General features: G+C 34.2%; 53 protein-coding genes and 3 pseudogenes (1 of these 56 cut by a window edge). 38 read left to right on the forward strand and 18 right to left on the reverse strand.

Annotated elements, in window-relative coordinates:
• Window positions 1–499: 499 nt before the first annotated feature.
• From FFX44_RS00540 to FFX44_RS00595, 12 genes and pseudogenes are all read left to right on the forward strand, one after another.
• Window positions 500–1,453, forward strand: coding sequence for a GNAT family N-acetyltransferase (locus FFX44_RS00540; protein WP_289976843.1), 954 nt, complete (start codon window positions 500–502; stop codon window positions 1,451–1,453).
• Window positions 1,454–1,616: 163 nt separating this feature from the next.
• A pseudogene (locus tag FFX44_RS00545) lies at window positions 1,617–1,763 on the forward strand (site-specific integrase); the annotation flags it as partial.
• Window positions 1,764–1,878: 115 nt separating this feature from the next.
• Complete coding sequence (locus FFX44_RS00550; protein ID WP_289976845.1) at window positions 1,879–2,634, forward strand: IS30 family transposase; 756 nt, start codon at window positions 1,879–1,881, stop codon at window positions 2,632–2,634.
• A gap of 360 nt (window positions 2,635–2,994) precedes the next feature.
• On the forward strand, window positions 2,995–4,206 hold the full coding sequence (locus FFX44_RS00555; RefSeq protein ID WP_289976847.1) for an IS110 family transposase: 1,212 nt from the start codon (window positions 2,995–2,997) through the stop codon (window positions 4,204–4,206).
• A 193-nt stretch (window positions 4,207–4,399) separates the two neighbouring features.
• Window positions 4,400–4,792, forward strand: a complete 393-nt coding sequence (locus tag FFX44_RS00560) for an AraC family transcriptional regulator (RefSeq protein ID WP_260355580.1) — start codon at window positions 4,400–4,402, stop codon at window positions 4,790–4,792.
• A gap of 29 nt (window positions 4,793–4,821) precedes the next feature.
• On the forward strand, window positions 4,822–5,313 hold the full coding sequence (locus tag FFX44_RS00565) for a GyrI-like domain-containing protein (RefSeq protein ID WP_260355579.1): 492 nt from the start codon (window positions 4,822–4,824) through the stop codon (window positions 5,311–5,313).
• 722 nt (window positions 5,314–6,035) lie between these two features.
• Complete coding sequence (locus FFX44_RS00570; RefSeq protein ID WP_289976854.1) at window positions 6,036–6,785, forward strand: SDR family NAD(P)-dependent oxidoreductase; 750 nt, start codon at window positions 6,036–6,038, stop codon at window positions 6,783–6,785.
• A gap of 414 nt (window positions 6,786–7,199) precedes the next feature.
• Complete coding sequence (locus tag FFX44_RS00575; protein ID WP_289976856.1) at window positions 7,200–7,892, forward strand: DUF3883 domain-containing protein; 693 nt, start codon at window positions 7,200–7,202, stop codon at window positions 7,890–7,892.
• A 179-nt stretch (window positions 7,893–8,071) separates the two neighbouring features.
• The gene (locus FFX44_RS00580) at window positions 8,072–8,206 is read left to right on the forward strand and encodes a hypothetical protein (protein WP_289976860.1); all 135 of its coding nucleotides are present in this window, start codon (window positions 8,072–8,074) and stop codon (window positions 8,204–8,206) included.
• Between the two features lie 604 nt (window positions 8,207–8,810).
• Window positions 8,811–9,998, forward strand: coding sequence for an amidohydrolase family protein (locus tag FFX44_RS00585; protein ID WP_289976862.1), 1,188 nt, complete (start codon window positions 8,811–8,813; stop codon window positions 9,996–9,998).
• Window positions 9,999–10,087: 89 nt separating this feature from the next.
• On the forward strand, window positions 10,088–10,399 hold the full coding sequence (locus FFX44_RS00590; RefSeq protein ID WP_289976864.1) for a DUF961 family protein: 312 nt from the start codon (window positions 10,088–10,090) through the stop codon (window positions 10,397–10,399).
• 1 nt (window position 10,400) lies between these two features.
• A complete protein-coding gene (locus FFX44_RS00595; RefSeq protein WP_289976866.1) occupies window positions 10,401–10,796 on the forward strand; it encodes a DUF961 family protein in 396 nt (131 codons plus the stop codon).
• 534 nt (window positions 10,797–11,330) lie between these two features.
• On the opposite strand, the gene FFX44_RS00600 is transcribed toward FFX44_RS00595, so the two are convergent.
• Window positions 11,331–11,789 carry a MarR family transcriptional regulator gene (locus FFX44_RS00600; protein ID WP_289976873.1) on the reverse strand — a complete coding sequence of 153 codons (459 nt, stop codon included), beginning with the start codon at window positions 11,787–11,789 and terminating at the stop codon, window positions 11,331–11,333.
• Window positions 11,790–11,864: 75 nt separating this feature from the next.
• On the opposite strand from FFX44_RS00600, the gene FFX44_RS00605 reads away from it, so the two are divergent.
• From FFX44_RS00605 to FFX44_RS00710, 22 genes and pseudogenes are all read left to right on the forward strand, one after another.
• Window positions 11,865–12,836, forward strand: a complete 972-nt coding sequence (locus FFX44_RS00605; RefSeq protein WP_289976874.1) for a zinc-binding alcohol dehydrogenase family protein — start codon at window positions 11,865–11,867, stop codon at window positions 12,834–12,836.
• Between the two features lie 331 nt (window positions 12,837–13,167).
• The gene (locus FFX44_RS00610; RefSeq protein WP_289976876.1) at window positions 13,168–14,568 is read left to right on the forward strand and encodes an FtsK/SpoIIIE domain-containing protein; all 1,401 of its coding nucleotides are present in this window, start codon (window positions 13,168–13,170) and stop codon (window positions 14,566–14,568) included.
• Window positions 14,569–14,739: 171 nt separating this feature from the next.
• Window positions 14,740–15,945 (forward strand): XRE family transcriptional regulator, encoded by a 1,206-nt coding sequence (locus tag FFX44_RS00615; protein ID WP_289976877.1) that lies wholly within the window; start codon window positions 14,740–14,742, stop codon window positions 15,943–15,945.
• 103 nt (window positions 15,946–16,048) lie between these two features.
• Window positions 16,049–17,212 carry an FRG domain-containing protein gene (locus FFX44_RS00620; RefSeq protein ID WP_289976878.1) on the forward strand — a complete coding sequence of 388 codons (1,164 nt, stop codon included), beginning with the start codon at window positions 16,049–16,051 and terminating at the stop codon, window positions 17,210–17,212.
• Window positions 17,213–17,311: 99 nt separating this feature from the next.
• A complete protein-coding gene (locus tag FFX44_RS00625; RefSeq protein WP_289976880.1) occupies window positions 17,312–18,181 on the forward strand; it encodes a conjugal transfer protein in 870 nt (289 codons plus the stop codon).
• A gap of 1 nt (window position 18,182) precedes the next feature.
• Window positions 18,183–18,431, forward strand: coding sequence for a TcpD family membrane protein (locus FFX44_RS00630; RefSeq protein ID WP_057737462.1), 249 nt, complete (start codon window positions 18,183–18,185; stop codon window positions 18,429–18,431).
• A gap of 6 nt (window positions 18,432–18,437) precedes the next feature.
• Complete coding sequence (locus FFX44_RS00635) at window positions 18,438–18,863, forward strand: TcpE family conjugal transfer membrane protein (RefSeq protein ID WP_289976887.1); 426 nt, start codon at window positions 18,438–18,440, stop codon at window positions 18,861–18,863.
• Window positions 18,817–19,347: an antirestriction protein ArdA gene (locus tag FFX44_RS00640; RefSeq protein ID WP_289976890.1), complete on the forward strand. Its 531-nt coding sequence runs from the start codon at window positions 18,817–18,819 to the stop codon at window positions 19,345–19,347. Before FFX44_RS00635 ends, FFX44_RS00640 begins: the two co-directional genes overlap by 47 nt.
• Entirely contained in the window at window positions 19,344–19,643 is a 300-nt protein-coding gene (locus tag FFX44_RS00645) for a hypothetical protein (RefSeq protein ID WP_289976893.1), read from the forward strand. Before FFX44_RS00640 ends, FFX44_RS00645 begins: the two co-directional genes overlap by 4 nt.
• Before the next feature lie 16 nt (window positions 19,644–19,659).
• Window positions 19,660–21,921, forward strand: a complete 2,262-nt coding sequence (locus tag FFX44_RS00650; RefSeq protein ID WP_289976895.1) for an ATP-binding protein — start codon at window positions 19,660–19,662, stop codon at window positions 21,919–21,921.
• 31 nt (window positions 21,922–21,952) lie between these two features.
• Window positions 21,953–23,764 carry a CD3337/EF1877 family mobilome membrane protein gene (locus FFX44_RS00655; protein WP_289976896.1) on the forward strand — a complete coding sequence of 604 codons (1,812 nt, stop codon included), beginning with the start codon at window positions 21,953–21,955 and terminating at the stop codon, window positions 23,762–23,764.
• 225 nt (window positions 23,765–23,989) lie between these two features.
• Window positions 23,990–25,141, forward strand: coding sequence for a phage tail tip lysozyme (locus tag FFX44_RS00660; RefSeq protein WP_289976897.1), 1,152 nt, complete (start codon window positions 23,990–23,992; stop codon window positions 25,139–25,141).
• A gap of 10 nt (window positions 25,142–25,151) precedes the next feature.
• On the forward strand, window positions 25,152–25,736 hold the full coding sequence (locus FFX44_RS00665; protein ID WP_289976898.1) for a hypothetical protein: 585 nt from the start codon (window positions 25,152–25,154) through the stop codon (window positions 25,734–25,736).
• Window positions 25,737–25,746: 10 nt separating this feature from the next.
• Window positions 25,747–26,109, forward strand: a complete 363-nt coding sequence (locus tag FFX44_RS00670) for a hypothetical protein (RefSeq protein WP_289976900.1) — start codon at window positions 25,747–25,749, stop codon at window positions 26,107–26,109.
• Window positions 26,110–26,261: 152 nt separating this feature from the next.
• Window positions 26,262–26,625: pseudogene (locus tag FFX44_RS00675) on the forward strand (recombinase family protein); the annotation flags it as partial.
• Between the two features lie 88 nt (window positions 26,626–26,713).
• Window positions 26,714–27,697, forward strand: a complete 984-nt coding sequence (locus tag FFX44_RS00680; RefSeq protein ID WP_289976902.1) for a hypothetical protein — start codon at window positions 26,714–26,716, stop codon at window positions 27,695–27,697.
• Window positions 27,698–27,700: 3 nt separating this feature from the next.
• Window positions 27,701–28,579 (forward strand): S-4TM family putative pore-forming effector, encoded by an 879-nt coding sequence (locus FFX44_RS00685; RefSeq protein ID WP_289976904.1) that lies wholly within the window; start codon window positions 27,701–27,703, stop codon window positions 28,577–28,579.
• Between the two features lie 177 nt (window positions 28,580–28,756).
• Window positions 28,757–28,996 (forward strand): hypothetical protein, encoded by a 240-nt coding sequence (locus tag FFX44_RS00690; RefSeq protein WP_289976907.1) that lies wholly within the window; start codon window positions 28,757–28,759, stop codon window positions 28,994–28,996.
• A gap of 429 nt (window positions 28,997–29,425) precedes the next feature.
• On the forward strand, window positions 29,426–30,043 hold the full coding sequence (locus tag FFX44_RS00695; RefSeq protein WP_289976909.1) for a TetR/AcrR family transcriptional regulator: 618 nt from the start codon (window positions 29,426–29,428) through the stop codon (window positions 30,041–30,043).
• 100 nt (window positions 30,044–30,143) lie between these two features.
• A complete protein-coding gene (locus FFX44_RS00700) occupies window positions 30,144–31,535 on the forward strand; it encodes a DHA2 family efflux MFS transporter permease subunit (protein ID WP_289976911.1) in 1,392 nt (463 codons plus the stop codon).
• Between the two features lie 62 nt (window positions 31,536–31,597).
• Window positions 31,598–32,335 (forward strand): annotated as a pseudogene (locus FFX44_RS00705) (NADP-dependent oxidoreductase); the annotation flags it as partial.
• A 13-nt stretch (window positions 32,336–32,348) separates the two neighbouring features.
• Window positions 32,349–33,500: an IS30 family transposase gene (locus tag FFX44_RS00710; RefSeq protein WP_289976914.1), complete on the forward strand. Its 1,152-nt coding sequence runs from the start codon at window positions 32,349–32,351 to the stop codon at window positions 33,498–33,500.
• Window positions 33,501–34,042: 542 nt separating this feature from the next.
• On the opposite strand, the gene lepB is transcribed toward FFX44_RS00710, so the two are convergent.
• From lepB to FFX44_RS00735, 5 genes are all read right to left on the reverse strand, one after another.
• Window positions 34,043–34,633 (reverse strand): signal peptidase I, encoded by a 591-nt coding sequence (gene lepB / locus FFX44_RS00715; RefSeq protein WP_289976916.1) that lies wholly within the window; start codon window positions 34,631–34,633, stop codon window positions 34,043–34,045.
• A 45-nt stretch (window positions 34,634–34,678) separates the two neighbouring features.
• Window positions 34,679–35,101, reverse strand: a complete 423-nt coding sequence (locus FFX44_RS00720) for a hypothetical protein (RefSeq protein WP_289976917.1) — start codon at window positions 35,099–35,101, stop codon at window positions 34,679–34,681.
• A gap of 115 nt (window positions 35,102–35,216) precedes the next feature.
• A complete protein-coding gene (locus tag FFX44_RS00725) occupies window positions 35,217–36,050 on the reverse strand; it encodes a TIM barrel protein (RefSeq protein ID WP_289976919.1) in 834 nt (277 codons plus the stop codon).
• A 94-nt stretch (window positions 36,051–36,144) separates the two neighbouring features.
• Window positions 36,145–37,008 (reverse strand): DegV family protein, encoded by an 864-nt coding sequence (locus FFX44_RS00730; protein ID WP_289976921.1) that lies wholly within the window; start codon window positions 37,006–37,008, stop codon window positions 36,145–36,147.
• A gap of 94 nt (window positions 37,009–37,102) precedes the next feature.
• Entirely contained in the window at window positions 37,103–37,522 is a 420-nt protein-coding gene (locus FFX44_RS00735; protein WP_289976924.1) for a MarR family transcriptional regulator, read from the reverse strand.
• 195 nt (window positions 37,523–37,717) lie between these two features.
• On the opposite strand from FFX44_RS00735, the gene FFX44_RS00740 reads away from it, so the two are divergent.
• The 3 genes from FFX44_RS00740 (at window position 37,718) to FFX44_RS00750 (ending at window position 41,726) form a co-directional block, all read left to right on the forward strand.
• Window positions 37,718–39,421: an NFACT RNA binding domain-containing protein gene (locus FFX44_RS00740; RefSeq protein ID WP_289976928.1), complete on the forward strand. Its 1,704-nt coding sequence runs from the start codon at window positions 37,718–37,720 to the stop codon at window positions 39,419–39,421.
• 219 nt (window positions 39,422–39,640) lie between these two features.
• Window positions 39,641–41,026, forward strand: a complete 1,386-nt coding sequence (locus tag FFX44_RS00745) for an MFS transporter (protein ID WP_289976930.1) — start codon at window positions 39,641–39,643, stop codon at window positions 41,024–41,026.
• Window positions 41,010–41,726 (forward strand): SDR family oxidoreductase, encoded by a 717-nt coding sequence (locus FFX44_RS00750; protein WP_289976931.1) that lies wholly within the window; start codon window positions 41,010–41,012, stop codon window positions 41,724–41,726. Before FFX44_RS00745 ends, FFX44_RS00750 begins: the two co-directional genes overlap by 17 nt.
• Window positions 41,727–41,865: 139 nt before the next feature.
• Here FFX44_RS00750 and FFX44_RS00755 read toward each other — a convergent pair whose 3' ends face one another.
• The 7 genes from FFX44_RS00755 to parE all read right to left on the reverse strand — a co-directional run bounded on the left by FFX44_RS00755 (window position 41,866) and on the right by parE (window position 51,708).
• Window positions 41,866–42,585 carry an ABC transporter ATP-binding protein gene (locus FFX44_RS00755; RefSeq protein WP_289976932.1) on the reverse strand — a complete coding sequence of 240 codons (720 nt, stop codon included), beginning with the start codon at window positions 42,583–42,585 and terminating at the stop codon, window positions 41,866–41,868.
• Window positions 42,557–43,387 (reverse strand): ABC transporter permease subunit, encoded by an 831-nt coding sequence (locus tag FFX44_RS00760; RefSeq protein ID WP_289976934.1) that lies wholly within the window; start codon window positions 43,385–43,387, stop codon window positions 42,557–42,559. The genes FFX44_RS00755 and FFX44_RS00760 overlap by 29 nt, the downstream gene beginning before the upstream one ends.
• Before the next feature lie 18 nt (window positions 43,388–43,405).
• Complete coding sequence (locus FFX44_RS00765) at window positions 43,406–44,377, reverse strand: aliphatic sulfonate ABC transporter substrate-binding protein (RefSeq protein ID WP_289976935.1); 972 nt, start codon at window positions 44,375–44,377, stop codon at window positions 43,406–43,408.
• 1 nt (window position 44,378) lies between these two features.
• Window positions 44,379–45,899, reverse strand: coding sequence for an AMP-binding protein (locus FFX44_RS00770; RefSeq protein ID WP_289976936.1), 1,521 nt, complete (start codon window positions 45,897–45,899; stop codon window positions 44,379–44,381).
• On the reverse strand, window positions 45,899–47,044 hold the full coding sequence (locus FFX44_RS00775; protein ID WP_289976938.1) for an acyltransferase: 1,146 nt from the start codon (window positions 47,042–47,044) through the stop codon (window positions 45,899–45,901). The genes FFX44_RS00770 and FFX44_RS00775 overlap by 1 nt, the downstream gene beginning before the upstream one ends.
• Before the next feature lie 222 nt (window positions 47,045–47,266).
• Entirely contained in the window at window positions 47,267–49,723 is a 2,457-nt protein-coding gene (gene parC, locus FFX44_RS00780) for a DNA topoisomerase IV subunit A (RefSeq protein WP_289976940.1), read from the reverse strand.
• Window positions 49,723–51,708 (reverse strand): DNA topoisomerase IV subunit B, encoded by a 1,986-nt coding sequence (gene parE / locus FFX44_RS00785; protein WP_289976942.1) that lies wholly within the window; start codon window positions 51,706–51,708, stop codon window positions 49,723–49,725. The genes parC and parE overlap by 1 nt, the downstream gene beginning before the upstream one ends.
• A 213-nt stretch (window positions 51,709–51,921) precedes the next feature.
• Here parE and plsY point away from each other — a divergent pair, with 213 nt between their 5' ends.
• Window positions 51,922–52,539 carry a glycerol-3-phosphate 1-O-acyltransferase PlsY gene (gene plsY, locus FFX44_RS00790; RefSeq protein WP_289976945.1) on the forward strand — a complete coding sequence of 206 codons (618 nt, stop codon included), beginning with the start codon at window positions 51,922–51,924 and terminating at the stop codon, window positions 52,537–52,539.
• A 199-nt stretch (window positions 52,540–52,738) separates the two neighbouring features.
• On the opposite strand, the gene FFX44_RS00795 is transcribed toward plsY, so the two are convergent.
• The 5 genes from FFX44_RS00795 to topA form a co-directional block, all read right to left on the reverse strand.
• Complete coding sequence (locus FFX44_RS00795; RefSeq protein ID WP_289976947.1) at window positions 52,739–53,614, reverse strand: aldose 1-epimerase family protein; 876 nt, start codon at window positions 53,612–53,614, stop codon at window positions 52,739–52,741.
• Window positions 53,615–53,640: 26 nt separating this feature from the next.
• Window positions 53,641–55,056, reverse strand: coding sequence for an ATP-dependent protease ATPase subunit HslU (gene hslU, locus FFX44_RS00800; RefSeq protein ID WP_289976950.1), 1,416 nt, complete (start codon window positions 55,054–55,056; stop codon window positions 53,641–53,643).
• 20 nt (window positions 55,057–55,076) lie between these two features.
• On the reverse strand, window positions 55,077–55,622 hold the full coding sequence (gene hslV / locus FFX44_RS00805; protein ID WP_289976953.1) for an ATP-dependent protease subunit HslV: 546 nt from the start codon (window positions 55,620–55,622) through the stop codon (window positions 55,077–55,079).
• Between the two features lie 24 nt (window positions 55,623–55,646).
• Window positions 55,647–56,546, reverse strand: a complete 900-nt coding sequence (gene xerC, locus FFX44_RS00810) for a tyrosine recombinase XerC (RefSeq protein WP_289976956.1) — start codon at window positions 56,544–56,546, stop codon at window positions 55,647–55,649.
• Between the two features lie 92 nt (window positions 56,547–56,638).
• A protein-coding gene (gene topA, locus FFX44_RS00815; RefSeq protein ID WP_289976959.1) for a type I DNA topoisomerase crosses the window boundary here: on the reverse strand, window positions 56,639–57,671 show its final stretch. 1,073 nt of this gene lie beyond the right edge of the window; only the last 1,033 of its 2,106 coding nucleotides appear in the window; its start codon lies off the right edge, out of view; the stop codon is at window positions 56,639–56,641.

Raw genomic sequence — 57,671 nt, forward strand, 5'->3', positions numbered from 1 at the left:
AAATTTAAACCTAACTCCGCTGCTTATTCCGGATAAACGCGTTCCATAAGTCAAAATTTTCCGTCTAACCTTGAATCACTCACAGCAAATTACTCGCTATGTTCGTAATTTCTTGTTAGTACTCAAATTTTACCGACTTATGTCACACTTCCTTTTGTGTATTTAATTTTTAGAAGAATAAAAAACTGAATGAAAGGAGCTAAAATTATGGAACAGATTGTGCTATCGATCAAGTATTCATATGCCTTACAACATGCTCCTATCCTAGTCATTTTATTATGGCACAAATGTCTAAATATTTGTGTACCAAATACTAGGATAGGAGCAAAGCCGCTTTTCGCGTTTCATTTCTGAAGAAAAAAGGTTGCATATCAATAATTATTAGAGCATATTTTTTCATAATTCCCCCCTTAAAAAATTATTTACTATCTAATGACTTTTTTTCTATATACGAATATAATGAGTTATTGTAACAAAAATATTTTACTGGAACAAGACCATGTATTTAAAACCTTGGGGAGCACTTGGTACTTGTGATAAAAAAGGGGAAAAGCCCATGTATGATTATGACAATTTTTTTCTGGCTGAAAATGACTTGAATAGAGCTATTTCGTTCTACACTGAGATATTAGGCTTGAAGGTTAAATATGATTTCAGAGATAAGGGCATGTTTGCGCTAAAGGTAGGAGAAAATGAGCCTGCCATTATATTAAAAGATAAAGTGAGATTTCCTGATACTAAGACTACAATATGGTTTGTTGTTGATAATGTTATGGCGACATATTCAAACTTAAAGAGTAAAGGCGTAAAATTCATTACCTCACCATATCAAATTTTCACTGGTTTTGCTGTTGAATTTGATGACCCTTCTGGAAATCGACTTGGAATAACTGACTACACCAAGAGCAACTTAAATACGGAAAAAAAGCAACGTACTACTGATTTTGTACTAAGAGCAATTAAGCTAGAGGACGTAGTACAATTTTTACAGTTTCAACAAATGCTTGATCATGAAACTGAGTTTATGATGCTATACCCTGAGGAAAGATCTACTGATTTATCTGTCTTAAAAAATGAAATAAAGCAAAGCATCATCAATGGAGACGGCTTCTTTGTTGCGGTAGACAATTCCGAAATAGTTGGATATGTCCATGCCGAAAGAGGGCAATTTATGAAAAATAAGCATAGTGCATATATAGTCATTGGTGTATTAGAAAAAGCTTCAGGACAGGGAATCGGTCACAAATTATTAACCAAAATCGATGAGTGGGCTTCTAATAGCAATATTACACGTCTTGAGTTAACGGTAATGGCAAACAATAAAAAAGCTCAAAACTTATACAAAAAGAGTGGTTTTAAAGTAGAAGGAATAAAAGAAAAGTCATTAAAAACTCTCAAAGGAACATATATTGATGAATTGTACATGGCCAAAATTTTTCCTATAAAAACATAAGATAACAATAGCTTTGATAAAACTAAATAGTTAATAATAAAAAGAAACAATAATTATTTTGAGACGAATTCGACAACTATCTGCACGAATTTTAATCTTATCCAAGTTATCTTCATCATTTCAAATATAATATTGTTTCTTTTTACTGCCTGCAGAAGCAAAACATTCTGAATGGCTTTTTCCTTCAATTAAAAGACCTAATAGTCATATTTCTGAAAAACAATTTTATAAGATTATGGCACGAGTTGGTAACTTGCTAGGAATTAATTATTTAGGTACGCATACTATGCGTAAATGGCATGCTTATCGTTATAATGCCGAAGAAGCCCAACAATATGCTAATTTAAGAAAAGATCGAATTGGTACTAAAAAAAGTATTCAAATAAAAAAGCACGGATTATTGCTAAAAGGATTTTAGATGATAAATGGTCACCGCTTATAACTGGATTTATCGAGGTATGATTCCTGGTGTTTCTGAATCTAATTTGCGTTATCGCCATAAATATCGAAGGGTGAGACCACAACGAGCAGTTGAAATGAACGCTAAAGAAAAGAGGGTGAAGCAAAAAGAAAAACAGCTAGTTCGCTCACTTAAACATTCAATTGAAGAACGCCCAGTTGGCGTTGATGAGCGTAAAGTTTTTGGTCACTGGGAAGTTGATTGTGTTCTACCAAAAAAAGGTTACCGGCAAGTCTTTGTGACGTTTTGTGAACGTAAAACACGTTATTATATTGTTTTAAAAGCTGAATCTCAGTCTGGAAAAGCGGTATGTAAGGTCTTGGATCAATTTATGGACTTATTGGGGAAACGTGCAAAATATATTGTTCAATCATTCACATTTTACAATGGATTTGAATTTGCCAATCACTTTGTGATTAATAAGGTGCAACGTGAATACGAAATTATGGCGTATTTTGCACACCCATACAGTCCGGCTGAACGTGGTTCAAACGAGAATGCTAATCGGATGCTGCGCGAATATTTTCCGAAGAAAACACATTTTGAATATGTTAACAATGATGACATTCGCCGTGTATTACATAAGATTAATAAACGGCCAAAGGCTGTTTTGAATTATAAAGCACCAAGAGATGTATTCAGACAAAAAATGCATGAAATTGATCGAACCTTTGGTTATAAAAGACATTTAAGACGCTCTAAAAACACTAAAAAACGTTGATTTAAAGCAATTTTCAGCAAAAATGATTAGTAAAAATCCATAGTAAGCTTTACGTGTAAAATTCAAAAAAATCATTGCATAAATCACAAAAAACAACGTTTTTTACATGAAAATTAAAACATATTAAGATTAGTTATGTAAGCTAAGGCATTGGCTTATATAACTATTTTTTTTATAGTTAAAGTGAAGAATAACTCGAACGGTTATTAGAACGATAAGTTCGTAAAAAAAACAGGGTGTCTTTACTATCTCTAATTGAATCAGTTTTTAATATGTTGGATCTACAAGATCGTGTAAAAGAAAGTGGAATCGGTAGAGCTAGGTAAAGTTCTTCAACTAATAAATTTAGGAGGATATTCTATGAAGTATGTCGCAGCGTTTGATATTAGTATGGGAAAAAGTTTTATGGTCTTATATGATGAAGAAAATTGTATTAATCAAGAGTGGATTCCGCACACAGTGGAATCATTCACACATTTAAAACAGCTATTTGCGAAATACACTAATGTTGATTCAAACGCATTAGAAATAGTATTTGAAGCCACGGGTGTATACTCCAAAGCACTAGAGAGATTTTTTATTGAAGAAGAATATTGTTATTCAAAATTGAATCCTTTGGAAGCAAGTTTTCAATCTAAAACTTTACGCAGTAATAAAAATGATAAAGTAGATGCTCATAACCTTGCTTTGTCTCATATGAAAAGTAAAAATGATTTTTATAAAAAATCTGATCAAAAATATGACGAGTTAAAACAACTTTCACGGTACTATTCTGAAATAGATGAGGAACTTTCGGTTATTAGGGGACGACTTCATAGTTGTGTTCAAGTCACATTTCCTGAATTAGAGCAAGTATTCACAACTAAAAGTTCCTTGTTTTTAAACATAGCACAGATATATCCACATCCTAATCTTGTTCTTAAGGATTCTAAAACTATTATCAAAAATAAACTATTAAAAAATACTAAAAAAAATTTATCTTCTTTTCGAGCACAAAAAAAGGCTGAAATGCTAATTTCAGCAGCACAGAATAGTTTTCCAGCTGTCGATGAATTTCATCCAGTAATTTTACAAGTCAAACACTATGCCTATAGATATCAAGAACTTGTAGACCAAAAAAATAAAATTACAGGGTTAATGGATAACATGGCTCAATCATTGCCGGAGTACAATGTCCTCCTTAGTTTTCCTGGAATAGGCATAAATTCTGCAGTAAGAGTAATTGCTGAATTAGGGGATATTAGACGTTTTGATAATTCGAAACAAATAAATGCTTTTGTTGGGATAGACATAAGAAGATACCAGTCAGGTAAGTTTCAAATGCGTGATAAGATAAACAAACGAGGAAATAAGATTCTTAGAAAAATTTTATATCAAGTAATTATAAATATGATTCGGACAAAGACTATGGAAGATAATCATATCAAGGAATATTATTATAGATTAAAATCAGAGCCAATGAATAAATGTCATAAAGTTGCAGTCATAGCTACCATAAATAAATTCTTAAGGATATTATTTTATTTAACGAAAAAAGAGACTTTGCATAGTTATGAAAAAGCTATAGCTTAATAAATTTTTTTGAGTGTTGGGCTAGGTTTATTTACTGTACCCTTTTTTACAAGATATGTAATTTTACTGAAAAAAACTTCTATAAAGTGTTTAAACTCAGAGAAGATTGTTATAATGAAATTGTATAGACTAGATAAAAATGGTGAACTGCTCTATCTTGCGAGTGAATACTTTTAATAAGGAAAAGATAAATATGAATGATAAAACTAAAAATATCAGCTCCAAGCAAGTATATACTCGATTAATAAATAAAACTGAAGACTACATAGAAAATAACTTGAAAGAAGTTATATCATTAAAAGATTTAGCACGAAATGCTCATTTGTCTGAATTTCATTTCCATAGAATTTTCAAAAAGTATTCTTCTGAAACAGTAAATGAATTTGTAACTAGGTTTAAAATGGAACGTGCTGCCATTTTTCTATGTGTTAATCCTAAGATTAACATAACTACTATTTCCATGGAATATGGATATAATGACTCTAGTTCATTTAGTAGGACATTCAAGAAACATTTTGGAATAAGTCCTATTAATTACAGAAAACAGCAAGAATTGTCAAGAAAAAGTAATTGGTTCATGAAATAATAGGTATATAAAAATAAGGAGGAATTATTATGATTGAACCAATCAATATTACTACAGAAGAACTAAAAGACCAACGAATTATCTACATTCGATTTAGAGGAAGTTACGTTGAGTTTAGAAGAAAGAGTAAGAAGCTATTCAACGAATTATTCGATTTTGCTACTGCAAATAATTTAATTAATCCAAATAAAACGAAAGTTCTAACAATCTATGATGATAATCCATTTATTACAGATGAAAAAAATCTAAGAACTAGTGTGGCCATGACTATTCCAACAGATGCAAAAGTTATTGAGAGCGGAAAGATTTGCGAGTCTAGCATTTCAGGAAGATTTGCTGTTGGTCACTTTGAGATGTCAGGTAGCCAATATGGAGAAGCTTGGCAATTTATGTATCAAGAATGGCTTTTTAAAGATAAAGCTAAACCAAGAGATGCTGTACCATTTGAAATGTATATAACAGAACCACCGAAAAACCTAAAAGATAAGAGTCTTACAGATATTTACATTCCAATTGTTTGAAATATGTTAAAAGCCAATTTCAATAAAGAAAAAGACCTCTTTTGCTATTGACTAATCGTAAGAAATAACCGTCAAAATTTGGCTAGCAAATCAAATTATTTTTGCTGGTTATAAATTCTGGCGACTATTTTTTTTACTGATTTTTTGTTATTTTTTTGCTTTTTATTTTCGAATTCAAATTTATTTTTTTGTTTTTTATGCGTTAAAACGCTGTTTTAACAGCACTTTCAGTGATGTATAAAAATAAGAGAGGGGTTAGATTAAAATTCGGACTTGAACCGCAGATGTCAAAATAGCAATATACGAAAGGGCTTTAAACATATACCACAGCAGCAATTAGACTATCTGATTGTTTAGTTAAATTTTGCCTGTTTTCATGAAAAGAATCGGTCTTTTATGAAAAGAACAATCTTTTAGGCTTATAAGTTATTCATTCACTTTCATGTATAAACTTTCGTATTTGCACTTTGACAACTGCATATCGAAATAGAATTCATACTTCAATGGTTAGATTACCAGATTCAAAAGTTAGTCATGGATAGAAACAATGCATGCTACGTCTCCGAGAGGCTCGTTGGTCAGTGACCTACACATGCCGGCATAGCTGAGTAGCTGGGTGCGAAGCGCGATGATCTAAAATTTAGGGAGCGAATTACATTTTTATTATATATATGTTACACTTTCTAGCGTAAATAATCTTATGCTAGAAAAGAGGTATTTTAATGGGCTATACTGTTATAACTGGTGCGAGTTCTGGAATCGGATATGCTACAGCGAAGGAATTTGCGAAAAAAGATCACAATTTGATATTGGTGGCTCGCAATCAAGAAAAGCTAATTGAACTAAAGAAACAGTTATTGAAAGAAAAACCAAATCTAAAAGTGATTACCAAATCAATTGACCTATCAAACATTAATTTAGTACATGAATTTATAACATTTCTTGAAACAGAGGACCTTGATTTGCTAATCAATAACGCCGGTTTCGGCGATGCAGGTGAAATGCTTAATTCTGATATTTCTAAAATAGAAAAAATGCTCGATTTAGATGTAAAAACGTTGGTTACATTGTCACTCTGGTTTGCAAAAAAATATTCGAATCAAATAGACAAACAGATCATTAACGTGTCATCTACGGCAGGTTACGATATTAATACTAGGGCAGTTCTATACTCAGCTAGTAAAAATTTTGTTGCTACATTTACAGAAGGTCTTGCCCTTGAACTGAAGAAAGCTAAATTTCCTCTTCAAGCCAAGGTTATCGCACCTTATGCAACTTCAACAAATTTTGCTAATGTTAGTCTAGATACTAGAAATTTTTCTTATGAAAAAAATTACGGAAAATATCATACTCCTGAACAGATGGCATCTTTTATAGTTCAGTTGTATAAAAGTACCAGTGTTGTTGGGAAAATTAATGCTGAAACAATGGAATTAGAGTTAAGTGATACCCTATTGAATTGGCATGCATAAAAAAATGCCTTTCTGTAAAAATTATCAATAGCCGGTAAAAAATTGAAATTACCTAAGAAGGTATGTTGAATTTCACTTAAGTATAATTTTTATATGTTATTATTAGTTTGGTTAACATATAAAAATCAAAGTGGTGATTTAAATGTCTTCTTTTTTTCTTGTTTCACAAAATCAAAGTCATAAATATGAATTTGAGCATAAACTTTTATGGTCTCCTAAGTTGAATCAAAAGCACGGTAAAAATCGTGGTTATGAAAACATGTCCCATGTTAAAAAGGGAGACATTATTTTCCATGTCTATAATCAGATTATCCATGCAGTAAGTGTTGCTAAATATGATGTTTATAGTTCTCCAAAACTTCCTGAGTACAATGGAAACATTTGGGACGATGATGTTGGAGAGTTGATTGCGATATGCATATACTTGAAATTCCATTGTTGGATCATAGAGAATGGTTGAATGCGCATAAAGGGGAAGTTTTTGATAAAAATGGAAAATTAAAACAACAATATCTATTCAAATTAGATGAAAAACAGAAAATCTATCTTAGTCACTTGCTTCCTAAAGAACTAATGCAATTACTTTTAATCAGTGATACTACATCAACTACAAAAATACCAAGTTTAGAGAAAATTAAAAGAAATTCGACAAAACGAACAAAAACCAATGTTAATCATGCTTGGGTCCATAGTACACAGAATGAGCAAATGAAAGATGATATTGGTAAGCTAGGAGAACAAGCTGTTTTTAAATATTTAACCGAGAAATATACCGGAAGTAACTATAAGATTATTCCAATTTCCTCAAATTTTGCTGGTAAAAAAGGAAACGATGCTGCAGGTTATGATATCTTGCTAAAAAATAACAATTTGGCAACTTACATCGATGTTAAAACAACTACTGGCTCAAACCAGTCGTTTTATATGTCAGCTAAAGAAAAAAGTGTGTTGGATTCCTTAGTCAACGAGAAAGATAAAACATATAACATATATCGTGTATATGGAATATCAAAAGCTGGAAATGATACTGCTGAGTTTGAAATATTTAAAGAGAACAATTTAAAAAATGCTAGTTATAAAGCTTTAGATTTCTTTGTTTCGATCTGAGAAATTAATATTTTATAGGAAACAATGGCTTGAAAATTTTTTAGAATGTGTACAATTTTTTGACAATATGACATTTATAAATAATAATGGATGAAAAAATAATTACTTATAAATTTTATTAAGTAACCGATCAAGGTTACTTTTTTTATTACTCATAATTTGAAAGGAAGGTATTAAATATGCCATTAAAATATGTTATTCCTACTGCCGAAACTTTCGGCAAATTAACTTTTGGAAGGGAAAATTATGAAGTAGTCAGTGGTTGTTCTAGAATTACTACAGGAGTAGTTTATAATTTTTTACCAGAAAAGTAAGCTGAATTAATTGGAGTTCAAATTCCCGCAAAATTCGAAACTGGTACCAGGGTTGAATTAGTCAATCCCAAACTTGAACCAACTGGACGTTCAACAGATGATGAAGCAATCACATCGTAAAAATTAACAGTTGAAAACATTAGGAAAAAGAGCGACAAGTAGTATTGTTAGGATGTTCAAATACAATGGAATTCGTATTAGGTAGTTTCATTGGTATATTGTATTTACCTATCCTATCTTTTGCTATCTTTGATGTCACTGCATTTTTGCCTTATTCCCAATTTCATGAAGTCTAGATAAAAATTTGGGTTACTTTAGCCGCTACCGTTTTTACCTTTGGTGACGCAAATCATAGTTTTGCAGTATACAATAAAAAAGATAAGCATAATGATTTCTTTACTCGGGTGAAATGTCAGTAGCTACTTAGCAAGAACGAGATTATTGATAACAAAATGTATCTTGCAAAAATTGAAATCGTAAGTTATGTTTTTTGATTAATAAAGTTCTTTTTATGACACAATAATTTATTTATTCATATTCTTTTTTGGAAAAAATGTGTTAGACTTTATACCATGAATTTATTTTTCAGAAATGAGGTTCGAAAATGAAAACAAAAACTTTTTTCAATTTTAATTTATTTGATGGTTTGCACAATTCAGTAAAAAAATTTTCTTGGTTTAAGATAGATGAACAAACTGGTAAAATTATTGCTCAAGGTACAACAACTCCTGAAAAAGCTGATCAAATGATTGATTTACAGCAAAAATACGTTATGCCTGGTTTAATAAATGTTCACACCCATATTAGTGGCGATTCAGACAGTTTTGATGGTAACTTTAATCGTTCAGAAGCAGAAATTGCAGTAGATGCTTATCAAAATTTGCAAACACTGTTGAAATCTGGCGTCACGTATATAAGAGAGTGTGGCTGTGCTTACGACATTGATATAAAATTGAAAAAATCTCAAAAGGCTGGACGCTTAAACAAGATTCCAAATATGATTACATCTGGTCGGGCTATCAGCATGACGGGAGGTCATGGAGATGGACCACATGTTTCATATTTAGCTGATTCACCAGATGAGGTCCGCAAAGCAACCAGAACTGCTTTTCGTAATGGGGCCGACTGCATAAAAGTTATGGCTACCGGTGGAGTAATGTCACCTGGAGACTTCATGAATGATCCACAATTATCGATTGAAGAAATGCAAGCAGCCGTCATTGAAGCTCATCATAAGAGAAAGACCGTCGCTGCACATGCTGAGGGAAATCCCGGAATTAAATACGCTATTTTAGCTGGCGTAGATTCTATTGAACACGGATTTTATGTTAATGACGAAGATATTGATTTGATGTTAGGTAGGGGCACATACTTGACTCCAACTCTTTTGGCTGAAACTTTAATACCTGAACATGGAAAAAATGTATTGCCTGACTGGGAATTGAAAAAAGCTGCAGATGCTTTAGAAGATACCTATAAAAATCTTAGTGTGGCTTATAAACGAGGGATAAAGTTTACATGTGGAACAGATGCTGGTAGTCCTTTTAATAGCTATGATAAAACACCATTTGAATTTGAATTACTAACAAGGTTAGGTATGACGCCTTTTGAAGCTTATCAATGCTCCACAATCAATTCTGCTAAGTTATGCCAGATTGAAGACGAATATGGTACCTTAGAAAAAGGTAAAATTGCTGATTTCATTGTTTTAGATTCAAACCCATTAACAAATATCAAAGCCGTACAGCAACAAGATAAACAAGTATTCCAACGTGGAGTTAGACAATTTTAAAAATATTTAATTATAGAAAGAAACATTTGCAACTCTATCACAAAGAGTTGTTTTTTTATTACTCAAAATTTGAAAGGAAGGTATTAAACATGCCATTAAAATATGTTATTCCAACTATCGAAACTTTCGGCAAATTAACTTTTGAAGGAAAAGATCGTGAAGTTATTAACGGTCGTTCTCGGATTGCAACAGGACTAGTTTACAACCTCTTGTCAGAAAAACAAGCTGAATTAATCGAGGTTCAAATTCCAGCAAGAGCTGGATCAAAAATCTTTGAAACTGATACTGAAGTGGAACTGATTAATCCAAAGCTCGAACCAACTGGTCGTTCAACAGGTGACGAAGCAATCGCATCGTGGAAATTAACGGCCGAAAACATCAAGAAAAAGGGGGACAAGTAGTATGGTTAAGATCTTAAAATTGCGTAATGGTATTGAAATTGATGAAGAAAAATCATTAGGAAAATTAAAATTTTTGGATAAGAAATCTCCGTCATTGATCTTGGGTGAAGATGGTGAACCAACTGGAGAGATTAAAGATCGGCGTTATGATATTTTGTCTAAACTGCAACATGATTCCTTTACAGTTGTCTTACCAGCCGAAACGGACGAAAAAGATTTTCCGTTCAATTCAACGGTTAAATTAATCAACCCAGTAGTTGAAAATTATGCTATCCCAAATGGACGATATGTTGATGCCGGAATTCGAGTAACTGCTGACGATATTATTTTAGACAATAAGGGGGTAGCTAGCAAAGCAGACCCAAGTAAATCCACAACAAATCCATTAAAAAAATAAGGTGATTTAAATGTTCAAAAATAAAGGAATTCGCATTAGGCGGTTTCATCGGGATATTGTATTTATTTACTTATCTGTGATGTCACTGCCTTTTACTTTGCTCTCAATTTCATTTCTCTATCTTGTTTATGTTAGAAGTCCAGATAAACTTATTTGGGCTGCTCTAGTGCCCACAAGCTTTACCTTTAGTGACGTTTTAGAAAAAATAAATTTTTCTATTTATTTGGATTATATATGATCAACTTAGCTGCTATTGTATTACTTGAAGAAGTAGTAGTTAAGTAAGTCGTCTTGCGATGTATCTCTTTTGCCAAAATCTCATCAACCTTTCTAATGACATATTTGAACCCAAAATTCACTAATAGAGTTTAGAATGTCTGTTCAAAATTAAGCACTTAAAAATATTCAAGTCTTAGTATTCACATCTACAAATCAAATGAACCAATAAATTAACTAAAAATAAGCACTTTCTTTATAATTTTAGAGAATTGATATTTATTAACTTAAATTTAAAAATGATAAAATATAAGTTTACTATTTATTTTCAGCTGTTTTAGCTAAGATTATTCTATTTAATAATTTTAAACTGGCTAAAATGGTTTCTTGTTGATCATCAGTTATATTATTCAAAGTTTGCTTTATAGTTTCGATTCTAGCCTTCTTGATTTTATCAGAAAGCATTTCACCAGTAAAACTTAGTTTAATGAAATGGCTTCTACTATCTTCTGTATTCACCGTTGTATTAATAAGCTCAGCACTCTCTAAACGTTGTACTTGCCTACTAATTGTGGAATGTGGTCTACCTGAAAAACTACTTAGTTTTTGAACCGTAGTGGGTTGTAATTTTGAAATAGCAACAAATAAAGGAAACAACTTAAAATCCAGATTTATATTATTGCTTTCAATTAAAAACTTATCATTCTCAGGGCGATTAAAAAAAGTTACCAATTTTAGTGCTTCAACATATAATTCCTGTATTTTTTTATTATCCATGTTTTTATTATAAACAAAAAACGTGCAAATTGCACGTAATGTGATATAATAATTTAAGTGCATTATGCATATAAATTGAAAGAGGTGTTTATTATAAAAGCAGCAATTGTTAAAAATAAAGGAATTTTACCTGTAATTGAAGAGATTGAGGTCCCAGTACAATCTACTGAAGATGAATTAATTCTAACAGTTAAAGCTAGTGCCTTAACTATGGTTGGTAAGTCATCTTCTTTAGGAAGTCATTACTCTAGTCATGATGCTTTTCCAAAAGTTGCTGGGATAGAGGGTGTGGGAGAAGATATTAGTGGAAATCGGTTCTATTTTATTGGTTCACAAAATCCATATGGTGCTTTAGCAGAACAAACACTTGTTAACAAAAAACGGACAGTAAAAATTCCAGAAAAATTAGATACAATAACAGCTGCAGCTATTGCTAATCCAGGTATGAGTTCATATGCTGCTCTAGTTTATCGTGCAAAAATAACATCAAATGATGTTGTTTTAATTAATGGAGCAACGGGAACTGCTGGCATATTAGCTGTAAAAATGGCTTATGCTTTAGGAGCAAAAAAAGTTATTGCTATTGGTAGAAATAAAGATGCCTTGGAACGCTCTGGTGCGGATGAATACTTATCGTCATCCGATTATGATAATAACGAGCAAACTCAATATTTGGTTGATTTAGGAAAAATTATTGCTGATGTTACGATTGTTTTAGACTATTTATGGGGAAATACTGCCCAACTAATTATGCAAGCAATTTATCAGTTTAGTAATCACCAATCTGAAATTCGTTACATTCAGATTGGCACACTTGTTTCACCAGAAATAAACGTACCTGGTGCATTACTAAGATCCACCAAACTAACTTTAATGGGATCAGGATTAGGTTCAGTAGGTTCAAAGGAATTGCTCTCATCAGCTGAAAGGGTATTTGAATTGGCCGTAATTAATCATTGGCATGTCCCTAATATTACTTTTAAGTTGGAAGATATCAAAAAGGCTTGGAAGGCTCCAAGTCATCCACGTCCAGTTATAATTATTTAATTTTATATATTCAAACTAGGAGTGAAAAAATGGGAGCGTTGTTAATAAAAAGCTGTTTAAGTGCATTTAGTTTAATCATTTTATTGATATCTTAGACTAGCCAACTAATTTTGAAACATTTTACAATATCTGTAGAAATAAACAGGAGACTTGCTAGAATAGCCCTTTTCTCACGGAGTCACTGGGCAATGACACAGTAAAAATTTAAATAACCGCTAGACCTGTCAAAGTTATGTTCTAACTTTAGAGATACAGCTCAATGAGCGGTTATTTATTTTGCAGTTTTTTGATATACTCAACAACAAATCCATTAAAAAATAAGGTGATTTAAATGTTCAAATATAAAGGAATTCGCATTAGGCGGTTTCATCGGGATATCGTATTTATTTACTTATCCGTGATGTCACTGCCCTTTTCTTTACTTTCAATTTCATTTCTCTATCTTGTTTATGCTAGAAGTCCAGATAAACTTATTTGGGCTACATTAACTGCTGCTATTTTTGTTTTTTGTGGCGCAATTATCAGCTTTGCGGTATACAAAAGAAGCGACAATCATAATGGCTTTTTTACTCGAGTAAAACATCGACAATTACTTGCGAGAATGATTATTGATAATAAATTGTATCTTGCAAAAAATAGAAATCGTAATAATCCTCGACAGAAGATTATCTATTTTCCAAAAGTTTACTATCACTATAAGGAGTTGATTATTACGACTAGATTCCCAATGGATCTTCAAAAAAATCAAGATAAGTTTAATCGGATCGGTGAACAGCTTGAACAAGCATTGTTTGCTGATCTTTTTGACATTGTTGATGAAAAAGGATTTAAGGCATACAAGTTAATCAATGATCCAATTCAAAACAGAATTAACATTACTAACATTAAATCTGTTGGCGTAAAACTAAAACTAATGCATGGTTTTACGTGGGATTATAATAAGTTCCCACATGCTTTGATTAGTGGTGTTACCGGAGGTGGTAAAACTTATTTTATTCAAGCTCTCTTAAAATTATTTATTGATTTAGGTGCTGACTGTTACATCTGTGATCCAAAGATGTCTGATTTATCACAATTGGATCAAGTACCAATTTTAGAAGAAAAGGTCTTTTCAAGTACAGGACAAATCAATAAGTGTGTTCGTGAATTCTATGAACAAATGGTTGAACGGCAAAAAGAGTACAAACAGTTATTAAGAAAAACAGGTGAAATCGGCAAAGATTATCGCAGTTTTAATATGCAACCGAAGGTCTTATTCTTTGATGAATATGTAGCCCACATGAGTAATTTAGACTTCAAGGAACAAGAAAAAACTCTAGGGTACTTGAAACAAATTATTTTATTAGGTAGACAATTAGGATTCTTCTTGATTGCTGGTATGCAAAGACCCGATGCTAAATATTTTGAAGATGGTATGCGGGATCAGTTCGGACTAAGAGTTTCTCTAGGTCAAATGTCACGTTCTGGTTACATTATGATGTTTGGTGAATCCGACAAAAACTTCAAAGTTCAAAATGACAAGGTACGTGGCTGGGGCTACGCTTCCATTGGTGGAGCTTATGTTCGAGCCTTTTTTGCACCCTTTGTACCACCAGAGTTTTCATTTTACAATTATCTACTCAACAAAGACGAGCCCTCGCAGCTGAGCGATCAGAGCCGACAGGCGATAGCGGAGCGTGGGCGTGGAACGCCCAGCGAAGCAGCGCGGGCGAAGTCTGGCGTGAGGAGCTGAAAGCTCCGAGCGCCAAGTGTTTACCCCCAATTGCTAACAGGGGGGTAACAAGGACGAAAACAAGTCAACCAAGGTAACGCTAAATGTTGATTTGACAAGGATAACTAAGATTTGCAAAACTTCACTACGAAGTCGCAAAAGTGAAGTTCTGTTAAGGAGGTAATATTTTGAGTGAAAAAAGTCAAATATGAATGGTCAAATGAATATGTTAGGAGCCTAAGGCTTCAACAAGGATTAACACAACATCAAGTTGCTAAAGAAATTGGTATTTCAACCAGAGCATATATTAATTTTGAACAAGGACGAAGTCAGTTCAGAAAGTCAACACAAGAAAATATTGAATCTTACTTTAAAAATTGTTTAACTCATGAAACCAAAATGGAGGTGATCATTGATTATTTAAGAATCCAAATACCCTTGCATGATTTGAATATAGTTTTCAACGATATTTTAAAAATAAATCGCAAAGCTTTTGTCTCAGATGAAATTAAACGATACGGTTATGTAGGTCGTTATAGTATTGATTTGATTCAGGTTTATCAATCAGTGCCAAACGATAACCGTGGAATTTTGATTGAATTTTCGGGCCAGGGCTGTCGCCAATTTGAAACTTTTCTCAAACAGCAACAACGAAGTTGGTTCAGCTTTCTCAAGGACTGTTATGCATTTCAAGCAAATGTGACTCGCATTGATATTGCAGTCAATGATTATAAAGAAGCCTTACCATTGAAAAGACTATTGCATAAAATGGAACGAAAAGAGTATAAATCAAAGTTTAAAACGTGTAGTTATCACTGGGGTACTCAAAGAAACGAAATTACCGATAAACTTCAAGCAACTGGACTTAGCTTGTATTTTGGATCAATGCAAAGCGAGTTTTATATGTGCTTTTATCAAAAAAATTATGAGATTGCCAAAAAGAAGCACCTAAAAGTGCAAGAAGTTCCTGTCAAGAATCGCTATGAACTGCGTTTTAGTTCAGATAAAGCTGATCAAGCAGTTAAACAATTAATCGACGTTGAAGATCCGATTAATATTTGCGATTTAATTTTTGGCTATATGAGTGAGTATGTTACTTTTTTGCGTCCAATAAAGAATAAGCCAAGAAAAAAATGGGAAATTTACCCGGCTTGGTCATTGTTTCTGGGAGATATCTCAACTTTAAAGTTTGTTACTGATCCTAAAGAATTATCCTTTGAGAAAACTAAAACATGGTTACAAAATCAAGTTATGCCAACTTTAAAAGCTTTTAAAATAATTGATGATACTTTTCAAACAGAAGAAATTGAGTCAATGTTAGCACAAGCCCACTTAGGTGAGCGACATAAAAAAATGATTCAAAGTGTGATTGATCCAAATTATTCTGTTACCGACTAATCAAGAAACTTAAAACTCTCTAAAATATTTTGTATCTATATTTTCTTTTAAACACATTAACTTTGTATTAAGATAAACATATAAAATAAAAGAGGGTAATTTTATGTCTGAGTATCAAGATATGAATATTAAAAAGGTTTATTTTAATAAAAAAAATACTGATTTCAGCGATAATAAAGAAACATTTTCCATGAAAATAGATTCTGTTGCATCCTATATTAATGCTATTAAGCAAGCAGGTATAGACACAGAAAATAATGAACTTTTTAACCGTAGCCAAGAACAGAGCATAGGTCATAGAGGATTTCAGCCCAATCAATTAACAGAAAATCCTCACAGTATTTTTGCATCTAAAGATGTTCACGAGAAAATGAGAAGAAAAATAGGCTCATATTTGTTTTACAGAGGAGAATCTCAAAAATACGACTATACTAGGCCTTCAATTTTCAAAGAAAAAGATGGAGCTTTTTTAATGAAAAAAGAAAAAGAAATTTTTCAAAAAATGATCAGTATTTCCCCAGAATTACAGAATGAAAGATATAGTACTTTTGATAAATTAGCTATTATGCAGCATTACGGTGTTCCTACCAGACTTTTAGATATATCATCAAATCCACTTGATGCTTTATACTTTGCAGTTTGTCAAGACGAAGGAGACGGTTCTGTACAAATATTTAAGCCATATCCTAACTCAGATAGCAATAAGAATAGAGTTAATTACCCAGATGGTGATAAAGTTGCTATTTTATCTGCACTATCTCAGCTTTCGTTTAATGAGCAAGTTCAAGTTTATAAAGATTGTCAAAAGTTAATTTCTGAACATAAAAAAATACTAAAACCAGAAAATTTTGCCAAAGGTTTATCTAAGGGGTCTATTAATCTCTATCATGCTATTTCTAAAGAGAATAATAATTTTGAAAAGAGAATAGAAGTGGAAGATTTAATGAATCCTTTAATTGTAGTACCTAACAAAATTGACTCAAGAATTTCAGCACAAAATGCTGCATTTTTACTAATGGGACTAGTAAACATTTCTAGTTACAATTCTCAAGAAAAAATTTTGGAATTAGTAAACGAGAAACTGCAAGAATATAAAGTGGGAAATCGTAGTATAGGTACAAATTACTTAATTAGAATAGTTATTAAGCAAAGATATAAAAAATTCATAAGAACAGAGCTTGAATTATTAGGAATAAATGTAGGTACTATCTATACAGATATGAACAATAAAATTTCTGCCATAGAGGATCAATTTTATTCTAAATAATTAAAGGGGGTATTTAAAATTAAAATCGGAAATTTTGAATTTAAAAGACGGAATTCCCGTCAAGTTGATAAAATTCCACATAAAAAGAAAAAAGTGAATATGAAATCAGCCAGGATCATTGTTTGGATAACAATGGTCTTTATTTTTTCTAGCGGAATTGTAGCTTTTATTAAAGCTAGTAGTGTTTCTCAGACAAATCATCGACTGCAAAAAGAGGTTCAAACTTATCAAGCAAAGCTTGATCGAGCTTCAACTAATGTCAGTGGTTACAGTCCATTATTAAACAACTACATGCAAGAATTTTTAAAGGTTTATCTCACCTATCCAAATAATACTGATGATATGGATAAAAGAAATCAAGATTTATCTGCTTATTATGCAACTAACTTAATTACCAATGATCAAGCTGGTAAAGACAACCAGACTTTCAATAAAGCTTATCTTCAAAGTATCTATACGCAACAAGGTGTCAAGATTGCACAATACTATGTCAATTACTCTGTCAATAATAACCCAACCAGTGGTTATCTGAATATTCCTTTTAAAGTAAAAAATAGTAAATTCACTGTTGTTAGTTATCCCTATTTTTCTAATAAGATTGATCCAGTCGGTCACATTGGTAAATTACAAAGTAAATACTCTAAAGGCAATCAAACTACCTCAGTTAACCTAAACAATCAAGTCACTGATTTTACTAAGTCATTTTTGAAAAAATATGCAGCTGCCAAAACTAGTGATATGAAATTTATTATGGCTAATCCTCAAGGATTAGCTGATAACTATAAAATCGTTAATATCCAAAATCTACGTGTTTATGGTACTAAAAGTAATCCTGTCGTTCAATGCCTACTAATTTTAAAACGCAGTGATTCGGATATTGAACACTCAGAAAACGTCACTTTAAAACTCGCAAAACAGCAAACAACTTATTTTGTTGATGAGTTTAATCATAATATTGGAGGAGATTAATATGCAACCTATCTTTTTAGCTTCTGAATTACCGTCTTTAGGCAATGTTTCTGATTGGGTCGTCACACAAGGTAAATATGCGATCACAATTATTATTGTTATTTTACTGGTTAAATTTATTTTCCGCCAAGAACTAGGTAGAGCGATTGGAATTGCTTTATTGACTGGTTTAACTTGGTTTGTCATTTCCAACTCGCAAACTGTTTTTACTGCCATTGGTAATATCTTCAAAACCATTTTCGGGAGTTGATCAATATTGGAAAAACATAATTATAACTACCGTAATGTTTTTAACGAACCAATTAAAATAAAGCAGTTAACACAAAATTTTTCACTGCCGTATTTCATCAAATTGAGAGATGTTTTAGTTTATCTGTTAACACTAATTATTCTCTTTATTGTTTTTCATTCAGTTGTAAGTTTTATCAGTTCATATATCCCGTTGTTTACCATGCTGTTTTATGTTGGTATGCCATACCTAACAGTACGCTTAGTTGAGAAGGTTCAACCAGACGGCAAGAATATTTTCTGGTATTTACTAGATTACATCACTTTTTATTTTGAGTATCTGCAAGGCAAAAAGAAAATTTGTCACGATATTAAAGTTAGCTACACTGATAAACCAGTCGTTTTTGATGAATTTAATTACAGAAAGAAGGGTAATCATGGAAAAAGAAATTAGTATCTTTGTTGAAAATCTTGCTCGCCGAAATGCTGGCAACACCCAAGGTGCCTGGTTCACCTTACCAGTACCATTTAATACGATTGCTCGTAAAATTAGATTAAGTGAAAACGAAGAAGAATGGATCATCACAGACTATGAAGCTCCATTTAACATTGGCGAATATGACAATATTAACAAGCTTAACCGAATTGCGACTGAATTGGATAATGTGCCTGATTATTTATGGGAAAATGCTCGTGATTTACTTGGCAGCGGGATTTATGAAAGTATCGAAGATTTAGTAAGTGATCCTGAACGCGTTATCTATCTACCCAATATTTCAGAAGATAGCGACCTCGGCAGCTATTTAGTTGAACATAATACTTGGTATGACGTTCCAAACAACTTAGCCGGTTACATCAATACTAGAAAATTTGGTCAGGATTACCGCTTTAGCACTGATGGTTTCTTTGCTAAAACTGGTTTCTTTATCTCCGCATGATATTTTTAACTCAAAAAGAAGCAATCAGAACTTATCTAATTTGGGTAGATAAGCAGTTAGGCAAAGAAAAAAATATTAAATATATGCCTTTGGTAAAGGTTGGTGAATTTCGTGACCACGAAGTCAGTAGTTTTGAAATTGCCTTTATGACTATGACTGATGAATTACGTACTCACAAAAAGTACAAAAACCTGCACTATGATAAACTGCCAAAAAACTATGCCGTGCAAATTATTCAAGATCGTAAGAGAAACTTCCGTGAACGTTTATTGAATGAGCTACTAATGATTTATTGAGAGGAGGAGGAATTTAATGGAATTACAGACACCTTTTAAGTTAATGAAAGACAATTTACTGCTAACAAAAAGTGGTGATATTTGGGCTTACTACAAAATTAAGCCTGAAAGTATTGCCACTAATGACCTAGATAAAAAAGAATTAAATAAACGCATGATGGCATTTATCTATGGCACACTTTCCAAATACAGTGAACTACACTTGGAAATGCTACCAAAAGATATGAACTTGACTGAACGTTTTACACAATTAGGCAAAGATTTTGCTGATGAAGCTTTACCAATTGCCAAATATTATGCTAATGAAACAGTAAAGCAGTTAGGATATGAACTCGGAACTATTACTAATGAAGAATTTATCCTTGGTGTGAAATTGAAGTCGTTTCAATATGCTGATTCAATTAAAACTGCTATTTCCAGTGGCTATGATCAATTTCTACAAAAGACTTTTTCGGCACTGGGTTATGAAGCAACAATTAATGAAACTTATTTCAAACAGTTTGCTAACGAACTAGACGAACTAAATTCAACTATGATCACAGTTAAAGGAACGCCTTTAAAAGAAAACGAACTGGCGTATTTGATTCGTTATAACTTTATCAGAAACATTCAACATGATGTGCTAAAAGAAAGCAAAGAGCATAATTTTTACAAACTTACGGATACAATTCTTGATCCAAGTGAGAAAGGATTCTTGAAATTGGAAAACGATCAAGGAACTTCATATGTTGCTTTCATTCCAATTGGTGCTTTACCGGATAATATCAGCTTTTCTCATTTATTTGAAACGGCACAAAGCATGAAATTTTCCGTAGAATTACAAATTAAAGCGGAGTATCAAGAAGTTGACGGTTTAAATGGCCTGAACTCTAAACTTTCTAGACTTCGTAGAAGATTTAAGAGTACCACCCAAGAAGCGCACCAAACAGGTGACCGTGATAGTCAACAAAATTTAACTAATCAAATTCTTTTAGATGAATTACAAAATGATATTGAAGCAGGTAAATCTATTTTGAAATGGTTAGCTTGCTTTGTTATTTCAGGAAATACAAAAGAAGAAGTTAAAGCTCGTTCTGATCGTTTAATTAATCGTCTTAGTTTAAGGGATATTGAAGCTTATCGACCTAATGCTGATCAACTACCATTGTTTTACCGTTTGCTCCAAGGTAATTCACTGGAAGGTAATAAAAACTGGTTACAGGTAACCAGTAACGAGGGCTTTGCGGAAAATCTGTTTGCGGTGAGTAACCGTTTAGGCAACAATGTTGGCTGGTATATCGGTCGTGTTGATGATTTAGCTGAAAGCCAGTCACTCGAACAATCAATTTATGCCAGTCGTAAAATTGTTTTGTTTAATCCAACAATCGCTAATAAAGGTATTAAAGGCGCAAAGACTGACAGTCCACATATTGCGGTCACTGGTGAAACTGGCAAAGGAAAATCATTCCTAGTCAAATTGCTGTTTATCTACATGTCGTTTATGAAAACAAAGCTTTTATACATTGATCCTAAAAAAGAAATTCGTAACTGGTTCAACAAAGTGATTGGAAAACGAGAATTGGGCGAAAAAGTCGGTATGTTAAACGTGATTGAAATCTTAAAAAGTTCTGATGATCCAGAAATCAAAGGCGCTGGCAATTTGCTTTATGAGATGATAACTGATTCTGTCTTACAACTGGGTTTTTCTGATGGTTCAAATGATGGTGTCAATCTAGCAGACCGAATCAATGTTCTAGAAGTATCTGGTTTAGAGCTACCAAAGGAGGGTGATAATCCTGATAATTACTCTGACCTAGAGAAAAAATCAGTTGCTTTAATGATTCCACTAGGTAAGTTCTGTGAGAAATTCGGTTCAAATGATAGCAATTCTTATACCGCTGAAATTTTTGATGAAGCTTGGATTTTCAATGTTGCTAAAAGTGGTAAGAAAATCCTCAAATCTATGAAACGTGTCGGACATTCACAAAATAACATGTTGTTGTACGCCACTCAATCAGTGGCAGATATTTCTGACCAAAATGATCATGGTCAATTTGGTGTCTTGTTTGCGTTTGATGAACCCAGCGAACGTGAAGCAATCCTAAACCATGTTCAACTACCAGTCAATGAAGAAAACCTACATTGGTTATCCAATATGATTAAAGGACAATGTTTATTCCGTGATATTTACGGTCGGGTTGGAAAAATTGCGGTTCACTCACTTTTTGATGAAATGACCAGCTCCTTTAAGACAATCAACAAAACGGCTTCTTCTAAAAGTGAGGAAATGTATCGGTAAAAACAATCAAGAAAGTTTAGGAGGTGACTATTTGAAAAGTAAATTTACAACGTTTGGACTAATTGGCGCTGCTGCGTTGGTTAGTCTTTTACTTTGCAAGATTTCTGTTTTGGCAGCTTCTAATTCGTCTGTGAAAAACATTTTGGCTGGCTATGATATGAACAAAATTCTTTCCACACTGGACTCTTTTAATCCTTACATGGAAAAGGCTGGATTAACTGATGTAACACTAAAGGCAATTACTGCTTTAACTGGATTCTTTTGGGAGATCAATCGTTTTGTGTTTAAAATCTTCGATTTTTCTCTCCAAATGATGTTTGGTGCAACCTCAATCAATAACAGTATTAACACCTTGATTGATAAGATTTCTGGTCTTTCTGGTCAGCTATGGGATAACTTATTTGGCAAGTTTGGAATCATCTTATTTGTAATTTCAATCCTGAGTGCTTTTTATATTTTTGCCTTTAAAAATGAGCGAGACGGTCTGAAAAGAATATTCTTAACGCTCGTGATTGTTGGCTTCTCAACTGTCTGGTTCAAAAATTCCAGTTATATGTTGCAAACTTTTAATTCAATTTCGACAACTGCACAAAGTTCATTGATGAGTTTAGATGATTCACAAGCAATCAAAAATGCTGATGCTACTAGTATTGTCCGTAAAAACTTCTTTGAAAAATCCATTGAACGACCCTATTATTTAATGAATTATGGCAAGACGGATATTGCTGATATTCAAAAAGCCAATGAAGATCCATACGAATTTCTTTCGGTCGATTATGACAAAGACTCTGATTCAATTAGTGAAAAAGTTAATGCCAGTAACAACAAGTATCTTAAAGAAAACCATATGTATTACAAGATACTAATTGCGTTAATGTCACCGTTGGTGTCAATCAGCTATGGGGTTCCACTGTTTGCGATTGGCTTTTTAAATCTGTGTGTGCAGATTTTTGCTTTAGTTTTATCGTTAATATTACCAATTATGGCTTTGTTGAGTCTGATTCCAAAATATTCTAGCAGTTTATTTAAAGGCTTGATGGACGTTATCTTGTTATTCTTCTCGAAAGCTTGTTTAGTGCTTGGAATTCTCGCAATCAATGTCTGCCAAGAAATCGTTGATATTATTATTCCACCAAACTCTTACGCTGGGTATTTTGTTAATGCTTTAGTGTTATGGCTGATTATGTTTTTAGGCTGGAAGAATCGCAGTTATCTGATTAAGCGTTTCTCTGGTGGTCGAATTAACTCATCTAAAGAAGTTTTACAAACTGTCAATAATCAAAAAGAAAAAATTGTTGAAAGTGTTCATCAAGCTAATGATCGACTGGAGAACGCTAATCACTTTGTTAGAAATTCTGGAGAAAAAATGGCAAGTTTCTTTAGCCGTGGTACTTCTAGCAGTGAAACGTCTGCTGACGTTAGTGAAGCTAAAAAGAAAGTTAATCAAACAAAGCGAACTCCACAAGAAAATGTTCAATCAACCACTTTTATTAAAAAAATGGCTCAAAAACGAAAACAAAAATCAGCAGCTTCAGAGCAACTTGACCCTAAAGATAAAAAGATTGCTGAACCACAAGAAACTAAGCCAAGCACTCAAAAAGAAATTCAGCAAAAAAGGATTGTTAAAATTGATGATCATTTTGAAAAAGGTAAGGATAGTAAAATACCCGATCCAATCAAACCAAAAGATCTAAAACAAGAACGCAAGTTAATGGTTGATGCTAGAACTAAACAACAGATTACAGGGTTAAATGAAGCACAATATCAAGCTAAAAAGAAGTTAAATGACTCTAAAGTAAAGACAGATAAAATACAAGAAAAAATCGAATCAATGAGAGAGTAGGTGAATCTTATGTGGCAATTGGTGGGGTACGTTTCGCTCAATATTTACCTACAAGCTGAGTCTAAGGAAAAGCTTAATCAACTAGCTATTCAAAAATATAACCCAGCTTTAAGTAAACAAAAACATTGGAAAAATATTTATCCAGAACCGATGTTAATTAACTATTCACGAAAGTAAAATACCCACCAATTTTATGTCAGTCGTGAAGAAATACGAGGTGAGTAAATGAAACTAAAGTTAGTCGGGATCTTAACGATCCCGATTTTTTTGCTGGTTATTCTAATTGTTATTGTTTTTATGATTTTTGATGGCAATGAAAAAAGTAATATTACAGATTTAGATTGTGCCAATAATTTAGGTATTTCAGGTAATCAAATATCTAAAGATACTGAAAAGAACGCTCAAATTATTTGGAACTATCTAATTAATCAAGGTTGGTCTAAAGCTGCGATAGCTGGTGTTCTAGGTAACTTACAACAAGAATCAAATATCAATCCCACTTCAACTAATTCAAGTTCTGGTGCACATGGAATCGCTCAGTGGTTAGGTAATCGCTTAACTAATGAAAAGAGCTTCGCAACCGAACACAGCAAAGATCCTGATAGTATTCAAGCTCAAGTCATGTTTCTCTACGAGGAAGCAAATGGAACCGAAAAATCTAATTTAGGAGATTACGCTAAAAATTCAACTGATCCAGCTATTGCTGCGGTTCAATGGGAGTTACGTTTTGAACGAGCTGGAAAGAATGAAGCCAATAACACTACTAGAGCAAGCAATGCAGAGTATTGGTACAACAAGTTTAAAGACTCAACCGGAGATAATTCTAATTCAAATACTGTTGAAATTACTGAAACAGATCAAGCTTGTTATAAAAATGCTGGTGAAGCACTTAGTGTCTCTGGTCCAACTGACAAGTGGTGGACGGATTTATCGGCTTGGGCTAATAAATGGGCGGACAAAGTTCCCGATAACTATTTGCTGGGTGGTAATCCTTCGAACCTTGATAATTCAGCAACCGCTAAAGCAGTGCATGGCGCAACTGACTGTTCAGGCTTTACTTACTGGGCATTTAATAAAATCGGAATTACACTGACTCGGACGTCACAAACGCAATGGTCACAAGATGTTGATGAAGTAAAAAAAGAAGATGCTAAAGCTGGCGATCTAGTTTTCTTTTACAGTTCAGTCAATGACGGTGCTGGGTCAGGGTATAGTCATGTTGGGATCTATATCGGAAATGGTCAGATGATTGATGAGGAAAATTCTGGAATTAAAAAAACAAACGTTTGGCAAGTAAATAATCCAGCATATGGCAACTGGAGTAAAGTTTCATATGGTCGAATTAAAGCAAGTTTATTACCAGATAAGTATAAATGAGGTGAACCAGGTGAATAGAAATAAAATAATCTTGATTATAATCGGAATTCTAACACTAAGTGTCTTTTATAAAATTAACGCAACTAATCAAAAACTAAGTAGCAAAGACTTAAAGCAAACAGCTCAGATAACAAAATTAAAGGCTAAAAATAAGAAACTAACAGCTCAGCAAGTTTCTTTTGAAAACAGTTCTACTTCAACAACTATCACTAAAAATAGCCCTGATAAAAAAGCAGAACAAACAGCAATGAAGTTATTTAGAAATCTAAACACTTGGAACGCAGATAACTGGTTAGAAAAGCAGCAAATTGCTACAAAATATGCCACTGATAATGTTCTAACATTCCTTGGTGGCGGTCAAGCAACTAATAATCAATCAATAGGCGCCAAACAATTAAAACAGTTGAATGCAACTTCACAACTAATAGCATTTGCCTTTTATTTTGAACAACATTCAGAAGATAACGAAATTAAAGGTATCTTCATTGGAATGGTTAAAACAACAAGTTCTGGCAATCAAACAACAAATAATATCAAATATCAATTTACTTATGACACAAAACAAAGGAAAATCACCGAAATATTAACATTTTAGGAGGTAAAAAATGAAACTATTACAGAATAAAAAACTAACTATAATAACGTTATTAACAGTCATAGGTTTAGGAATTCTAGGCTTTGCATACTACAGACACGAAACCAAATATGACTATGAAATCAACCAAGTTCTCAATTATGAAAATAAAATTGCTGTTCCTGGTCAAAAAAAATTAACAAAACAAAACACAAAGATTATTATTTATGATGATCCATCAGAAAATGAACATTTAATCAGTATTAGTTTTAAATATCCCAATGGCAATCAAGCAAATGACTGGTTTGTCTATTACTTACTAAATAATAGGAGTAAGTTTTTACAAACATCTCCGGATAAAATCAATGCCTTAAAAATTATATACGAGAAATAAAACAAGTGATAAAATTAAAAGGAATGTACGAGATAGAATTACATTCTACATTTTTTCAAATTTACAAGTTAGGTTTCAAAGAATCAATGATTATTAAATCAGTTGAACATGATAAAGTAAGTATGGTGTACCAGTTTTACAACTAGGACGTCCTAAGGGCCGTTGATAAACTGTTTACGGATAAATTAAGTGTTACTAATATCAATCGACCGTAACTTCAAAGAATGCTGACCTTTATTCGAGTGTGTGAAATTTAACGTCTATAACGGGTATTGCTGACCTTAATTTGTGCTAACTCATGACAAACTTCATTATTGAACATCAGCAACGAGGAATTGCCTTGACCAAACAGCAGGCTAAATTATCCTGGTCGCAAGCCGCAATATGCCGAAGATGATCTCTGTTTGTTACAAACGTTTAATTTATCAGGCAGGTTTGAGTGATGTGGATGTCGCATGTAATACAGGGATTAAACGGACTACCCTTATTCGATGTACAAAAATGATGTTTATGTGAGATAATCATGTCAAATTAGACTGGTGAGTAGCAAAGCCGCTAGAAAAATACAAGCTGAAAACGATGATAGGAAAAGGGGAATGTGTTTATGACTATAGATTCTTGGTTTAACAATTATGTTTCAGAAAACATAAATATAGATAGTAAAAAAAGCACAGGTGCAAGAAATAGTAGAAATTGGTTAACTTCAAATATTAAGGATCTTAGTCAAAAAAACGAGGAAAACCTTGAATTATACTCGGGCTCAGAATTTGCATTAAAAATGGGATCATTTGCTCGAAAGACACAGATTAGACCTCTTGACGATGTTGACCAAATGATTATCTTTTCGGCAAAGGGTAGCACCGCTAATTTAGATACGTCTCAATGGAATCAGGTGTTTGTAAATGTTCCAGATAGCGCTCCTGAATTAAAGAAAATGGATGGAGAAAATGGGCTTAGTTCTATAAAAGTTTTGAATTATCTTAAACAGCTATTGAATGGAATATCGCAATATCAGTCGGCAGATATTAAAAGGAGTCAGCAAGCACTCAGACTGGAATTATCAAGTTACGACTGGGGATTTGATATAGTCCCTGGATTTAGAACTGTTGATGATGGTCAGGGATATTACTACTATATCATTCCAAATGGGGAAGGTGCTTGGGAAAAAACAGATCCACGAATAGATCGTCAAAATTTAAATGAATATCAAAAAGAAGCCACAATTGATCTAAGGGAAGTAGTGCGTATTCTCAAATATTGGCGAAAGGCTCATAATGCAGTATGCAAGCTTAATTCTTATGCACTAGAGACCATGGTTCTTGACTTTATAGACACTAATCCAATATACTCCAACTCCCGAGAGTTTATAGAAAGTTTCCTTCTTTATCTTTCAAAAGCAGTTTTCTGTTCTGTTCAAGACAGAAAGGGATTTCAAGGAGATCTGAATTTTTTAGATTTTACAGCTCGTTTAGAAATTCAGAAAAGAGCAATATATTACCATGATATGATAAAAGAGACTAATAGTTACGAAACTGAATCTATGAGTGAGCAAGCAATAAAATCTTGGACTAAGTTTTTTGGGAACTGATAGATGAAAATAAAAATTGACATAGCTAAGCAAAACACACCCAAAGCAATTCGGTTATTGTCTGCACAAAGAAATTTATATTCTCAAGCAAAATTTATAGAGCTTTTTAGCTTTTTGTCAACATTAGTTCCGATTATCCTTGTACTTTTTATTGGAAATGGGATTTGCATTCAATTCATTACAACAATCGCCACCGTGATACCTCTCTTACTAACTCAGTGGTCAAAAAATGAAATAAAAAGTGCCGCAAGAATTCAAGAAAAATTTGACACTCTTATATTTGGGCTATACTGGAATGAAATATTAGTCGGAAGAGAACCAAGTCCCGAGATTATTAATAAGTTTTCAAAAAATCAGGATCAAAGTACTCTAAAAAATTGGTACACTAATCCAGATTTAGATTCAGATGAATTAAATATAATCATTTGCCAAAGGAATAATGTAGTATGGAATATACAGCTCCATAAAACCTGTAAAAATGTAATAGCATTTTTACTTTTGCTATTTCTAGGATTTATTATTGCTGGTATTTTTTTTAAAGATTACATGTGGGTACATGCTATGGATACTGCTATCGTTACTATAATTCCAATTGTTATCAAACTTGTAAGTTATTGGATCAGTTTTAAAGCTTTGCTAGATGAAGAAACTCAACTAAATAACAAGATAGATGATATCATTCACTCTATAGATGAAAATAGATATTCAATTTCTGTTGAAGACTTAAGATCTATTCAAGATTTTATATTTGTTAATATTAGATCTGCAACTATTTTAGTTCCAAATTGGATTTACTTTGTCACCAAGAAAAGCCGGGAAGAAGCAATGAAATCTTCTACAAAAATTATTGCTAATAATTTAAAAAATCATTTAACCCATTAAATTATGGCCTTCATTTTGTAATTAAGGGACTATAAGTCTCGAATAGCCCCTATAAATTTCTTGATTACCAATATTAATATACCTTAGGTTTTATTATTAGCGTTTTTACTTTAACATATTTGATTAATCGCCCCTAAAAAGGAGCGATTTTTTATTATTATAAAAGAGGTGAATTTTATGAGATTCAAAAAGTTATTAAAATTAGTAAAAAAATATAATCAAAAATATTCTGCTAAGAATTATCGTACTTTAGAAGTTTGTGGTACTGATGAAATATATGTTTATTTAAAATCTAAAAATAGGAAAGAGGTTGCCTGCATTTCAAGAGATGGAATTTCATTTGCAGATGAAGGTATTTTCTTTATCTATAAAGAATTGAAACTATTGTTAAAAATAATGCGTTTAATAAGAGGTTAGAATTCAGTAAAGCTATGCTTTTACGTGTAAGTGTTGTTATGCGCTTAAAATGTCGGCACTGGCTGATCACCAATAATTTGCAGTCTAAATGTCTTTTTCCTTCAATTATTCAATTAAGAGATATAATCATCATATTACCGAAAAGTAGTTTTATAAAATTATGGCGCATTTTTTTCTAGACACTTGTTCTGATTCTTTCAGTATTGAACTAATTAATATAATTTGAGATCCTGATAATTAAGTCCTCAAAGCTTGAGAAGCGCGTTTGAAAGATAAATCTCGTTTTAATAATGAATGAAAAGCTTTATTACTATTCGACTTTGGATAACTTGTTAAGAAATTGACTCTTATGTTGACAATTTCTCTAATATTGATAAAATGTTTAATAGACTGACGGTCGGTCTATTAAATTTAAAAAGGACAACAACAATGATGAGTAACATAACAAGTATAAAAAAACAAGTACTAGATGAATCAGAGAAGTTTTTTGTTGTAAAAGGATTCAATAAAACTACCATTCAGGACATTCTGAATTCTGTCGGAATAGCCAAGGGAACTTTTTACTACTATTTCAAGTCTAAAGATGATGTTTTAAATTGCATTATTGATAGACGTTTAGATATTTGTGTTAATAAAATGAAAACTATTATGCATGATAAAAAATTAACACCTCAAGAAAAACTATACTGGGGTATTAATACACAAAAAATTTTTTTCCAAACAGAAGGTAAAATAAAAGATCAACTTCATTTAGTAGAAAATGCTCAATTTCATCAACGAAGCTTTGTTCAAAGTGTTAAAAAATTAACGCCTATATTAACAAAAATCATTCAAGAAGGTATTGATGATAGTTCTTTTTCCACTCCTTTTCCACAATCAACTGCGGAATTACTGCTTTCAGCATCACTAATATTCGACAATGGTCTTTTTCAATGGTCGGAAAAAGAAAAACAAAAAAAAGTTCTGGGTTACATTTATATTGTCGAAAAAAGTTTAGGAGTCCCTCGAGAATCATTAGCAAATTTAAAAAAATTATTTGATTGTTAAAATGTAAGAAGAATAGTTGCTATGAGACAGTAAGTAATTTGAACTACTAAGCAAAAAATATACTAAACTTAAGTATCAGAGTTAGGAGTTATTGTACACAATGCCAAAAGAAAAAATTAGTATTAAAATCTATCTAGCGATTATTGCTGCTGGAGTTATGTCTTTTTGTGGAATCTTAATTGAAACTGCCATGAATATTACATTTCCAACAGTAATGAAGGAATTTCAAGTTTCGACCGATATTGTTCAGTGGCTGACAACTGCCTATCTTTTAGTTATTGCAACAATTGTTCCAATTTCATCTTTTCTCAAAAGAAAGTTTTCTAATAAAATATTATTTATAGTGGCTAATCTGCTGTTTATTGTGGGAACAACTCTAGCAATTTTCGCTCCTTCATTTATATTCTTGTTAGTCGGTAGAATCATACAAGGTATAGGAACTGGGATTTCTTTGCCGCTAATGTTCAATATTATCTTAGAGCAAGCACCAAGAGAAAAATTAGGATCAATGATGGGACTAGGAAGCTTAATTACTGCAATTGCACCTGCACTTGGTCCAACCTTTGGAGGAGTCTTATTAACAACTTTGGGATGGCGATATATATTTATTTTCATTCTGCCAATTTTAATCATTTCGCTTATCATAGGGATTTCTACAATTAGTTCGCAACACGTTTCAGAAAATGTACGTTTTGATGTATTAAGTTTTTTGTTTATTGGTCTTACATTTTTTGGGCTGATTTATGGAATTAGTAATATTTCTAAAGTTGATTTAGTTAGTCCAAGTGTCTTAGGTTCATTAATTATTGGTCTTGCATCCTTAACATGTTTTGTTGTTCGTTCAAAAGGGTTAAAAAACCCACTACTGGATTTGTCAGTTTTTAAGAGTAGTTCTTTCACTCATCATGCATTGAATGCTTTTTTATTTTTAGTTTGTATGTTAGGGATTTCTTTTTTAATCCCTAACTATATTCAAATAGTTAATCGAGAATCAGCTTTTACAGCTGGACTACTAGTCTTACCTGGTGCATCATTGGGTGCAATTCTTTCACCAGTTGCTGGTAAGGTTTTAGATAAGGTCGGATCTTTTAAACCATTGTGTGGCGGTACTATTGTAGCAATTATAGGTATGTTAGGATTTTCACTTTTAGGTAGAAGTCTTAATCTGATTCAAATTGTGTTGTTATTTGTTATTTATTTTGCAGGACTTAGTTTCGTGATGGGAAATACTATGACAACTGGATTAAAGGGATTATCGCAAAAACAAGTTCCCAGTGGAAATGCTATTTTCAACACAATTCAACAATTTGCTGGGGCTGTTGGAACATCTGTCGTATCAACGATTGTTTCTGCCGCACAAGGAAACTCCACTGGTACTTCTTACATTACCCGAACAGCTTTTGGATCTCAGTATAGTTTCTTTTTTCTATTATTTTTATTATTGATTTGTTTACTGAGTTTGTTTTCTCTAAAATTTAGAAAAGAAATCTAGTACATTAATTTTTTTGAACGTCATAAATCTAGTATAAAGTTAACTTAAAAGGAGATTTTTTTATGAAAGCAGTAATTATTAGCGCTTATGGAAAAGCAGATCAGTTATACTTAGCAGACATTGATGTCCCTAAAGTTGCAGAGGATGAAGTATTAGTAGCAGTTGAAGCAACTAGTATTAATCCAATTGATTGGAAAGCAAGACAGGGTATGCTACAACCCGTGTATAATTGGAGTTTTCCTGTTGTATTGGGCTGGGATTTAGCCGGTACAATTGTTCAAGTTGGACCTGCTGTAAAAAAATTCAAAGTTGGTGATGATGTTTTTGCTCGTCCTGACAACTACAAAGATGGGAAAAAGGGAACTTATGCTGAATATGCTGTTGTTAAGGAAGATAAATTAGCCCTGAAACCGGCAAATTTATCTTTTGAAGAAGCCGCAGGTATTCCTCTAGCCGGATTGACAGCATATCAGGTTATCAAAGATCAGTTAAAAATAAGAGCAGGTGAAAAAGTTTTAATTCAAGGTGGTGCTGGTGGTGTTGGGTCATTTGCAGTTCAACTTGCAAAATATTTTGGAGCTTACGTGGCCACAACAGCTAGCCCTCAAAATGAGGTCTTCTTAAAAGAAATAGGTGCTGACGAAGTTATTGATTATCATACGACTAAAATTACTGATGTATTGCATGACTACGATGCAGTCTTTGATACTGTGAATGAAATCGATGCAGGTATTTCTATTTTAAAACCAAATGGACGTCTGGTAACTATTGCCGGAAATCCTAGTGAAAAACAAAAATCAGGTTCACAATCTGGTGAAAAACAAACGAAATAAACATCTAACACCATTTGAGCGTGGTCAAATCGACTATTTATGGAATACCGAGGGAATTCATAATCAAGCCGAAATTGCTCGACGGTTACATCGAACAGCTATGACGGTTAATAATGAACTCCGGCGGAGTCAACGCTTTTCGGATTATAAATTGATGCCGCGTAAATGGCATGCTTATCGTTATAATGCCGAAGAAGCTCAACAATATGCCGATTTAAGAAAAGATCGGATTGGTACTAAGAAAAAGTATTCAAAGAAAAAAGCACGGATTATTGCTAAACGAATTTTAGATGATAAATGGTCACCGCAAATGATTGCTGAAACTCATAAAGAATTGAATTTGAGTCGTAATACAATTTATAACTGGATTTATCGTGGTATGATTCCTGGTATTTCTGAATCCAATTTGCGTTATCGACATAAATATCGCCGGGGGAAGCCACAAAGGAAAAATGAAATGTATGCTAAAGAAAAAAAGGCAGCTGAATTAAAAGCTGAAAGAAAGAGAGTGAAACAAAAAGAAAAGCAGCTGATTCGCCCACTTAAACATTCAATTGAAGAACGCCCAGTAGGTGTTGATAAGCGTAAAATTTTCGGTCACTGGGAAGTTGATTGTGTTCTACCAAAAAAAGGTTATCGTCAGGTTTTTGTGACATTCTGTGAACGAAAAACACGCTATTATATTGTTTTAAAGGCTGAATCTCAATCTGGTAAAGCAATTTGTAAAATTCTAGATCAATTTATGGGCTTATTTGGCAAACGTGTAAAGTATATTGTTCAATCATTCACATTTGACAATGGATTTGAATTTGCCAATCATTTTGTGATTAATAAAGTGCAACGTGAATACGAAATTATAGCGTATTTTGCACATCCATACAGTCCGGCTGAACGTGGTTCGAATGAGAATGCTAATCGGATGTTACGAGAATATTTTCCAAAGAAAACACACTTTGAATATATTAACAACGATGATATTCGCCATGTGTTACATAAGATTAATAAACGTCCAAAGGCCGTCTTAAACTATAAAACGCCGAGAGATGTATTCAGACAAAAAATGCATGAAATTGATCGAACCTTTGGCTATAAACGACATTTAAGACGATCTAAAAGCACTAGCAAACGTTGATTTAAAGAAATTTTCATCAAAACTAATTAGTAAAATCGTAGCAAGCTTTACGTGTAAATCATTGCATAAACACAAAAAGCAATGATTTTTTACATGAAAATCAAAAATAGTCGTCAAAATTTGGCTAGCAAATTAAATTATTTTTGCTGGTTATAAGTTTTGACGACTATTTTTTCTACTGCTTTTTTGCAATTTTTTGATTTTTATTTTCTTTTTCAAATTTATTTTTGGTTTTTTTTAATACGTTAAAACGTTGTTTTAACAATCTTTCAGGACGTGTATAAAAATAAGAGGGTACTTAGATTAAAATTTGTTCTTGACAATTTCTTTATTCTGTCTAGTTTACATAATATATATTATCGAAAGTAGAATGTACATTAAAAACAGCCTATCTATGCTATACAGATAAATTACTTAAACTTTACTTTCTCAAGTTTCTCCATAATAATCTTAGTATTTCAATAGCTTAAACTCAGATAAAAAGGCCGAACCAAAGAATTAAGATTCAGCCTTTTTATCTAGGTAACACTGATTTCAAAAAATTAATTATTTGAATATGAATTTATCAATGCTTTTTTCGAATTCCAGAATGGAACTTTTACGACACCATCAATTTTACCCTTAGGAACAAAACCATAATAGCGGCTATCGTTAGAATCCTTACGATTGTCGCCCAAAACAAAGTATTTACCCTTAGGAACGGTAAAGGAAGTACCCGTCCCAAGTTTAACACCATTTGCCTCTTTTAAAACGAGGGTCAGTGTTCCGGTCGTCCTTTGTAATTTCGTGATATAACCTTGTGACATTTTTTTATTATTAATATAAAGTTGACCATTACTTCTATACTCAACCTTATCCCCTGGCATACCAATTACACGCTTAACATATTTAGTTGACTCAGTAACAGCTTGATTATTTTTATCAACTCCAGATGCATTGAAGACAATGACTGTATTATGCTTGATTTTAGCCTGTTTAAGCAACATTACACGTTCATCATTTTGCAATGTTGGATACATGGATGTTCCGTCAACCTTGACAATTCCAAACCAAAACTGCTTAACTATCAGCGCAATTAGCAAGCCGATAATGATTGGTAAGACCCAACTAAATATTTCTTTGAAAATCTTCAACTTTCTTACTCTCCTTATGGCTATTTTTTTAAATATCCAATTAATTTATTTAATGACACGTTTTGGTGGCAACAAACTTCTACCATTATTCAGAGTCCTTTTTTTTAAAGACCAAATATAGTAGGTAAAAATGCCACAGAAAAATAGCTCATAGAGGCTAAACCAGATGTTCCTCACATAAAGAAACGGCATTGACATTGCAGCACAGTTCAAGAATAACTTGAAAACAAAGTTACCTCTCATAAAATAAACCATATTGCTGATAACTGCTAGTACCCCAAATATTACTAGCAAGATTGTCAAAATAATTATAATTGAAAAAATATTAGTGCCATTAGCTATTTTTTCTGCATTTGCAGAAGAATATCCTTTATGAAGATAGAATTTAACCAGTAGTCTAAAGTAAGTATCGTTTAGAACATACAAAAGACCAAGTCCCCCAACGGTTATATTCAAAAACTTATTCAAACACTCATCTCCCTCGAACGAATAAATCAACTATTAGTTAGTGTACTACTTACCATCTAGAATTATATACGCTGAGTAAGTAAATGAAAGAAAAGTATTTTTTTTTAAATCAATTTTAAGCTCTTTTATTCAGTTTATTGTAAATGCCAATTAGATAATGATAACTTGCAACTTGTTCTGTTGCTTCATTTTCATTAGCGAGTTTGATTTCAAAGATACTTGAAGCATTCTCATTCAATAACGGTAAAACATCTTCCCAATTAATTTTCCCCTTACCTAATGGCAAACTATCATGCGTTAATCCCATGGAATCAACTAAGTGATAGTGGACTATGTGGGATTTAAGCCTCTTTAAGCTGGCACATAATTTAGGATTATCTGCCTTAATCTTTATAAAGCAATGACTGAGGTCAAAAGCCAAGCGATATTTTTTGTCTAAAATGAAGCGGTCCTCATCTGCGCAGCCGTAATAAAACAAACGTGATATTGAGTTTTCAAACATGATATGTGATTGTCCGAGATTTGCATATCTATCAAGTTTTTGGTAAACTACATTTCTTGCTTCTGAAAATGACGGATATAAAGCAATCATCTTTTCAGTATGTCTCGAGTATGAACCGTGCAACAGAGTCTGTAGATTGTAATCAAAAGATAACTGTAATAATTGATTAGTACTAGAATCTATAAAATAATTCAGTTCTTTAAAGTCATTTTGTGGTGCAACTAACTCTGTATATTCACCCTTGTACCTCATTGGATGATGTAAAATTATATGTGCAACACCTTGTGCTTTCACCTGTAGTATCGCTGCTGTAAGCTTTTTTATACCTTCTTTTGTAAAATCATCTTCATCAGTATAAAATTCAAAAACATTTGGTCGATAACTTAATCGATTTTTGAGTTGTTCGCTCTGTGAACTAGCTTTGAGACCTAAATCAATATTTTTCATAAACAACACCTCTTCGATTAAAAACCTTTTCAGAAAAAAAGCCGATAAACTAAAGAGTTTCAGCCAATTTTTCAATTATAATAGCAATACTATATTACTTATCAATATCTTTCATCCAAGCCAGTGCAATTGCTTTTTCTCCAAGATGAGTTCCAATGACAGGACCAAAATAACTTAAATCAATTTGACAGTCTGGATATTTCTGAGAAAGTTCTTTTCTCCAAGATTCTGCGGCCTTCAGATCATTTGCATGAATAACAATCAGTCTGAGTGGATAGTCTGCTTTTTCTTTATCTTCTTCAAAAATTTTTTCAGCCCGCTTGAGTGCTTTCTTCATGGAACGGACCTTATCAAAAGCCACAATCTTATGTGAATCATTATCAAAAGTCAAAAGTGGCTTTATCTTCAAGACACTTCCAATAAGGGCTGAAGCATTTGACAAGCGTCCGCCACGGACCAAGTTCTGTAGATCATCAACAATAAAGCATTCATTCATGGTTTCTCTTAAATTTTCTAACTCAGTTAGTATTTCTTCAACATTAGCGCCAGCTTCTGCCATTCTAGCTGCTCTTAAAACGAGATTGCCCATCAGCATTACGGTGATTTGCGAATCAAAAGGATAAACTTTTGTTTCTTTAATCTCAGTTGCCACATTCTTTAGAGTTTGATAAAATCCAGAAATTGTTGAGGCTAGATGAATACTGATAACAGCATCATATCCTTGTTTTCCTAGGTTCTCATAAAATTTAATCAATTCACCAATAGCAGGTTGAGAGGTACTAGGAAATGTCTCAGATTTCTTAAGCTTTTCATAGAACTCTTCTGTGGAAATATCTACCCCTTCCTTGTACACTTCATTATCAATGATAACCGGAAGTGGAATTATATGAATGTTATTATCCGCAATTTGTTTATCTGTTAAATATGCGGTACTGTCAGTTACAACAGCGATTCTCATAGATGTACACCTACTTCTTTGCTTTTTGTTATACCATGGTATCATAACACATAAAAAAAAACGCGACTACTAAACACCTGAATGAGAAGCACGGCTACATTCGTTCCATACTTTTACTCAATCTATTAAGAAGAATCTGTAATAAATTTTGTTCTTCTTCAGACCAATGTGAAAAAAGTTGTTTGCTATACTGTGCAATGTCTTTCTTCATGTCCGCTATAGCATCCAGTCCCCTAAATGTACTGGTGTATGCAAAAAAGCGGCGTCCCTGTTGGCTTTCTTGTGACTTTTTGACAACAAACTCTTTTGAAAGTAACTTAGATAATTGTCTGCTTAATGTGGAAACATTGAGCTGTGTCATTTTTGCCAGCTTTTCTTGGGTCGAAGCACCATCGACAATTTTTAGAAGTAATTGCCATTCTGCAAGTGTTAATCCATTTTTTTGTGATAAAGCAACGAGCTTTTCTCGATACTGACGTTGAAGATCAATAAGACTATCCAAGCAGCTTTTCAAAAGAATCCCTCCAATAAAAGTTTAATATGCATTATGCAAATTACATTAATCATTATGAATTAATTATGTAATAATAGCAAGTGCAACACATTTATTTTCTTACCTGTAACACTCAAAAAAGTATCTTTGCTCTTTATACGGTTAAACGGTACAATTAGATACAGTAAAAATTAGTTATGAAAGCGAGTTGTCAGCATGCCTTTTGATGGACTATTTACCCATGCAATGATTGCCGAATTAAGAAGCAAAATTATAGGCGGACGTGTAACCAAAATATCACAACCTTTCCCAAATGAAGTCATCTTGACAATTAGGTCACAGCGTCACAACCAGCCACTTTTGTTATCGGCACATCCTAATTATGCCCGTATTCAGATTACAAAAATTCCTTACAATAATCCCCCAGTTCCAACTAACTTTACGATGACACTCAGAAAGTATCTCGAGAATGCAAAGATAACTGCAATTGACCAACTTGATAATGATCGAGTTGCTAACTTCAGTTTTGCTACTCGTAATGAGTTGGGTGATGAACTGCCATTATTATTAAGTATTGAAATTATGGGTCGCTATAGCAATATAGTTTTGGTTGACCAAAAAGATAACAAAATCCTAGATACAATTAAGCATATTGGACCGAGTCAGAATCGATTCAGAACCTTACTCCCAGGTGCAACATATATTCAACCGCCAAAACAGAATCTGTTAAATCCTTTTGCAGATGAGTCTGCAAAATACTTGGATCTTGTGCAACAATTTCCAAACCGAGAGATGCTAGCTAAACAACTGCAGAAAAGTTATCAAGGAATTGCAACCGCACATGCTTTATATTTAGCTGATAGCTTGCACGCTGTGGGTGATACTTCTATCAATTGGGAACATGCCTTAAAGCAAGCTGATAGTCCCACCCCCACTATTGTTGGAGGAAGCAAAAATTTCTTCACCTTCTTTAAATATGATAATGATTTAAATTCAGAAAATACCGAATCATTGAGTAATTTGTTGGATGCATTCTATCAGAAAAAAGCGACTAGTGATCGTGTGCAGCAACAAGGTTCACAATTATTTCATGTTATTAAAGGAAATCTACAAAAAAATCGCAAGAAATTAAAAAAACTGCAGCAAACAATGGCTTCTACACAAAAAGCAGATATTTTGCGTATAAAAGGTGAATTGCTGACCACCTATCTTTATCAAGTAAAGCGCGGAATGACCGAAATTGAATTGCCTAACTACTATGATAATGAGAAACTAGTCAAAATAAGTCTTTCAAATCAACTTTCTCCTTCTCAAAATGCTCAGAAATATTTTAAAAAATATCAAAAATTAAAAAATGCTGTTGCGTATGTAACAAAGCAAATGAAAATAACTAAAACAGAAATAAATTACCTTGAAGAAGTTGAAACTCAATTAGAATTAGCGGATCCGCAAGACCTGCCCGATATTAAGGTAGAACTGCAACAAGAAGGATATATACGAGCACAGAAGCAAAATAAGAACGGGAAGGTTAGAAAAAATAAGCTTGGTCAACCTGACACTTTTTATTCTAGTGAAGATATAAAAATTTCGGTTGGTAAAAATAATTTACAAAATGACCGTTTGACATTAAAAATGGCACAAAAAAAAGACATCTGGCTTCATGCAAAGAATATCCATGGGTCTCATGTAATAATCCATGATAGTCAGCCAAGTGAACGAACACTTCTTGAAGCAGCTAAATTAGCAGCCTATTACTCTAAAGCACGTTCATCTGGAAACGTACCTGTTGACTATGTTAGAGTAAAAAATATTCGTAAGCCAAATGGAGCTAAACCAGGATTTGTAATCTATGAAGGCCAGCAGACGCTCTATGTCACCCCTGATGAAGGTGAAATGAAAAAAATGAAAAAACATGATTAGCTGGGCAGTAAACCAAATTTCACGGTTGTACTATTGACAATGGTTGATTTTGTATGAGTCTTTATTAAAATATATGAAAAAAAGATTAAGAGTTATATTGAAAAAAATTCAAATTTCTTTTATAATTATCTTTATTGAATAAATATCTAGGGCTTTGCGGAGCATAAATCGCATGGCCCTTTTTTTGTCCAAATATAATGAAACGGGGTAAATATATTAATGAATAACGTTACACAAAAAACCAAATTCTCACTTATCGCCGTAGAAATTTTAACTTTTGTTGGAATTTTAGTTGAAACTTCAATGAACGTAACCTTCCCGACTTTGATGCAAAATTTTAAAGAACCACTCGGCAATGTACAATGGCTAACTACTGGATACCTGTTGATGGTCACACTTGTTATGGGATCAACCTCTTACTTATTGAAACGTTTCAAAAGACGTCAATTATTTTTATTTAGTGCTATTTTAAGCATTATTGGTGAATTATTATGTCTAGCTGCACCCACTTTCAGTATTCTCCTAATTGGCCGATTGATTCAAGCTAGCGGGACCGGAATCAGTACCCCGTTAATGTTTTCCGTAATTTTTTCCGAAATTCCGATGGCAAAATGGGGAAGATACACAGGGATTGCTGCAATGCTAATTTCACTTGCTCCCGCACTTGGACCAACGTTTGGCGGTGTCATGAATCATTACTTCTCTTGGCGTGCAATTTTTAGTACTAGTCTCTCACTAATCTTAGTTGCACTGATTATTGGATTAGTTGCTTTGGAGAACCGACCACTTCGTGCAAAGATTAAATTTGACTGCAGTGGTTTCCTTGCCCTGACCTTGTTCTTAATATTTCTTGAATTCGGCGTTCAGCAACTAAGTAATCATTTAGGACTGGCAATACTTTTGTTGCTACTTAGCCTTATTTCGATGTACCTCTTTATTAGACATGAGCAGCAAAGCAAAAATGTATTGTTTAATCCTGGCCTTTTTAAAAATAAATATCTAATGTTCCGTCTCACTAACTACTTTATCCTCCAAATGATCAACATCTCACTTTCCTTTGTAATTCCTATCTTTGTTGAAAATGTATTGCTGGTCAATTCATTAATTGCAGGACTAATTCTTCTACCTGGATCTCTGTTAGGATCGCTAAGTGCTCCATTTGCTGGTAAATGGTATGACCGCGTTGGACCAAAACGGCCCCTGCTAGTTAGCAATTGGTTGGTGGTTGGAGGAATGTTGTTGTTTGCCAGTTTCATCAGTAAATTCTCAGTCATGATAATCGGTCTAGTCTTCGTAATTACTCGTTTAGGATTCAACACAGGCTTTGGGAACACAATGTCAGATGCAAGTAAGGCTACCCCACCTTCTTTGAAGTCTGATCAAAACTCATTGTTTAGTATGAGTCAACAATATGCTGGATCAATCGGAACGGCCATGATATCAATGATTATCAGTCTTCAAGAAAAAAGCAGCGGTAGTGTACATGCAGGAATCACAAGTGGTAGTCAATTAGGCTTCGTCTTGTTAATGATTTTTGGAATTATTGCCTTGATATGTACAATCACTCTGAATAAAGGAGGAATGCAACATGAAGTTGAAAAATAAAAGAATATTAATCATAGGTGGAACATCCGGTTTTGGTAAGGAGCTGGCTCTTCAATGTTTACAACAAGGTTCATATGTCAGTGTAATTGGTCGCAGTAACACACATCTAAAAGAGTTTATTGCCACTAATATGCAACACTTAAGTGGAGTTGTTCTAGATGCTACTGAGCAAAGACAATTGGCAGACTTTTTTGCAAATCATAGAGCATTTGATCACATTGTTTCAACTCTCGGAGGTACTATGAGTGGAGGCTTTTTGGACAATTCACTAGTAGAATTTCGAAAAGTAATAGATGATAAGTTCTTTGCCAATCTGCAGCTTGCACAACTAGCAGTGTCACAACTAAATAAAGGCGGATCACTAACTTTCACTTCAGGAACAGGAGGTCATCCAAGTACAGCTTCAGGTGCGATCGTTGGTAATCATGCTATTAATTTGTTAGTTAAAGGCCTAGCCGTTGAAGTAGCACCGGAACAAAAACGTATTAATGCAGTTGCTCCAACCTGGACAGTGACTGGACTGTGGCGTGATCTTTCACCAGCAGAACTGCAGCAACAAGAAAAAACAGTTGCCGCAAGCATACCATTAGAACGCACAGCAAAAATCGCCGAAGTTGCTTCGGCATATCTTTATTTAATAATGAATGATTTTATGACTGGTCAAATAATTAATGTCGACGGTGGTGTTAGTGCTTTATAATGAACAGAGAAAAAGGCTTGATTCAGTGGATTTAACCATGAATCAAGCCTTTTTCTGACTATCTCTATTTAAATTAAAATTGAGATACCTAATTACTTTGTTATATTTCAAAAAATCAGTCTCAGTCCATCTTATTCATTTATTCCAAGATTTCAGCAAGAATTTCTTCTGAAATTTCAACTTCCTTTTCCTTATCGCCAAGACTTTCCTTACCACGATATGGATTCTCAACAATTCGCCAAATCGTGCCATTCTTGATTACCGCAATACGATCAGCCATTCTGACTGCTTCATTAATGTCATGCGTTACCAGAAAGGTCGTAATTGCCTTATCTTGACAAACCTTTCTAATCAGTTCTTGCATCTTAGTTCTTGTTAGTGCATCCAGTGCACCTAATGGTTCATCTAACAGAAGAAGTCGTGGATGTGACATCAGGGCACGTGCCAAAGCAACGCGCTGCCTTTGTCCACCTGATAACTGCGTGGGAATTTTTGTTGAATATTGACTTAATCCCACCTGCTCCAATAATTGAGCAGCCTCAGCAACTGCCTGTTTACCCTTCTTATCCAGCAAAACGTTATCTGTAACATTCATCCATGGGAGTAAACGATCTTCTTGAAACATTACACGGGCTTCCTTATTTAAACCATGAATTTTATTGCCTTCCTGAATAATAGATCCAGCAGAGGTCTCTTCTAAGCCTGCCAGCATTCGTAGTAATGTACTTTTACCGCCACCACTCATACCAACTAATGCAATAAATTCTCCTTCATTAATAACCAGATTTGCATTACTCAAAATAACACTATCACCGTATGATTTACCGACTTTATTTATCTCCAGAAGCTTCTGAGCCATTTGTATCCCGCCTTTCAATTGCACGCCATTCTAGGAAAATATCCTCTAAATTTTTAGCAATAAAGTCAGACGATTTTCCTAACAAAGCATAGATTAAAATACATAGCACAATTGTCTTCATATCCATAAATTGTTCCGCATTAGTTGACATATAACCTATCCCTGAACTTGCCGAAATTGTTTCAGCAACAATCAAAGTTGTCCACATTACACCAAGTGCATATCTGACACCCATTAAAATCGTTGGTAGTGCGCCAGGAAAGATAACTTTAACAAACAAGTCTTTTTTACTCAATTCATATGACTTACCCATTTCAATTAACTTAGGATCAACTGATGTAATTCCATGGTAAGTATTGATATACATTGGAAAGAGACAACCTAAAGCAACCAATGATATTTTGGCAGATTCACCAATTCCTAACCATAAAATAATCAATGGAATCAATGCCAAATGCGGAATATTACGCAGCATCTGAATAGTACTGTCAAACAACAATCGCGTTGTATGCGAAACCCCATTGATAAAGCCTAGTACGAAACCTAGTCCGCCGCCAATTAGAAGACCCGCTGTCGCGCGATAGAGACTGATACTCATATTTTCTTGAAGTTCGCCCTTCTTAAAGAGCTTAATACCATTCGTTACAACATCAATTGGAGATGGCAACAAAGTTTCATTGACCCATGAGAGATTGCAAGCAACTTGCCAAAAAGCAATCAAAAAAACTGGGATCAACCAAGGTAACGAATTTTTTAATTTTAATGAAAAATGGTAATTTTCATTCGTTTCAATATTTTCCATAATCTTTCTCCTTATCAGTTATTTAAGATATTGAACATGTTTTGAAACGTTAATTTTCTTTGTAAGAATATTGTTGTCGTAAAATACATTAGCAATTTCTTGTTCTTCTTTTACAACACTTTTTGACATTGAACTCATTGAAAATGTTCTCCGAGTAATAGATCTACGAACAACCTTCTTGGAGAGCTTTAAATCTGCACTCATCTTTTTGATCAGTTTAGAATGATTTTTGTTAGCCCACTTCATATCCTGCTCAGTATATTTAATAATTAGCTTGCTTAATGTTTTGTTTTTACTTGCATATGTTGTTGGTGAAACAATAAAGCTTCGATTGAGGGCCTTTGTAGTCGTACCGTCAACAAGTAACTTTGAATTTTCGGTTATTTCAACTTGTGCTACACTAGGGTCCCAATTAGCCCAAGCGTCAACTTTGCCTTTTGAATATGCAACGCTTGCAGCATCCGAGTCTAGATTGACCCAAGTGATATCATCATTGCTCAATCCAGCCACTTTGAGGGCCCTTAACAGCATGTATTGCGAACTTGTACCTTTAGTATATGCAACTTTTTTACCTTTTAGATCTGCCAAAGTTTTAATTGAAGAATTTTTGTGAATCAAAATTCCACTGCCTTTTGCCTTTGTTCCACCGGCTGCTACATAAGTTAATTTAGTCCCTGATGCTAAGGCCGACACAGGTGGTGTATCACCGACACGTGCATAGTCGACGTTTCCTGAAGCAAGTGCCTGCATCATTGCCGCACCGTTTTGGAATTCCTTAAATTTGACATTATATCCCTTAGCCTTCATCTTCTTAACGAATTGCCCTCTGATTTTAGAGACATAAAATTCATCCCCTGCTTGATAACCAACTACAACATTTTTTAAGCTGGAGCTTCCAGCATCTTCTCTGGTCAGATGCCAGCCATAGACAGCTACTCCGCACCAAAACAATAAAAGGACTACGATAAAACTCTTTTTAAGATTCTTCATATTATTTCACGGACCTCTTTTCTTGTAGTATCTCTGCCAATTTTGGTCTTAATATTTTGCGTGTAGCATTTAATGGAAATTCATCTAAAAAGAAAATTTCAGTTGGTCTTCGATATTTAGCAAGGTGCGTGGCTGCATAATCAATCATTTTTTGCCGATGTTCTGCTTGTTTTTCAGGATCCTTGATGTCCTCAATCACTGCAGCTGCGACAACTTCACCATATAATTCGTCAGGAAGTCCCACAACTGCGACTTGTTTAATGAAATCAAGATTTCCAAGAACATCCTCAACAACTGAGGGACTGACTTTTTCTCCACCACGATTAATCACATCTTTACTGCGGCCCTCTAACCAAAGATAACCTTCCTCATCAAAGTATCCCAAGTCACCTGTTAAGAACCACCCATCTTTGAAAGAATCAGGATGAAAATCAAGATAGCTTGTAATTACATGATCACCGCGAATCGCGATTTCACCATGAACTCCTGGTGCATCAGTAAAATCATTTCCAGCAGTAATTGCTACATCTGTATGATATGGTTTACCAACTGAACCAATCTTGATATTATCTAATGGATTTAAAGTACATTGACTGCAAGATTCCGTCATACCATAACCTTCAAGCAAAGGTACACCAAATTTTTTTATAAATTTCTTATGACGACTAACTGGAAGCATTGCAGAAGCACATCTAATAAAACGTAATTTGTTGCTTGGATCAAATTGAGCCAAAGCGTGCTTATTTTTCAATAAGATAGAGACAATTGTCGGTACGACTGAAGACCATGTAACGTTGTTCTCCATAACTTGCTGCCAAAAACGACTCGCGCTGAATTTAGGTGCAATTACTAACCGACCATCTGATAGAAGTGTGGAGACAACAATTAATTCCTGTGCATTAATATGAAACATTGGCATGATAATCAAGACGGTATCAGCTGCATTTAAGCGATGACTCTCTAAATCATAGTGCGCCGCCCTTAAGATAACCTCATGTGTCAGTCCAACCTCCTTAGGCTTTCCGGTGGTTCCAGAGGTATTCAGAATCCAACCATATGATTGCTCACTAGGCGTTGTTTCCTTGTTGCTTGTGTTCAAATCATTTCTTGTCAAGATAACCAGGTCTTCAAACGTATGCAGTTGAATTGTATGCTTATCTAATTCAGAGAAATTACTGAAAACCTCTGCGCGACTGGCATTAAAGATAATAGCCGCATACTGATTCTCACGAAAATCTTTAACAAGTTCCACATCGGAGGTGCTCTCTGAAACAGGATGTACCGTGACACCTAAACGCCATAAAGCTTGGTTAATTGGAACATATGCGGCCGAATTTTCGAGGCACATAAATGCAATATCTTGGTTGCCCATATTCGCATCTGAAAAAAGTTCTTGAAGTTTAGTGATATCTTCTTCTACATCTTTTCCAGTAAACCATTTATTCATTCGTTCATCTTTTAAAAATTCACGATTAATATTCTTTTTTAAATGCATTGCAAGGTCTGTAGTTAATTTTGTCATTATCTATTCCTCCTAAATTTTTGTGGGCGGCCAATCAATATTCCAAATGGAGGAACTTTGTAAAGAATAAACGATACTAGCCATGAAGTTCCTAAAACAACCAGATATCCCACTGGTAACAGTAGGAATAAAATCCACTCATTCAAATATCCTTTAATGTTCAACAAGATATATGCTAGCAGTGTCAGTCCAATAGTTTGCGTTAAGTAGACTCCAAAGGACAGCTTCGAAGATAAAGAAACAAATTTTGCAAATTTTTTCCAACGCGGTTTTGTTCTATGACTCGCGTATGAAAGACTCAGACACCAAACAGTACAAATCATGAGTGAAGCATAAATCATCAAGTAAGGCTGATGTACCAACTCTGTGTAATGCTGGCCTAACTTGAGGACGTACCAGTTAAAATAAAATAAAACTAATGTTCCTAATCCTAATAATGCAGTGAGACTATATACAATCTTACGGTACCTTAAAATAAATACTTTGGCCTCATCGTAATGAATTGAAACAAAACCGCCTGCAATGAAGTAGAACTGGTATGATAAGACAAAATTACCATAATACTTCAATAGGTATGGCCAATTATCATGATTCATTTCTGGATAAATGTATTTTGTCCAGATTAAGAAAAATAATTGGATTAATGCACTAATTGAGAAAATCAAAAGATGATAATTAGTGAATTTTTTAAAGAATTTAATTAATAATGGAAAAATCAGATAAAGTTGGAATGTAACCAGAATATAGTACATATAGAATTGATTACCATGAATCAAAGCTGAGTACCATGCTGCTGCCCAACTACTGAAGCTCAAACCAGTCCCTGCTGCAATAGCAACAAATATTAAGAAGAATCCGTTCCAGAACAGATATGGAACTCCGCTACCCTTGTAACGTTTGTACCAGAATGTCAAATAATTCACTTGCTCTTTTTTATAATATTGTAAAAATAATACTAAACCTGTGACGAACATGAATCCCATTCTTGTGAAATGCAACAGTAAATGTGTCATTAATAACACCAACTGTGGAATAGAGTTGGTTGATAAACTGGCAATAAATGCCGATGTTACATGATTTGCCAATACCCCAAAAATGAAAATACACCTCATTAAATCAACCTCATATAAATACTTCTTCTTCATCCAAAAACCCCTATACTATATTTTATAAGTTCATTATCTTTCAAAACAAACTCTCCATTGCCCTTATAATAATTTAAAATATTGATTTGATAGCTGTATGTCCAATGTATGAATTATTTGTGAAAAAAGGATAATAAAATAAATTAAGCAACATTATTTGTGAATTATAAAAAAAAAGCCTGCTAAAAATCGGTTTTCACCAACTTCTAACAGAACCATTAATTATTTTTCTTTATTCTCTTTAATTACTACAATTCGATTTGGGTTGCCTTGCGTAGCAGTATCAATTACGAACGATCCATTCGAATAACGGTCACCCATAGGATGTTCAAATGGATTGATTGTTACCATTTCCCGTTTATCTGTAAGTATAATCAGAGCACGAGGCTCTTTTTCTGATAACAGGGAAACAAACTCGATACGATGCGGATTTCTTTTTAATTCTCGTAAAACTTGAACGCCACGTCTTGCCCTAGTCGTAGGAGACACTTCAGCTACCGACATACGCTTAAATGCACCCCTTTGTGTAAGAATCCCAACCTGTTCAGAACCCATTACTAGTAAAACTGAAACAATAAAGTCATCCCGCAAATCCATGGCCTTAACCCCAGCAGCTTTAGCACCAGACACAGGAACGTCGGATAATGAGTACCTTAGTCCATATCCACCGTGTGTAATCGCAAGGACATACTTTGCATTAATCTGTTCTGATTGTACATAATTAACCAAAATTAATTTATCCGTAACAGATTTCAACTTCATACTCTGACTTGCCCTAGATCTGTAAGTTCTGCTAGGTTTTAAATCAGCAAAAGTAGTTTGCTTGATATTCCCTTCTTTTGTGGCAAGTACAAAATTACCAGCTTGCTCTAAATCTTTAAAGGCATATGCTGCTATAATCTTCTCCTCGGGCTTGAGACCTATTGATTGAGAAAGATGTAGTCCTGTGTCCTTCCACTTATAATCAGGAATCTCATGGACCGGACGATATATCAAATTCCCACTATCTGTGAAGATAAAGAAATGATCAAGTGTATTGATGGTTTCCTGATATACAACCGTATCCTCAGTCTTTAATCCATTCTCTGTACTTTCAGATGCATTGAATGAACGTAAAGAACTTCGCTTAAGATAACCATCTCTACTAACCATGACAATAACATCTTCGGGAGCAACGAGGACTTCTGTTTCAATCTTTAGTTGCTCAACTTTATCTTGAATAACAGTTTTTCTTTCAGATGTGTACTTCTTATCAATCGCCAAAATTTCCTTCTTAATAACTTTATCCAATTCTTTAGGATTGGCCAGAATCAGTTCGAATTGTCTAATCTTATCAGTCAATTCTTTTGCTTCCGCCTGAAGAGCAGTTACATCAGTATTTGTTAAACGATAGAGTTGCAACGAGACAATCGCTTCGGCTTGTGCTTCGGTAAAACTATATTGAATAACTAAATTAGCCTTTGCATCCTTTTTGTTATTACTTGCACGAATTGTTTTGATTACATCATCCAAGATCGACAGTGCTTTAATTAAACCTGCAACAATATGTTCACGTTCACGGGCTTTTTTAAGCTCAAATTGAGTCCTTCTTGTTGTTACAGTTCTTTGATGTTCAAGATAAGCGGTCAATATTTGTTTTAACCCGACATTTTCAGGACGTCTGTTATTAATTGCAACCATATTGAAGTTGTATGATATCTGTAAATCAGTATTCTTAAACAAATAATTTAAGATTCCTTCTTGATTGGCATTTCGCTTTAATTCAATTACAACACGTAAACCTTCACGGTCGCTCTCATCGCGAACTTCGGCAATTCCTTCAACTTTTTTCAACAACCGGATCTCATCGATTTTCTTCACAAGGACTGCTTTGTTTACTTCATAAGGAATTTCAGTTACAACAATCTGTTCTTTGTTGCTCTTTAAAAATTCTATTTCTGTCTTTGAACGCAACATAACACGTCCATGTCCAGTCGTATAGGCTTTAATAATGCCATCTATCCCTTGCAAAATCCCTCCCGTTGGGAAATCAGGACCTTTCACAAATTCCATAAGATCAGCAAGTGAGGCCTTGGGATGACCCATTAAATAAAATAATGCTTGAATCGTCTCATGGAGATTGTGCGGTGGAATTTCCGTCGCATATCCAGCAGATATCCCGGTTGCGCCATTAACCAGCAAATTGGGAAAGCGAGCTGGTAATACAGTTGGTTCCATATCTGTATCATCAAAGTTGGGAACAAAATCAACTGTTTCTTTATCAATATCACGCAGCATTGCACCAGATATTTGGCTTAAGCGTGCTTCCGTATAACGCATTGCCGCAGGTGGATCACCATCCATCGAGCCATTATTTCCATGCATCTCAATCAACGGCTCACGGAGTTTCCAAGATTGACTCAAACGTACCATTGCCTCATAGATTGAACTGTCACCGTGAGGATGAAAATTCCCCATGACATTACCCACAGATTTGGCTGATTTTCTAAATGCTTTTTCGTAAGTGTTCCCATCCTGATTCATAGCATATAAAATTCGGCGCTGAACAGGTTTTAACCCATCCCTAATATCGGGGAGAGCACGTTCTTGAATAATATATTTAGAATAACGACCAAATCGTTCACCCATAACAGCTTCAAGTGAGAGTTCCTGAATGTTACTACCTTGGTTTTCAACCATTATTCAACACTTCCTTCTTGCTTTTCATCAACATGATGTGCTCCTGCAGCAACTGTATTATCCAACAAACTGCCATCTTCCTCCAGTGTAAACTGAACATTCTTCTCAATCCATTTACGTCGCGGTTCTACTTTATCACCCATTAGGGTAGTAACACGTTTTTCAGCCAATGTATCATCTTCAATCTTGACACGCACTAATGTCCTTGTTTCCGGATTCATTGTCGTTTCCCAAAGTTGATCGGCATTCATTTCGCCTAAACCTTTGAATCTTTGCAGTGTGTAACCTTGTTTCATTTCTTTAGTTGCATAATGCAATTCGTCATCAGTCCAAGCATACTTAATTACATTTTTATTTTTAATTTTCTTTTGAATCTTGTATAACGGTGGTAAAGCAATATATATTCTCCCAGCATCTATCATTGGTCTCATGTACTTATAAAAGAATGTTAATAGTAATGTTTGAATATGTGCACCATCTGTATCGGCATCAGTCATGATGATAACCTTATCATAATTGGCATCATCTATTGCAAAATCGGTACCAACGCCCGCACCAATTGTATAAATCATTGTATTAATTTCTTCATTTTTGAGAATTTCAGATAACTTAGCTTTCTCAGTATTCAAGACTTTCCCACGCAACGGTAAGATTGCTTGAAATTTACGATCTCGCCCTTGTTTAGCTGAACCACCTGCAGAATCACCTTCTACTAAAAACAACTCATTTCTTTTGGCATTTTTAGATTGAGCGGGTGTTAATTTACCTGATAATAAACGTTCTTTTTTCTTTTTCTTACCAGTTCTGCTCTCATCTCTTGCCTTTCGCGCTGCATTTCTTGCTTCTCTTGCCCTTAATGACTTTCTAACAAGGTCTTGTGCAAATTCACCATTCTCCATTAAGTAAAAGCCAAGCTGTGCAGCAACAACACTATCCACTATTGAACGTGCTTCAGGTGTTCCAAGCTTACCCTTTGTCTGTCCTTCAAATTGCAATAGTTCTTCTGGAACACGAATCGAAATAACTGCAGCAAGTCCTTCACGGACATCACTACCTTCCAAATTCTTATCTTTTTCCTTCAACAAGGAAACTTGGCGAGCATAGTCATTAAAGGCCTTCGTCCAAGCTGATTTCATCCCAGCTTCGTGTGTCCCACCATCCTTGGTTCTAACATTATTTACAAATGATAAGATACTTTCAGAATAACCATCATTATACTGTGCGGCAACCTCAACCTCGATCCCTTCTTTGACACCATCAAAGTACATTATATCGCCCAAGGTATCCTTATCTTCATTAAGATAGGCAACAAATTCCTTGATCCCTTCTTCAAAGTAAAAGATATCCTCTTGTTCAGTTCGTTCATCATTAATAGTAATTCGGACGCCCTTTAATAAAAAGGCCGACTCGCGAAGTCGTTCAGCAAGCGTATCGTAATTGTATTTAGTAGTTGTAAAGATAGTTTCATCTGGTTTGAAGGTAACTGTAGTACCATTAGATTTTTTAGTTTTTCCAATCTTGCGCAATGTCCCAATGGGTTTCCCACCGTCTTCAAAGTCTTCTTCGTATTCAACACCATCTCTAATAGTATTAACCGTTAGCTTTGAAGAAAGGGCATTGACGACACTGGCACCGACTCCATGCAGACCACCGGAAGTCTTGTAGCCACCCTGACCGAACTTTCCACCAGCATGAAGGACTGTAAAGATAACCTCAACAGTTGGAATTCCTAAAGCATGCATTCCAACAGGCAATCCGCGCCCGTGATCTATCACTGAGACACTATTATCCTTATGTAAAATCACATTTATTTCTTTACCATATCCAGATAAAGCTTCATCAACTGCATTGTCAACTATTTCATAAACCAAGTGATGCAGGCCACGGCTATCAGTTGAGCCAATGTACATCCCTGGCCTTTTCCTGACAGCTTCTAACCCCTTTAACACTTGAATTGAATCATCGTTGTAATTTGTTTTTTTCATATATTAAACCCCTTCTACGTCCTGGAGTATTGAATTAATGCTCGTTCATACGTTCCAACTTGAACATCATACCCTATGAAATTATAAATTGTAAAGTAATCACTTGTTTTTTTAGTAGTTATTAAATCTGTAAGCCAAGTAAAATTAAATTTGTAGATAGCACTGAAAAAATGATAGAATAGGTCGTATTAAGCTAAAGGAGGTCAATCTGTAATGGATTCGACTATTATATTAATGTTAGTAATAGGATACCTTCTTGGATCAATTCCATCGGGTATCTGGATTGGTAAAGTATTCTACAACAAGGATATTCGCCAATTCGGCAGTGGGAATATGGGAACAACAAATACTTTTAGGGTACTTGGTAAAAAAGCAGGCACAATCGTTTTAATAATTGATATGCTCAAAGGAACACTTGCTGCCTGCCAGCCATACCTCTTCGGAGTTCATATCAATGTTTTAATAATAGGCTGTGCCGCGGTTATCGGTCATGTTTTTCCGATCTTTGCTAGATTCAAAGGTGGAAAAGCGGTTGCAACTAGTGCTGGTATCCTACTCGCGTATAGCCCATTATTCTTTGGTATAGCATGGCTTATATTTCTAACCACGTTGTACCTTTCAAGTATGGTCAGCATTGCAAGCATGGTAGGACTGACACTAATTACAATCTTATCGCTATTCTTCCATGATCCAATTTTGACAGTTATTGCAATTATTCTAACCATTTTTGTTTTCTATCGACACAAAGGAAACTTGTCACGCATTAAAAATGGTAATGAGAATTTAGTACCTTTTGGGCTGGTTTACAAGAGGAAGAAAAACAAAAAGTAAAATACACTATTTTGATCATCTGCAGCAGATTTTTATTCAATCAACAGATAGGGACTTACCGCAAGACTTTTTGCGATAGGCCCCTTATTAATTACGCATTAAAAATTAAATTATCTAGTTTTAAACTACCAGCAAGAAAACACAATCCTATTAGTTCTTTATTGATAAGAGGTTGGATTAAAAACTATATCGCATTTTTTTAAAAGACTTGAATTTTATAAAAACCATTAAAACTTTCATGAGCTTTTAGTACATGCAAACCAACCTTCTCAGTTAACCTACCACTCGCATTTACGTCATCAGCCAAGCCCCACCATGGTTCGATACATACAAAAGGTGCATTCTCTGGGTACTTCGACCAAACTCCGACATATTGTGCATTCCCAGTATTAAACCGAATTCCATTTTTTTCTTGGCTTGTCGTTAATGTTAACATAGTCTCCTTTTCATCCAGCTTCAAAATAACCGCATCATTTTTAAAAGTTTCGCGTGTAACATCAATCTTCTTAGCAGTAAATTCAAGTGGATGACGAGAATCACTATAATTTCCTTGGAGTTGAATTAGTTGGTGAGTTCTGTTAGAGGCAATTGCAACCTGATAATCAGAAAATACTTCTGTAGAGGACAGTGGAACATTAAAAGCAGGATGACCACCAACGGAAAACAGCAATTGTTTTATACTTGGATTATCAACTAAATAACTGATCTTTAAAGTATCAATCATAAGTTCATATTTGATACGCAGTACGAATTCAAATGGATATTGTTGCATAGTCACCTTGTTTGCATGTAAACAAAAGGTGACTTGTTGATCGGTTTTCTTTTCGATTTCAAAATCCATATCTCGCGCAAAGCCATGTTGCGTCATCCAATATTGTTGCTGCTTATAGAAGTATTTATCGTCTTTTAATCTGCCAACAATTGGGAATAGTACCGGAGCGTGACGCCCCCAGTATTTGGGATTTGCTTGCCAAAGATATTCAAATTTATTTTTCTTGTTAAATAAACTTGTCAGTTCACCACCATGTTCATTAAAAGAAACCTTCAAGAATGCATTTTCTAAGCTAACTGTCATCTTATTTTCCCTTCTTCCAACGCTGTTTATAGAATATACTGACTTAAATCTTTATTTGCCGCGATATTACCAATCTTATTTTGCACATAAGCTTCTGTGATTGTAATATCACCCATCTGCATGTCTGGTCCCTCAAACAACAAGTCTTCCAATAGTTTTTCAAGGACGGTATGCAATCTACGAGCTCCAATATTTTCATTTTCATGATTAACATGGTATGCTATTTCTGAAATTTTTTGGATTGCTTCAATCGTAAACGTAACTTTTATATTATCTGTTCCAATCAATGCAATATATTGCTTGATTAACGCATTGTTTGGCTCTGTCAATATTTTAACAAAATCTTCTGCCTTTAATTCATCTAGCTCCACTCTGATAGGGAAACGGCCTTGTAATTCAGCAATTAAATCACTCGGTTTACTTTCGTGAAAAGCTCCTGAAGCAATAAATAAAATATGATCTGTATTGATCAGACCGTACTTCGTCTGAACTTGTGAACCTTCGACAATGGGCAGAATATCTCTTTGAACGCCTTCGCGTGACACTTCACCGCTATTCTTTTGTGCTTTCGATGTGATTTTATCAATTTCATCAATAAAAATAATTCCCGTATTTTCCGCACGTTTGATTGCCAGGGCAGCAATGTCAGCAGTATTAACGAGTTTCCTAGCTTCCTCTCGTGTGAGATATGTGCGTGCTTGTGCCACAGTCATAGTCCGTTTAACTTTTTTCGTTGGTGCCAAAGAATTTAAAGTATTCCCCAAATCAATTCCAATCTGACCCAACATCTCTGAGGCTTCTTTTGCTTTTCGTGAAGGTTCATCAACTTCGAGAGTCAATTCTTGCTTTTCAAGCATTCCTTTGTTTAATTTTTCCCTTACAGAGAGACGTTTCTTCTTAATTTCTTCCGTGACAACTTCTTTTTGAACAGGTGTAAGACTGGGAGTTTCGCCCCTTTTTATCTCTTCAAACATTTGACCAAAACTAATTTCTTCTTCGCCTTCTTTTTTATTTTTTTTAATCGCTGGTACAAGTAATTTTATTAGTCGTTTATTGGCATTTCCACGAGCTTCTGCACGGACCTGATCAAATTGGAGATCTGCTTCCATTTTATATGAAACTTCAACCAAATCACGAACAATTGCTTCAACATCTCTACCAACATATCCAACTTCGGTAAACTTAGTTGCTTCAACTTTCATGAATGGCGCCTGAACAATTTTAGCCAGCCTTCGTGCAATCTCAGTTTTGCCAACCCCAGTTGGACCAATCATCAAGACATTCTTAGGTGTGATTTCTTCTTGCATTTCTCCTGAAAGCTGCATTCTACGGTAGCGATTGCGCAAAGCAATTGCAATTGCTTTTTTCGCTTTGTTTTGACCAATGACATAAGCATTGAGTTCTTTGACAATTTGTTTTGGTGTTTTATCAATAGGGTTCATCTAGAGGATCCTTTCTTTTCTTAAAGTTCTTCTGCGACTACATTATGGTTAGTAAAGATATCAATATCACCTGCTATATTAATTGATGCCCTAGCAATCTCACCAGCAGACATCATTGAAGCATGTTCTTTCATTGCTTTTGCAGCGGCTAAAGCAAAATTACCACCAGAACCGATTGCTAAAATATCGTCATCAGGTGCAATTACTTCCCCGCTTCCAGATACCATTAATAATTCATCTTTGTCCATGACAATCAAAAGAGCCTCTAACTTCTGCAAAGCTTGCTCACTGCGCCATTCCTGTGCTAATTCAACGGCTGCACGCTGCAGATTACCACTATACTCATTTAATTTCTTTTCAAAACGCTCTTCTAAGTTGAAAGCATCTGCAACACTGCCAGCAAATCCGACAACAACTTGATTGTTGTAAATTCTTCTGACTTTGCGCGCAGTACCTTTCATTATGACTTTTTCACCCATTGTGACCTGTCCATCACCAGCCATTGCAGTATGTCCGTTATGACGAACTGCACAAATTGTTGTTGCATGAAATGATACTCCAGTCATTTTATATTCCTCCTAAATTTTAAATCATGCTCGTGGAAAGAACTTGCGGTAATCTCGTTGTAAATGTTCTTTTGTAACGTGTGTGTAAATTTGCGTAGTGGATAAGCTGCTATGTCCCAGGAGCTCTTGCACCGCGCGCAAATCTGCACCATTGTTCATCATATGTGTTGCAAAAGTGTGTCGCAGCTCATGCGGATGGATCTGTGTAGTTAAACTACTGCGGCTAACAATCTTCTTTAGAATATACGTAATTCCAGCAGCCGTTAACGGGTCTCCGTAATGATTTACAAATACAAAATTATGTTCTTTCTTATATTTTGCCATCAACGGCGTTCGCACCTTAGCATAGTAACTTTCTAATGCTTTTTGACAATACTTGCCAAATGGGACATAGCGGTCTTTATTTCCTTTACCATGTAATAACATTGCGCGCATCCCCATATCAACCGCTTGCAAAGTTAGTCCCGTACACTCACTGACACGCATTCCAGTTGCATAAAGTGTTTCTAATAATGCTTTATCTCTAATTAAAATTGGCTCATCTCCGTCAGTTGCATCAAAAAGGGCGGTCATTTCTTTTTCATAGAAAAAGCGTGGCAAAGCACGTGGATGCCTCTTCAATTGAACATAAGCGAAAGGATTAATCTCAACATAGCTATTTTTTTCCATGAATCTGTAAAAAGAGCGCAGGCTCGAAATAATTCTAGCAATTGATGACGTTTGATAGCGTTTATCGTACAAGAAACTCATAAAAACATGAACATCAAACCGATTTACTTGCGCAAAAGATGAAGAACCACCATTTTTAAAAAGAAAATCACTGAAGAGCTTTAAATCGTCATTATATGCCTTGACCGTATTATCAGAATATCTTCTTTCTATCGCTAAATATTGTTTAAATTCTTTTATCCATTCTTGTTCCATAAAAAAACCTCCACATCATGCTATAACTTTAGCATAAAAAATGGAGGTGTGCCCAATCAGTTATTCAAAAATAATAAATTACTAATACTTTATTATTTTTGAATTTCCTCTTCGTAATCACAATTGCTACACTTAACCTGCATTCCTTTCTTGGTTTTTTTCTCAATCAAGAAATGCTGACACTTAGGGCAATCACGACCGACTGGCTTATCCCAAGAAACAAATTCACATTTTGGATAACGGTCACATCCATAGAAAATACGATTCTTTTTTGACTTGCGCTCAATAATCTGCCCCTTATGACACTCTGGACAAACTACTCCAATTTCCTTTGTGATAGGCTTTGTGTTGCGACAATCTGGAAACCGACTACATGCATAAAATTTGCCATACCGTCCGAGTTTAATCACTAAAGGTGCGCCACAGATATCACAATCGATTCCTGCAGGTTCATCTTTAATTTTGACTTTAGCCATCTTTTCTTCAGCAGCACCCACTTCTTTTGCAAAAGGCTGATAGAAACTATCAATAACCTTAATCCATTCTTGTTTTCCTTCTTCAATCTCGTCCAACTGATCTTCTAGTTGAGCAGTAAAATCAACATTTAAGATGTCTGGGAAACATTTAACGATCATGTTATTTACTATCTCACCCAACTCAGTAGATTCAAACTTACGAGCAACAAGTTTCACATAATAACGTTTTTGGATTGTATTCATAGTTGGTGCATAAGTTGAAGGACGACCAACACCATTTTCTTCAAGTGTTTTAATCAGCGTAGCTTCAGTATATCTTGCAGGCGGTAGGGTAAAATGCTGGTTTGGCTGGTTTGTTAACAATTTGACTTCTTGTCCGACTTCTAAGTCAGGCAGAATATTGTCTTTACGCTTGCTTTCGGCGTAGACCTTTGTAAAACCAGGAAACTTCATCTTCGAACCCTTTGCTCGATACATTACTTTATTCTGTTCAATATCAACACTCATTGTATCGACAACCGCAGGAGTCATCTGACTTGCCACAAATCGTGACCAAACTAACGAATACAGCTTCATCTGATCTTTGTTCAAATATGCCGAAAGCGACTCTGGTGTCCGCAAAACTGATGAAGGACGGATTGCCTCATGT

Origin of the sequence: Lactobacillus sp. UCMA15818, assembly GCF_030400225.1 — a bacterium.
In the GTDB taxonomy this organism is placed as follows: domain Bacteria; phylum Bacillota; class Bacilli; order Lactobacillales; family Lactobacillaceae; genus Liquorilactobacillus.

Coding starts and splice junctions, on each gene's coding strand:
- FFX44_RS00740 (WP_289976928.1), top strand. CDS start 37,718: ATGCCTTTTGATGGACTATTTACCCATGCAATGATTGCCGAATTAAGA.
- FFX44_RS00640 (WP_289976890.1), top strand. CDS start 18,817: ATGAATTTAATTACAGAAAGAAGGGTAATCATGGAAAAAGAAATTAGT.
- FFX44_RS00550 (WP_289976845.1), top strand. CDS start 1,879: ATGGTCACCGCTTATAACTGGATTTATCGAGGTATGATTCCTGGTGTT.
- FFX44_RS00570 (WP_289976854.1), top strand. CDS start 6,036: ATGGGCTATACTGTTATAACTGGTGCGAGTTCTGGAATCGGATATGCT.
- hslU (WP_289976950.1), bottom strand. CDS start 55,056: ATGAACCCTATTGATAAAACACCAAAACAAATTGTCAAAGAACTCAAT.
- FFX44_RS00700 (WP_289976911.1), top strand. CDS start 30,144: ATGCCAAAAGAAAAAATTAGTATTAAAATCTATCTAGCGATTATTGCT.
- FFX44_RS00730 (WP_289976921.1), bottom strand. CDS start 37,008: ATGAGAATCGCTGTTGTAACTGACAGTACCGCATATTTAACAGATAAA.
- FFX44_RS00685 (WP_289976904.1), top strand. CDS start 27,701: ATGAAAATAAAAATTGACATAGCTAAGCAAAACACACCCAAAGCAATT.
- FFX44_RS00585 (WP_289976862.1), top strand. CDS start 8,811: ATGAAAACAAAAACTTTTTTCAATTTTAATTTATTTGATGGTTTGCAC.
- FFX44_RS00630 (WP_057737462.1), top strand. CDS start 18,183: ATGCAACCTATCTTTTTAGCTTCTGAATTACCGTCTTTAGGCAATGTT.
- FFX44_RS00580 (WP_289976860.1), top strand. CDS start 8,072: ATGCCATTAAAATATGTTATTCCTACTGCCGAAACTTTCGGCAAATTA.
- FFX44_RS00670 (WP_289976900.1), top strand. CDS start 25,747: ATGAAACTATTACAGAATAAAAAACTAACTATAATAACGTTATTAACA.
- FFX44_RS00575 (WP_289976856.1), top strand. CDS start 7,200: ATGCATATACTTGAAATTCCATTGTTGGATCATAGAGAATGGTTGAAT.
- FFX44_RS00540 (WP_289976843.1), top strand. CDS start 500: ATGTATTTAAAACCTTGGGGAGCACTTGGTACTTGTGATAAAAAAGGG.
- parC (WP_289976940.1), bottom strand. CDS start 49,723: ATGGTTGAAAACCAAGGTAGTAACATTCAGGAACTCTCACTTGAAGCT.
- FFX44_RS00590 (WP_289976864.1), top strand. CDS start 10,088: ATGCCATTAAAATATGTTATTCCAACTATCGAAACTTTCGGCAAATTA.
- FFX44_RS00760 (WP_289976934.1), bottom strand. CDS start 43,387: ATGGAAAATATTGAAACGAATGAAAATTACCATTTTTCATTAAAATTA.
- FFX44_RS00755 (WP_289976932.1), bottom strand. CDS start 42,585: ATGGCTCAGAAGCTTCTGGAGATAAATAAAGTCGGTAAATCATACGGT.
- FFX44_RS00565 (WP_260355579.1), top strand. CDS start 4,822: ATGATTGAACCAATCAATATTACTACAGAAGAACTAAAAGACCAACGA.
- xerC (WP_289976956.1), bottom strand. CDS start 56,546: ATGGAACAAGAATGGATAAAAGAATTTAAACAATATTTAGCGATAGAA.
- FFX44_RS00560 (WP_260355580.1), top strand. CDS start 4,400: ATGAATGATAAAACTAAAAATATCAGCTCCAAGCAAGTATATACTCGA.
- FFX44_RS00765 (WP_289976935.1), bottom strand. CDS start 44,377: ATGAAGAATCTTAAAAAGAGTTTTATCGTAGTCCTTTTATTGTTTTGG.
- parE (WP_289976942.1), bottom strand. CDS start 51,708: ATGAAAAAAACAAATTACAACGATGATTCAATTCAAGTGTTAAAGGGG.
- FFX44_RS00750 (WP_289976931.1), top strand. CDS start 41,010: ATGAAGTTGAAAAATAAAAGAATATTAATCATAGGTGGAACATCCGGT.
- FFX44_RS00645 (WP_289976893.1), top strand. CDS start 19,344: ATGATATTTTTAACTCAAAAAGAAGCAATCAGAACTTATCTAATTTGG.
- FFX44_RS00625 (WP_289976880.1), top strand. CDS start 17,312: ATGAAATCAGCCAGGATCATTGTTTGGATAACAATGGTCTTTATTTTT.
- FFX44_RS00770 (WP_289976936.1), bottom strand. CDS start 45,899: ATGACAAAATTAACTACAGACCTTGCAATGCATTTAAAAAAGAATATT.
- FFX44_RS00610 (WP_289976876.1), top strand. CDS start 13,168: ATGTTCAAATATAAAGGAATTCGCATTAGGCGGTTTCATCGGGATATC.
- FFX44_RS00595 (WP_289976866.1), top strand. CDS start 10,401: ATGGTTAAGATCTTAAAATTGCGTAATGGTATTGAAATTGATGAAGAA.
- FFX44_RS00745 (WP_289976930.1), top strand. CDS start 39,641: ATGAATAACGTTACACAAAAAACCAAATTCTCACTTATCGCCGTAGAA.
- FFX44_RS00690 (WP_289976907.1), top strand. CDS start 28,757: ATGAGATTCAAAAAGTTATTAAAATTAGTAAAAAAATATAATCAAAAA.
- FFX44_RS00555 (WP_289976847.1), top strand. CDS start 2,995: ATGAAGTATGTCGCAGCGTTTGATATTAGTATGGGAAAAAGTTTTATG.
- FFX44_RS00660 (WP_289976897.1), top strand. CDS start 23,990: ATGAAACTAAAGTTAGTCGGGATCTTAACGATCCCGATTTTTTTGCTG.
- FFX44_RS00695 (WP_289976909.1), top strand. CDS start 29,426: ATGATGAGTAACATAACAAGTATAAAAAAACAAGTACTAGATGAATCA.
- FFX44_RS00775 (WP_289976938.1), bottom strand. CDS start 47,044: ATGAAGAAGAAGTATTTATATGAGGTTGATTTAATGAGGTGTATTTTC.
- FFX44_RS00725 (WP_289976919.1), bottom strand. CDS start 36,050: ATGAAAAATATTGATTTAGGTCTCAAAGCTAGTTCACAGAGCGAACAA.
- hslV (WP_289976953.1), bottom strand. CDS start 55,622: ATGACTGGAGTATCATTTCATGCAACAACAATTTGTGCAGTTCGTCAT.
- plsY (WP_289976945.1), top strand. CDS start 51,922: ATGGATTCGACTATTATATTAATGTTAGTAATAGGATACCTTCTTGGA.
- FFX44_RS00795 (WP_289976947.1), bottom strand. CDS start 53,614: ATGACAGTTAGCTTAGAAAATGCATTCTTGAAGGTTTCTTTTAATGAA.
- FFX44_RS00680 (WP_289976902.1), top strand. CDS start 26,714: ATGACTATAGATTCTTGGTTTAACAATTATGTTTCAGAAAACATAAAT.
- FFX44_RS00620 (WP_289976878.1), top strand. CDS start 16,049: ATGTCTGAGTATCAAGATATGAATATTAAAAAGGTTTATTTTAATAAA.
- FFX44_RS00600 (WP_289976873.1), bottom strand. CDS start 11,789: ATGGATAATAAAAAAATACAGGAATTATATGTTGAAGCACTAAAATTG.
- FFX44_RS00650 (WP_289976895.1), top strand. CDS start 19,660: ATGGAATTACAGACACCTTTTAAGTTAATGAAAGACAATTTACTGCTA.